This window comes from Undibacterium sp. RuRC25W (genome assembly GCF_049339825.1).
Classification (GTDB): domain Bacteria; phylum Pseudomonadota; class Gammaproteobacteria; order Burkholderiales; family Burkholderiaceae_D; genus Undibacterium.
In genome coordinates, this window is record NZ_JBMPPD010000033.1 from 1 (window position 1) to 54,458 (window position 54,458).

Here is a 54,458-nt window from a genome sequence, read left to right on the forward strand (position 1 = left end):
CCTATATTCGATACTATAATCATGACCGCATCAAAATGAAATTAAAAGGGCTGAGTCCTGTGCAATACAGAAATCAGCCCTTAGTAGCATAGCAATTAAACTGTCCAACTAAATGGGGTCAGTTCACTTAATGACTGGCTTTTTTCATATCAAATAACCGTTTTCAAGTCCATGTGCAATCCCGCCTTCCCAGTCCGCTGTTAAGAACACTCTGACATAGTTAAAGCAATGCTCTAATACATCAGGATATATCGGATTCTTTACATAATCTGGGCTATATCTAAACTCTCGGTCTGTATTCTTTTGCTTCCTCAGAACATAGATTTGATCTATTTTATACTTTTTCAAATTTACTGATTCAGTTAGCTTTAACCATTCTGCAACAACTATATAAACCGCATTAGGATTTTTTTGCTTTAATTGATCTGCTGCGGTTGATACATCTTGCAGCATAGTTTTATCTAGATACGTTTTGCACTCAATCGCAACAGCAGGAATATCCCAATCATGAATTTCTGCTTCTTCTTGGCCTTGGCATTGCATAGTTGCTCTGACACTTGCTCCAATTGCAAAGTCATGATCTTTCTTTTCAATTAGAGCATTTGGTGACTTTACCATCGCGCTGTATGAAGTGGCTCTGAAGAATAAATCTTTAAATGAATGTGATTTACCAATGAGAGCCGTTTCGGATATGCTGAATACCAGATCCCTAAAAAGATAGAACATAAACTCTTCTAGAACGGAAGAATGCAAGTTTGATCGTGAGTCAAATTTTTCAGCATAGTGTTGCTGATCTAGGAAGTCTTTATATTCATTTAAGAGTCGTACTCTCTCTATGAGAGTTTCTTGGTCATTTTCTGCAATTTCTTTCGTTGGTCCCTTAAGAGCTTCATTCGCAGATTTCCATTGGTCATACTTTGCGCGAATTTCAGATAGAAATTGTTTCGACTCTTTATCGTTATATTTTGTTTGATGAGTCTCTTTTTGTTCTAAATTATTGCCGTGAACGAACATGCTAATCTCCGAGAATTGATATGAGGTGCTGTGCAATTGCTTTCGCCATTAGCGGCGGGACTGCATTACCAATTTGGTTGTATTGACATAAGTGAGTGTCTTCAGTACGGCCTTCACGGTTAAGTAGTTTGTGGCTAACAACTGTTGGCTTTCCTTTGAATACATACCAATCGGGAAAAGATTGAATTCTTGCTCCCTCACGAGCGGTGAAATTCCGATTTTTATACGGATGAACAAAGTTTGCGTAAAATGAAGCAGCGATAGTATGGCAAGGTTTATCGGGGTGCATTCTACGATTATTCTGGTCATAGATTTTCTCAGATATTTCTGTGCTATTTCGTTTTAATGGTTTAAGGTGATCCGGTACATCTGATGTTGAATCTCCCCACGCCATTGAGGAAAATCGTTCTACAAGACGCTTTGAATGGTTCATCGCCTTATGGTTGTAGACTGATTTTGAATCTATTCTCAAATTTCTTTGGTAATCATTTTTTGGATCGGAGATGTATTCCATTTCTTCCCCGCCTTCTCGCGCTTCAATATCTGGCATATCAGAAATTGCATCCCAAAGTGTCGGGCACGCAAGGAGTTGATTTTCAAAGAGGTCATTATTTCTAATCACCGAGTGTGTCTTTTGAGGAAATGGATCATCAATTTTTACCCTTGTAGCGATCACTACAAGTCGCCGCCTAATTTGCGGAACTCCGTAATCTGTAGCTTCTAGGATTTTATATTTTGCATGGTATCCAAGGCTTTCGAGTTCAGATACGATAATATCCACAACTAATTTTTTTTCAGCAGTTCGCGCCTTGATCAGATTTGGAACGTTTTCCATGATCATAACTTCCGGCTTTAGCAATCTGCCTACTCTAATAAATTCCTCAAATAGAGAATTTCGAGGATCTTTGGGATCTCCACTGTTTTTATTGCAAATGGAAAATCCTTGACATGGCGGACCACCAAGAATTACTGTTGGTTTAAGCGGGGAAAATCGGTCTAATATTTCCTGATCTGAGAGATCGGTTATGTCAGCTTTCAATACTTCAGCATCAGGGTGATTAAACTTAAATGTGTCAGTCGCCCAACTGTCTCTTTCAATAGCACCAACTAATTTTGCACCTGCCAGTTGAAAGCCCAGGCTAAATCCTCCAGCTCCAGCAAATGTGTCTAAAATTCTAAATTCCATTTTTTTAGGCTTCTCTTAAGATCGGTTAAATTTTTCCATCATTCTTTTGGATTGATTCGTTTTTTGATGGAAATTTCGTTTCAAAACGATCAGACATTTCTTTCTTATTGGCATAGTTGTTCAAATTCTCTGCCAAGTTCAGCATAGCAGTTGCACGTTCTTCCAAAGACTTGGCAAATGCTCTGAGCATGAAAATATGTGACAAGTCCTGAACTGGTGCTGTGGACTTGGTTGGCTTCTTCTTGACGGTGATCTGTGGTGCTGGCGCTTCTTCTGGAACTTCTTTAGTTGGTGTGGTTTCACCATTCAAAAGGAAGTTGGCCACGTCATAGATTGAGTAGTAAACGAGTCGTCCAATGTTCTTGAAGGGGATTGGAAAACGGTTTTCTTTTCGCAACTTTGATTGCTGCTTTGGTGGAATACCAATTTCTTCAGACAGTTGTTCCGGCGACATCAACAACTTGCCTTTGGTCTTTTCTCTCAAATAATCAATAAGTTGTTGACTGACCATCTTGTATATCGCTTCTTGTCTAAAGACTCGCACCAATGCTATAGTGTGAGGCTGATCGTGTGTCCCTGTAGTTCAATGGATAGAACAGGTTCCTCCTAAGAATCAGATCCAGGTTCGATTCCTGGTGGGGACACCACCGATTGACGCCACATAAAAAAACAGGTAGCCACGTGCTACCTGTTGTCGTTTCTGGCCCTTACTTTTCCATCTTCGTGTGCCAAAATTGTTCCAAGACTACCTTGGATCAAGGTGGATTTCGAGGGATTAGCAGAGCCTGCTTTCCATACAAATCAACAACTTAGCTTTGGTTTGGCACCCTCCCAAGTCGCTTAGGAGGCATACGTTCTATCCATTGAACTACGGCGAGACACGGCATGAACAAACTTAACAGCTGCTCAATAAGCCCGCCATCTTACCTGAGCGCAGCAGAACAATCAATTGAAGGCTCATTGAAGGCTCAATGCCTGATAAGTCGAAGAGCCGACCAACGTCATTCATACCAAGCAATTGACTACGCATTCTGAGGGCACAGAAAAAATATGATCTATAAATATCCGCGCAGGATATTGCTAAAAAAAATACATGTCCTATGCTGAAATAAACCATGATGGAGATACGCCATCGTCACGTCGGCATTTGATGGATATATCTTCAGAGCAATATTAATATCATCCGGACTAGCGACACCGCAAAAAAGACACCTTCTGCAGATCAATATTGCCTCAGAAACAGTTTTATTCTCGGCTGCCATTATTCGTTCAGAGGTCCTATGAAATTGTTACGCCACATCTTATCAACGACATTAATTTTTTATCTGCTATCGGCCTATTACTGTGTCGTTGGGGCTGTCAATCTAGTGACAGAAGATTACCCGCCATTCAACTTTGTTAATCCAAAAACCGCTGAAATTACTGGTATATCTACAGAAAAAATCCAGGAATTAATGCGACGCGCCGACGAGAAATACACGCTAGTCGCTTACCCGTGGTCGCGGGCAGTCCAAATGGCGCAAAACAATCCAGAAACTTGTGTATTTTCCACTTCCCGAACACCTGGCCGAGAAACACTCTACAAGTGGGTTGACCCATTAGTTCACAACAACTGGACGATCTTTGGGCGTGCTGATGATACGCGCCATCCCAAGGTGCTAGAGGATTTGCGCACTTACGTCATTGGTAGCTATAGAAATGATGCCATCGCCGAGTTTTTTTCACTCAAGGGATTTGAAACAGATTTAGCGAATACAGATACCGACAATCCACGCAAATTACTTGTAGGCCGATTTGATTTCTGGGCAAGCGGTGAACTGCTGGGTATGCATATCCTGAAACAACAAGGTTTGACGAAGATGATCGTTCCCCTCTTCAATTTCAATCAGGTTGATATGTATCTGGCATGCAATTTAACAATGGCACAAGAAAAAATTGATAAATGGAATCAAATTCTGAAAACCATGGAAAAAGATGGCACCAGTAGCGGGATAGAAAAAAGGCTTAAATAAGTTAATGTGATAGCAATCATCCTGCGCTACATCTCGGATTTTTGAACAATATTTCACCACCTCAAGACGTACATTTCAGCTTTATCTGCGCTCGCCCCTTCGTCATATGTGGAATGCACGCCTGTCTCGCGTACAATACGACTTTTCTCTCATTTAGTCCGGCTCTTGACGCCGCTGACATCACAGGTATTTATGGCAGTTATCTCACTAAGCGATGCCCAATTGGCATTTGGTCACGTTGCCCTGCTCGATCATGCAGAGTTTTCTATTGAAGCCGGCGAGCGCGTCGGTCTGATCGGCCGTAACGGCACAGGTAAGTCCTCTTTACTGAAAATCATTGCGCGCACGTCCAAAATTGACGATGGATTGCTCGTTATGCAACAAGGCATCAAGATTGCCTATGTTGAACAGGAGCCGCAGTTCTCTCAAGAGATCTCCGTCTTTGACGCAGTTGCATCCGGTCTGGGCGAGCTGCCGGCCTTGCTGCAGGAATACGAAAGTCTGACTGGTCAGTTTGGCGGCGACAATGATGATGCACTGATGGAGCGTATGCACGACATTCAGGTCAAGCTCGATGCCGCAGATGCCTGGAGTCTGAATAATAAAGTTGAAACAACACTCGACAAACTCAATCTCGCCAAAGATGCGGTCATGGGTACCCTGTCTGGCGGTATGAAGAAACGTGTTGCTTTAGCCTGCGCGCTGGTCAGTGGACCCGATGTATTGCTGCTTGATGAACCAACCAACCATCTGGATTTTTCATCGATCCAATGGCTAGAAGGCTTATTGAAAGATTTCAAAGGTAGCGTGCTGTTCATCACCCATGATCGTAGTTTCCTTGACAATGTCGCCACACGCATCATCGAATTGGATCGCGGTAAGCTGACCTCTTTCCCGGGTAACTTCACGACGTACCAGACGCGCAAAGAAGAACAACTGGAAATCGAAGAAGTCGAAAATGCCAAGTTTGACAAATTCTTAGCACAAGAAGAAGTCTGGATTCGCAAAGGCGTCAAAGCACGTCGCGTGCGTGATGAAGGACGCGTTAAACGTCTAGAACAATTACGTCTGCAACGCAGCGCGCGCCGCGACCAGCAAGGTCAAGTCAAACTGGACGTTACATCAGGCGAGCGCTCAGGGAAAATCGTTGCTGAGTTGGACAATGTCAGCAAAAGTTTTGGCGAAAAAATCATTGTACGGGACTTTTCCAGCATCATTATGCGTGGTGATAAAGTGGGTCTCATCGGTCAGAACGGTGCAGGTAAAACGACACTGTTAAAAATGATTCTTGGTGAAGATCAGCCAGACAACGGGATGATCAAACAAGGTAGCAAATTACAAATCGCCTACTTTGATCAGATGCGTGCGCAACTCAATGAAGATGCCAGCCTCGCTGAAACAATCGCACCGGGTAGTGACTGGGTTGAAGTCAATGGTCAACGAAAACACGTGATGTCTTATTTAGGCGACTTCCTGTTTGCACCAGAACGCGCGCGCTCACCGGTCAAATCCTTATCTGGTGGCGAACGTAACCGCTTACTGTTAGCCCGTTTGTTTGCTAAGCCAGCCAACGTTCTGGTTCTTGATGAACCGACGAATGATCTGGATATCGACACGCTGGAATTGCTGGAAGAATTGCTGGAAGAATATACCGGTACGGTATTTTTAGTCAGTCATGACCGGACTTTCCTCGACAACGTCGTTACACAAGTTATTGTTGCTGAAGGCGAAGGACAATGGCGCGAATTTATCGGTGGATACAGCGACTGGGAACGCTATCGAAATACTGTCGCATCGACAAAAGCGACCGCAAAATCAGAGACCAAGTCCACTGCCGCGAATGCGAGTTCAGCAGCTTCTTTAGCGCCAGCAACAAAGGCAAAAAAACTCAGCTACAAAGAACAACGTGAGCTAGAAGAATTGCCAAAACTGATCGCGCAATTAGAAGCTGAACAAAAGCAGATTACAGCACAGTTAGCTGACGCGGATTTATACAAAAACGGTCCAGATGCCGCTAACAAACTCAATGTCCGGTTTGCAGAGATTGATGAGCAGTTGCTGGAAGCTTTAGATAAATGGGAAACCATGGAGGCGAAAACCAAAGGCTGAAATCAATCCTGAAGTTGATTCAGAACTAAAAAGTCTTTCATCCCAACAAAAAAGGTGTCCAGATAAGAATCGGGACACCTTTTTTTATTTCCTGAATCAATAGGGCTCTCAGTCAGAATGATGTCGTTGATGAAACGCATGACACCAGGCGATCATTTCATCGGCAGGCATCGGTTTGGCAAAATAGAATCCCTGAATTTGCTCGCAGCCCAGTGCCGCCAGCGCGTTCAGCGTCGCCTCCTCTTCAACCCCTTCCGCAACCACTGGCAAACCAAAATTGTGTGCCAGATCAATGATGCTTTTGACGATCTGTCGATCCTGAATCGATTCAATCATCCCCTGGACGAACATTTTATCGATTTTCAGTTCATCAATTGGAAAGCGCCGCAGATAGGCGAACGAAGAATAGCCTGTACCAAAATCGTCGATGGATAAATGAAAGCCTAATTTTTTCAATTCAAACAATACTTCTGTCGTTTGCGCGACATCCTGTATTAATGCGCTTTCAGTAATTTCCAAACCAATCTTCGAGGGCGCACTCATCCACAGATCGATTTTGTGTGCCAACGTCGCGACTAGGTGTGGCTGCGACAAGAGCCCAGCAGAAAGATTCACCCAGACGAGTAAATCAATGCCAAGATCGTTCCAGTGAGAGGACTCACGCAGAACAGTGCTCAACACTTGCAACGTCAATGCCTCAACCAATCCGCAGCGCTCCACCGTGTCAATGAGCACATTGACTGGGATGTATTCCTTGTGATCTGATGGCCAGCGAACCAAGGCTTCAACCGATTCTACACGCATCGTCGCCAGACTTACTTTGGGCTGATAGACGACGTTAAGTGCATTGGCATCAATAACCTCGGCAACTAATTTCGGCAGGTTTTCCGGTAGTAAGTTCGTGTTGATTTCGCCACTCAAAAAGGAAAATTTCTGATGTTCCTGGAGCGCTTTTTTTTGTGCATTGTCAGCTAAGCGTAGCATCGTCAACGCGTTTAGCCCATGCATCGGTGTACAAACAATACCGATGCATGGACTAAAATAAACGCTGGTATCGTCAACAGACAAAGGCGCTTCTAGCGCGGCCAAAATTCGATGTACTGCCAAAATTGCCAGCGCTGGTGCCGCCAAGCCAGGCATCATCAGCCAGCACTCGTTTGGACCAACTAAGATAAGTTGATCCTGCGAACGTAAAATCGGCTTGAGACACAACCAGATATGATCTTCCAAATGTTTTGCATGCGCTGGGGATAGCAACGATGCAATACGATCACTACGCTGCAAGTTAATCACACCGAGACCAAGAATCTGACTCGTTGTCGCATCCGCAATTGCTTTGTCCAAGCGCAAAGAAAATTCAGCACACGACGTAATACGCACTGGCTCTTGCAATAAGGGCGACGAAACAGAGTGAGATGTCATGTTTTTACCTGATAAAAACTTCTGCCATCAATGCCGTAAGCACCATCTGGCAAGCCACGCAAAATGCGTATCGGTACTTCACCATTCTGTCGTTCCTGAATCATGAGATTAAAAACCCAAGGCTGCTCTAGTCGTTCTTTTTCTGCGTTAGTCAGCACCAGAATCTGCGGTTCAAGACGACGTAATTTATTGTGCTCAAGCACAATCGCAGCTTCACCGGTGGAAAGCTCAATAAGACTGCCAATCGGAAAAATACCAATCGCCTGCACGAACTCTTCAACCAGTGGCGCATGCAGCTTATTCCCCGCCAATTTAAACAGCTCTTTCATTGCATCAAACGCAGAACGAGTCGAATCGTAACAACGGGTTGATGTCATCGCTGCAAAACTATCCACAATCGCTGCCATACGACCATAAATACTGATCTCCGCCGACTTCAATCCCGACGGATAACCGGTACCATCTAGGCGCTCATGATGTTGGCTAATGCCGAGAAAAACACTTTGAGAAAGTGGACCATTTTGCTGCAACTTATCGAGGCTCGTGCCGACATGCTGCGTCATGACCTGGTGCTCATCTTCATTGAGCTTGGCAGGTTTTTTGAGAATTTCGTCTGGCAAACTCAGCTTACCGACGTCCATCAACAAACCAATCATGCCTAAATCATTGAGCTGTTGCCGCGCAAAACCAAGGTGACGTCCTAACGCCATCAGATATACCGCAACCTTAAGACCATGGGCATAAGTCTGACTGTCCTCAGTTTGCATGCGCACTAACCACATAAGCGCAGCCGGATTCGCGATAACGCTTTCAGTCAGGAGCTGAACCGCCGGACGAACCTGCTCTAATTCGAGCTCTTTGCCTTCACCAATGTCTTGCGACATTTTTTCTAAAAATTCCTGGGTCCGAGTAAAAGCAACCGTGGCGTGCTTAATCTCTTCCCGCATCGGTGAGCGGTCTTTGTAGACAACCAGATTCAGCGTTGCTGGAATATATTCAGGATGTTTTTTCCTTGCGCCAAACTGTTTCCGCTGCAACGAAGAGCGTTGATAGGGCTTAACCGATCGCCATTTAATGATCATTCCCTGAATACGCTCAACCAGACTTAATGGGGCATAGGCAACATCACGCGGGTACAGGCCTTCAATTAACTGACTGAACGAGGCGGTTGACGGCGGCACTAACTGCGTACTGCGTTCGGCCTTGTTAGTAGACACAGGGGAGCTATTTGCGCTAGCGTAACGCAAGTAAAACGGCGCAGGCTGCGACGTGTACTCTTTCTCAACAGGCGTTTCTTCAAATACTTTTTTAGTCGCTCTGGCTTCATCCGATGAGCCACGAACCGCTTGCCACATTTGTTTGAGCGATGCTACGGCACCTGGCAATCCATCTTGAAAGTCAACATCAGATGGTGGCGCGGTATAAGTCACTCTCACCGTCGCATCTTGTACAACGGTTCCTTCTTTTTCTGCCAAAGGTACATGAAAACTGTCCCAAGGCAAATGCAATAGTGAAGCGGGGTCGCTGCGACTCGGATCAATTGTTAATTCGCGCACCATACCTTGCAACGTCTGACAGTCGAGCAATTCAGTCAGTAAAAAACCCTGTAGCATGAAAGGTGTTTTTTCCCAAGGTCGGTCCAGCTCGGCAATAAACATACCGACGCGCAGATCACTGATACTGATCAACAACGAATCACGTAATTTTCTTTTTTCGTGTATCACGGTAAATGATGAACGTTCAAACCAAATTTCAATAGATGATTCATGCGAAAAAGCTAGATATCGATCCAGTAAACATTTTACGCAAAAATCGAAGACTTAATACATTATTAATGTTTTATCGTATTTAATAATGCCTGATAATGCCTAAGTCTGCAGAGAGAGAACTAAGCCTAGCTGTCATTATCTCATCAGATCCAGCATAAATAATCTTTTTGACATTAGTTCACAAGCAAGGTCTATTACTGACAAAATCCAGTCTAGAATTCGTCTTAGTGACTACCATCTATACTCAATAGAAATTGGGCTCAATGTCCAACTCCACTGCAAATTGTTTAAATACATCCGCGCGAATTTGATCGGCCAAGGCACGTACGTCAGCACCGGTTGCATGACCACGATTAACGAGCACGAGTGCCTGTTTTTCATATACCCCAGCAGCACCAAGGTTACGCCCTTTCCAACCAGCCTGTTCAATTAACCAACCGGCAGCAAGCTTGTAATCACCCGATGGTTGAAGATAACTGACCAGTGTCGGGTGGTTCCCTAAAAGTGCATGACGGATAGTCGCCGACACCACCGGATTTTTAAAAAAACTGCCAGCATTACCAATGACTTGTGGATCTGGCAATTTTGCTTGGCGAATAGCAATGATTGCCCTACTTACATCACTGGCATCAGGTTTTTCAATATTAGCCTGCAGAAGCCATTTGTCAACATCAGCATAAGCCAGTTTCGGCATCCAGCATTTAGGTAGCGCGAAGGAGACATTCAGAATCACCATACGATCACGTAACTGCTGCTTAAAGATACTATCGCGGTAGGCAAATGCACAGGCCTTTTTATTCATCACGACCACTTCTCCGGTCTCGAAATCAAAGGCTTGTAACTCATGAAAGACGTCTTGAATTTCAACCCCGTAGGCACCAATGTTTTGGATCGGTGCTGCGCCGACTGTACCAGGAATCAGTGATAAATTTTCTAACCCAGGCCATCCTTGACTTAGTGTCCATTGGACAAACGCGTGCCAGTTTTCACCTGCGGCTGCAGTCACATAATAAAAATCATCATCTTCAGCGGTTAATTGCCGGCCATGTAAGCACATGTGTAACACTAAAGCATCCACACGGTCTGACAATACCAGGTTGCTGCCGCCACCGAGAATCAATCGCGGCATCTGGCGTAACGATACATCGTCACGAAGAGCACTCAGTTGCGCTAAGTCAATAATGGGTAAAAACAGCTTTGCCTGTGCAGCGATACCAAAAGTATTGAGCTTTTGCAGGGAAACATCGTGGGAAAGGGTATTAAGTTTGCTCATATAACGTAAATTATAGCTGCTAGGCTTTGTGATCGTCCCGCATTTGATAAAATGCGCTATGTTTATTTTTTCACCTAGGAAGTACTATGCCCTCATTTGATACCGTCTCTGAAGCAAACATGGAAGAAGTCAAGAATGCGGTAGCGCAATCTAATAAAATCATCACCAATCGCTTCGACCTCAAAGGCACCAGCGCAAAAATTGAACTCAAAGACAAAGAGCGCGAGATCGTCGTTTTTGCTGATTCTGAGTTTCACTTAGACCAGATCATTATTGAAATGAATCAGACACTGGGAAAACGTAAAGTCGATATCCGTTTCTTGGATTTGGGCAAAGTAGAAAAAATCGGTGGCGACAAAATCAAGCAAGTGATCAAAGTCAAAAATGGCATTGAGACTGAAGATGCTAAAAAAATCGTTAAAGTGATTAAAGAGAGCAAAATGAAAGTCCAGGCCAGCATTCAGGGTGATGCAGTGCGGGTGCAAGGTGCAAAGCGCGACGATTTGCAAGGAGCAATGGCGTTATTACGTAAAGAGATCAAGGATTTGCCGCTGGAATTTAATAATTTCCGCGATTAACCCGCGTCAAATGTTGGTATGAGGATTGCAGAAGTTCAGCGTAACAGCTCTAATCCTCAGCCTGCATACGTTGCCACCTTTTAATCTATTCTCTCGTCACCTTTTGTCCTGAGGACATGCTATGAAGTCTCTGATGTTAGTGTTGCTCATGCTGACGACTGGGCAAGTAGGTGCAACAGATGTGGATGTCGTTGGTTTATTTCCGGGTAAAGCGATCTTGGTCGTCGATGGTGCACCAGCCAAGGCTTACACCGTTGGTAGCATGCTGAGTAAGGACACCAAGCTAGTAGCGGCTGACGGAGAAACAGCAACAATTTCCGTCAATAAGAAACAGTACACGTTAAAAATGGGCGAGGCAGTCCAGCATGTGAACGTAGGCAGCAGTCACTCTGTTGTTTTGCAGGCCGGTGAACGAGGCCATTTCATTGCTAACGCTAGTATCAATGGTGTTGGTATCAAAATGATGGTCGATACTGGTGCTAGCTTGGTCACCCTACCCGCCTCCGACGCCGTGAGGCTAGGCATCACCTACACCAAAGGCGCCCGAGGCAAAGTCAATACCGCTGGGGGCGACGTTACTGCCTACGCTGTGAAGCTCGATAGCATCAAGATCGGTGAGATCACCCTTTATCAGGTTGATGCCTTGGTGATTGATACGGGATTAAGTATTCCACTGCTCGGCATGTCATTTTTAAACCGGATGGAGATGCGCCGTGAAGGCGATCAAATGACCCTGACCAAACGATTTTGATCAGGGTATAGCAGCACATGAACTCGTCGCAAATGCTTGCAGGCTTATTGAGCCGACTTCAACAAACGACGCTGTTTAACTGCGTTAGCCAAGCCTTCCAACACTGTAACGCTGGAATCCCAGTCAATACAACCGTCGGTGACAGACTGACCATAAACAAGCTCTTTACCAGGCACCAGATCCTGACGGCCAGCAACTAGATGAGACTCAATCATGACGCCAACAATACGCGTGTCACCTGCAGCGATCTGGTTACCAATATCAGCACAGACCGGAATTTGATTTGCCGGATTTTTGGAGCTATTGGCATGCGATGCATCAATCATTAGACGCGCTGCGAGACCAGCATTGGCAATATCCTTACATGCTGCGTCAACACTCGCCGCATCGTAGTTCGGTGCTTTACCGCCACGCAAGATGATATGGCAGTCTTCATTGCCATTCGTTGAGACAATCGCTGAGTGACCGCCTTTAGTGACAGATAAGAAATGATGCGGTTGCGACGATGCTTTAATCGCGTCAACGGCAATTTTGACATTGCCATCCGTGCCATTTTTAAAACCAACCGGGCAGGATAAACCAGAAGCCAGTTCGCGATGAACCTGAGATTCTGTCGTCCGCGCACCAATTGCGCCCCAGCTAATCAGATCCGCAATGTATTGTGGACTAATGACATCGAGGTATTCTGTTCCGGCAGGCAAGCCAAGTTCATTAATATTCAAGAGTAACTCACGGGCAATCCGCAAGCCATCATTGATACGGAAACTATTATCCATATAGGGATCGTTGATCAATCCTTTCCAACCGACGGTGGTACGTGGTTTTTCAAAGTAGACGCGCATGATAATTTCGAGTTCGCCGGCAAAGCGATGGCGTTGTTCTGCCAGTTTGCGCGCATATTCCATGGCAGCTTTGGTATCGTGAATGGAACAAGGTCCAATCACCACCATCAGACGATCATCTTGTCCGTGCAAAATGCGATGCAAGGCAGTGCGGGCATTGGCCGCTGTTTCAGAAGCTTTTTCTGAACAGGAAAACTCACGAATCAAATGTGAGGGTGGAACCAGTTCCTTCATTTCGCGAATACGTAAATCATCGGTGCGCTGCATGTTCTCTCCTAAATAATTCGATACAAATAAGTCAATACTGGTAAGTTAATGCAAATAAGTTAATGCTAGTGAGTCAATATAAGCGAGTATCAGATGCTAACAATCTCGGACCAAAAAAAAACCGCCACATCTGGCGGTTTTTACGAATTCTGGTTGGGCTCTTTTTCTTTGCGCGCTTACCTTCTTCCGACCGCCTGAGGCTGGGAATAGCTAAAGTAAAAAAAGAAAAAGAAGTGAGTCATTTTCATGAAATTAGGTGCCAAGCTTAATTGTCTGTATTAAATTCTGATAAAGCGTGAAAAGTCACGTAATGATATTGCATCAAAATTTTGCAATTAGCAAGCATAAACATCATAAATCTTACTTATTTTTTCCAAAGTGGCGGCGGTTCAGGGGGGACGTCTCCGTCTGGGTAGACGTTCATCACCGGATTACTTTTTTCTGCCAGTTGAATTTGTGGTGCATTTCGTCCAACCCAACGACGCAATTCTTGCAAATTGGCAACAATGTCAGCACGTCCTGGGCCAAGTCGGACCGCACGCTCCAGCAAATTTAAGGCCTTCTCGTAGTCCCCTTGGGCAGCAACGGCTACCGCTTGGTTGTTTAACGCAGAGGGATCAAAAGGATTTACCTTCGCAGCCTCGGCAAATTTTTTACTTGCTTCAAGATTATCGCCTTGCGACAGTTGCAAGCGCCCTTCGGTTTGCAGATCCGCAGAAACACTCGACGTCGAGATAGCTGATAACAAGAGTAGTAGTGTAAAACGCACAGAAAATTGACACATACTCATTAATTCCCTAAGTAATACGGCTTCGGTGCCACTGGTGGAAATGACACTGGTCCACGTTTTGGTTCAAACGTATAACGCAAATACACTAAGGCTGAGGCATCAGTAAAATCACCAGAATTATCGACCGATAAACGCCCACCGAAAGCAAAATGCGGGGCAAGCAGATATTCAGCCGCACCAGCCAGTTTGTACTGCACGCCGGTATGTGATTGGCCTGGATAGGTGGTCGCGATATTCAACTTCGGGTTGGCCGCAGCAAACAATTCCAATGCGGTCTGATCAGCACTGACTAACGGGTAATACGGTGCGGAATCGACTTTGAAGGACTGAACACCGACCGCTGCGCCTAACTGATAGGACAACTTGCCACTGCGCCCACTAAACTCTACTGGCAGATTGAATGCATAGTAGGACTGCGGACTGAAGTAGCCACCGTTCCCATAAGTAAAGTTTTGCAGATTCTTTTTGTAGAACATCGTCGTCACATTGACACCGATGGTCAAATTAGAATTCTTCGTTTTGTAAGCACGCCAGTAAGCCCCACCACCCACATCGATCATGGAGTTGGTGACGACGTTAGTTCCCAGTAGCTCGGCATATCCCACACCGCCATAAACGCCGCCATCATCTATGTTGTATCCCGCATCAAGATGAAGACCATTTTTGGTCACGCCGCCCCAAGTCAGTCCATAGACACTATCCCGCGCCCCTGCGTAGGACAAATAACTGTCCGTCACCGAACGTCGTGAAAGCTCTGCTGTCAGACTCACGTCATCGACCTGACCACTCCAGCGCAATCCGCCCACCACATTCCTCAACGTAAAGCCAATCGGACTGGAACCAATATCTAATTTAAAACCAGATAATTCGTAGCTGAGACTCAGCGCAACGCCTTTCTTCAACTGATCGATGGAGGCCACATTAGACAAACCTTGTTGCTGTGCAATGGTCGTAAAAGGAACGCTAGCAAATTGTGCCTGCTGACTAAGGATCACATTTTTACCAAACAATCCGCCTGAATTAGGGTCATTTAAATTCAAGTTACCTGGATCAAGCACAACTGGAATAATTTTCAAACCGAATTGTCCCAAGCCCAAGGTAGAAAGATGGCCCTCAATAGGTACTTCGGTATCCTTTAACTGTGACAGTCCACTCTGTCCGCTGCGCGCTCTGGATGTGAATTCGACGGTCACTTCAGAACGATTGAGTTCATTGAGTGAGTCGATTTCTTTCATTAAGGCCTCTTCTTGAGGACTCACATTCGAGACTTGTGAGGAAGATTTCGACGACGTAGTTGAAAGTCTACTGCTATTGACGACAGAAGAAGCAGACGACTGCGTAGCGTTTTGTACAACTGGACTAGTAGCGGCAAGCCCACCGCCAGGCGCCAAGATCACGGCGGCACCAGAATTTGATTTCAGTGCAGGAACAGTTCCTGTCGTAGCAGGTAAGCTTGGAACACTCCTTAACACGGGAACGGTGGCATTCGTCATTACGGGAGACACGCTTCCTGAGGTAGCAGCACTCCCAGTCACTGCGCTTGTGAAAGTAGTTGCCGTGGGTATCTGACCTGAGGCTGACATCGTTGTGGGCAGAGCTACCTTGACTGTACTTTGTGCTGGCACCTGATATTGCGGTGATAATTGCGGCACTTCACGCAAGACTGGGCCCGCCGCAGGCTTATCCAAGGAAGAATTAGTTTTACGATCCGCAAATGGATTCACTTTAAAATTACCGACGTTCAACACAGTTGGCGCAGGATCAACAAGGCGTAGCCCACCCGCACCAGTGTTCGCTGTGACAGAAGACAGTGGTCGCTGTGCTTGCTCCATCGCCAGCGATTTCTTAAAGTAACCCAGCGCTTTACTATTTTGTCCTTGTGCTCTGGCGACATTGCCAGCCAAAGCAACAAAACGTGGATTATCAGGCTGCAAGCGCATGAGTTTATCCAGATTCTCTTCAGCACCTTTAAAGTCTTTCACTTGAATTGCTGCGAATACCAGACCTTGTAATACCTCAGGATTATCCGGCTCAGTTTTTAACACTTTTGTGTATAACTCGGTCGCCGAATCGATATCCCCAGACGAAGAATAAATTCGTGCCAGGTTCAGCACCAGTAAATTATCATCTGGTGTCGCAATAAGCATCGGTTGGATATAAGCGTAAGCTGCAGCATAATCGCCAGCTTCGCGTGCACGCTCTGAGTAGCGCATAGCAAGTGCTTTCTGCAATTGCTTGAACGAGGTCACTTCGTCTTCACTGAGGTTCGGCATGGCCGCGACCTTACGCATAACGGCCTCGAGCTCGGCTTCCTGATTCACTTGCATGAGCGTCGTCGCATACTCCAGCAATAGACTAGCCGAAGGCTTAGGGCTGTCCTGTACTGCCTGTCGGATCAATGCATAGCCATGCTCGGTATCACCCAGCTTGATGTATAAAGCGGCCACAGTACCGATGAACTCAGGATCTTTGCCGGCAGCAGCATCAATGGCCACCAGAATTTGTCTCACTTGTTCGGTATTGCCGTGTTTGTTCAACACATCAATCCGATCAAGCTGGACTCGTATCCATAAGCGTTTTTGCAACGTGAACATTTCTGCCCTGCGGGCATTGGGCGGGATGCGCTCTAAGGTAATCATTCCTTCCCACCACAACTGCTGCAGCTGACTCAGCAATGCACTGACATACAATGCCTCCGCCTCTGGTTTTTCGACATTGGTCAACGCATCAAGTAAGGCTTGCGCCTGTCCTGGCATATTCCGTTTCAGATAAATTTTCGCCAAAGCCAGACGCAACCATGGATCATCGGACTTAATCAGAATCGCGTCTTCTAGGGCGCGTTGAGCACCATTGATATCACCTGCCGCCTCAAGCTGCTTGGCTTTCTCGGACAGTTGGGATGACTTGAGATTATCGAGAATGGCGAGCTGTCGTGGCAACATATACGGCGATAATGCCTCCAGATCACCGAGACGCTTTTGCGTGTCGTAAATACCAACCAAGCCATCCAACGCACGCATATCGGCTTTGTCTTCATTGAACACGCGCTTGTAATTTGCCTCCGCACCTACCATGTCATTATCGGCTTTGAGCGCATCTGCCAGTTGCAGAATACCGGAATGTTCTTTACCGTTGAGAGCAATCGCTTTCTTCAGTAAGGCAATACCTTTTGGACTGTCATCATCTTCAAATGCAGTACGTGCCTCTTCGACGATTGCCCAGTAATTGGCACCATCGTAGGCCTGCGTCCAATTCGACTTGCCTTTAGCAGAAGATAACTTGACTGCTTTCTCAAGATACTTACGTGACTCAATGAACTCTTCCTGACGCATCTTGACCAGCCCCATGCCGCCGTAGCCGACAGGATCTTTGGGATGGGACTTGAGTAAAGTCTGAAATTCTTTTTCCGCTGTAGGGATGTCGTTGGCATCAAGAGCGGCAAAACCTTTTGATTGTCCACTAACAAATGCTGTCTCGACATGCGGCTTACTCGGCACGCGGCGTGGCTCTGGCACCTCAGCCTTAACGGTCTTTCCTACGTTGCTCAGTTTATCCTGAATCGATTTATCGTCTGGATGTCTTTCAAGATAAGCACGGTAGTATTTGCTATTGCTCTGCTCTGCGCCCATCCACGTTAAAGCTTGACGCCACGCTTCATTTGCCGGACGAGCAACTTCTGGCTTATTGCTGAGATTTTCGAGCAAGGCTAGACCTTCATGGCGACTTATGTCACGATAGGTCAGCGCCTGCGCATAGGCGAGCGAGTACTTCAAGTTGCCAGGATTTTCTTTTGCCAGTTTCGCTAGCCCTTGTCTGGCTTCGTTGTAACCACTCTTAGTGCCTGCGAGCACCTGATAATACTCAAGTGCAGCATCACCTCTTAAGCGCCCTGGGTCACCGAGTAAACGGTAGCTGTCCGCAGCAGCTTCAACATCACCCTGTTGCGCCAACTTACGCGCATCGCTCAGCTGACTATTCGCATTCACAGGTCCGCGCCGAATGGCTTCATCTACTGGGCGGATTTGTGCTGGGCTCGCTTTTAGCTCTTTCAGTCTATTAAGATAAATTCTGGCTTGCTCGGCATGACCGTTGCGGGCTTCGTGCATTCCTAACGCAACGAGGGCATCGGTATTATCAGGATCAAGCTTGAGCAATTTACTCCAAGCATCAGTCGCATTATCGTCGCGACCACGCTGCTCCCAAAACTGCGCTTGTTCAAGTAATTTTTGTTGCAGGGGGGAGTTTGCAAAAGCCGCACCAGACTCAATGTATATTGACAAAAGTACCAGTACCATCGCTCTTCTTTTGAAAACCATTCATATCCCCTATTAGAAACCTAATTTATTACATGAAAGCACAACCTTCAGATCGAGTTCAATTTAGTTTGAAGGTTTCTAAGTATTTTAACCAATCAGACCGCATTTAAGCGGTCTGATTTTTGAACTAACCCATCACCATCTTAAATGGGTTTGCTTTATGGATGTTATTCGTTGTCATCACCGACATGCAAACGCTTGGCAGCTTTCGCTCTCAGGAAACGGAACAGCATCGTCGCAGCAATCAAAGCAGCAATCATGAGGAAAAAGATCAACATAAATGGTCGTGTGGATAAGCTCCATTTGATCCAAGTCCACAATGGTAAGTGACCAGAATAGTAAGTATCACCAATTAAAGCGTCGACAACTTTATCGCCTTTGATCAACACCAGATCACCCTGAAACTTACTACGAAGCTCTGCATTATTAAGTCCATTTGTAACATCAAGCAAACTCTCTGCATTGCCAGCAGTCACAACAACAACCGAATGTCCTGCCGACAGCGGTGATTCAAATTGCATCATCGCACCAAAAGCATTTCCTGTTTTTGCCAGAATTTCGCCTGAATGACGCTCTGTTTCGTCAAGATCTTTACCAGCCCATCTGTAAAGTACCCGCAAAAATCCACGCGGAATTTGCAAATGATTGCCAGTTTCATCCATGGTCAACGGCATGTACTTGCCCCACTGTTTCAACAAAGGCTGATCACCATTGGTCGAGATAACCAAGAAGTCTTTATCGCTGTGTTTGTCAACATCGTTAGAACGAATCACCGAGTTGTTTATCACTGGATACCCAGTGGACTCCCCCATCCGTCCCATCAGATTAAAAAACACTTGCACTTCTTCGTTTGTCGGACGATCAGGCATTACGACAGCTGATTGTGACAAATCCGCATATTTCGTGAAAGGAAACCCAGCATTCGCAATGTAGGCTAAGTTAGGGTAGCTAGCATAATGCGGCATTTGCGAAAAATCGATGTTTGAATCAGGATCAACCGCTGAACGCACATTGTCCAGATAGACATCCTTACACTCACCAAATTTTGGGTAGTCATAATAGAACTGAAACTGCAGTTGATTCTCAGCACCAATTCGGAATAACGGTACCTGAATTTCTTCTTGTGCAAAACGATGCCCTTCTTTGAAGAATAACATCACAGATTCTTTGATTTTGCCTTTTTCTGTTTCAGCCCCAGATAATGACAAAGAACGTACAAAACCACCGTTGATACCTACATTCAGGGTTGATTTATCGAGCGTTGGACGCGGCGTAAAACGATAACGCAAATCGATAGGGACGCCATCACGCTGCCAAGTAAATAAGTCTGGCGGAACACGCATATTAAGGCGAATTGCATCCGGATTTAAGCCGCTGACCTGGAGCAGATCTTGACGCAATATTTCACCAAATTTAACTGGACGATTAGTTGGCAACCAATTTGGCGCATCGTAGGCATTGCGCAGATCCGGCTCTTTAAAGTCTTTGATCAATGCACTCGGACCGGACAAAACAGACTGCCCCAAGGTTAATGCTTGAGCCGCAATTTTAAGTTCTGGGTTATCACGGCCTAAGACAAGCAAGAGCTTGTATTTTGGGTTCGCTGGATTTGGAACAACCATCAAAGTCGGACCATTGATGACTGGTATCTGGATACCTGCAGGCGCCTCTTTGCTGGTGGCAAATACAATCGCATGGCCTTTAGGCAGACCACCGGTCTCCACAGGGAAATTCGCACCACGGTAGGATGCCAGATGTCCAAACCATGACGCAACTGTGCCGGCATTGCGCAACATATCCAGTGATGCTTGTTGCGGCAACACAAAAGGCAGCTCTAATAATTTTGAATCGCGACGATCAAAGAACGGTCCAGGTAACAAAGCCAGATCGTTCGCCAGATCTAATGAACTTACTGTCAATTCCAAGTAACTGGTGTTACTTAGGTGCGCCCATAAACTAGAGTGATAAGGATCTTCACATTCGTGCGTATAGTGGCCAATGAGCTTAAATTTTAGTTGATTAAAATCAGCAAAAAAACGGGGGTCAATCGAATCTTCACGGACAATCCCCTTCGACGTTTCTTTAGGCAACGGCACGACACTGACAAGCTCGTTATTAACTAATACTTTGATATGCGAGAGTTCAGGCAAGAGCGCTGGTGAATAAGAAATGCCGTATTTAACCTTAGCAGAAGTAATCACTTCATCGCTGCGAACCGTAAATGGAAAACTACGTTCACCTTCAATCCCTCGCAACTCCACGCTGGAATCCTGCCCCATTTGCTTTAAGCTGATTTTGTAGACCTTTTGGCTTGCAGCTACGGCTGTCGTTGGACTGGCAGTGGCAGTGGCAGACGATGCGACAGCATCGCTATCGGCATTTTTATCAACGACTTCTTTATGACTTGACTTACTTTGCTTTGATTTGGCATAAACCTGATCATTGCCGGCCACTGACAGCCCAGCCAAAAGTGCCAAAGCGAGTGTGCTTTTTGCTACACGTTTTAAAGTTAACTTCATTTTATTTTTTTTCACGATGTCAGTTTCAATAAGAGTGTTCATATGCTAAGACTTCTTACCCCAGTATTGCCTTAGTCCATCGCCAAACCTGACGAAACCTTGTAGGCTATGAAATGCAATTTCTTTCAATCCATTCAACGGATGATCAATATCCCGACTTTCCGACCAGTTAAGCCAAACGTCTGCGCGCCCCACAGTACAACTAATTAAATCTTTTTGTTGCTGTAAACTTAACTCCAAAAACTGCACGCTGATGACATTTTTCTTAGCGAAAACGACTTTTGATGGGAATAAAGATTCACCGTTCGTCCCGTATAACGAAACCGAGAGCAATTCCCCATTTTGTACCGTAAAACCATCAGGTACCTTCAACGACATCCCACCCATAGAAAAATCTTCGGTCTGGCACACAATAGAGTGACCGTTTGGTAGACGTAAAGTCGCATTGAGCAGCGCTCGGACTCTATGTGTACGGCGAACCTGCTTTGATTCCGTTGCGACCGCAAGCGTCGCCCCTAGAATGACCAGGTTATAGATCGTCCACAACATATTCAAAATGACGGTATCAAGCTCAAAGGTATTCCACCACAGCGCACGTCCGATACCGATCAAAAAGCCAACAATATTTAAAGCCAACATAACCAAATAAGGCTTAGAAATAGTCCAGTCAAAGTGTTCTTCCTGAACGAGACCACCTTTTGCAGTCACGTTGAACGTACCCGCTTTTGGATTAATCAACGCCACGAGCGTAGGTCGGAAAATATACCAAGCAAGCGTCGCTTCGTAGACCTCAGCCCAGAATGAATGGCGATGCGCACCTTGAATACGAGAGTTGGTTAAGTTGGCGTGAAGCAAATGGGGTAACGAGTAAGCAGCGATCGATAATGCAGATGCCTTGATAATATGCACTTCAAAAAATAAGTACGAAATAGGCGCCAGCAAAAAGACCATGCGAGGTAGGCCATAAAAAAAGTGCAACATCGCATTAATATAACAAAGTCGCTGTCCAAAATTGAGCCCTTTGCCCAACAAAGGATTATCGACACGAAAAATCTGCGCCATACCCCGCGCCCAACGGATCCGTTGTCCGACGTGGGCAGAGAGACTTTCCGTCGCTAAACCGGCCGCTTGTGGCAGAGAGAGATAAGCAGTGTTGTAACCCAGTCTTTGCATTTTCAATGCTGTATGCGCATCTTCGGTCACAGTTTCAACTGCAATACCATCAATTTGATCGAGACAAGTACGGCGCAACACTGCGCATGAACCGCAAAAAAAAGTGGCGTTCCACAGGTCATTACCATCCTGAATCAAACCATAGAAAAGTTCACCCTCGTTTGGCACATTACGGAAAGTCTGTAAGTTACGTTCGAATGGATCTGGTGACAAAAAATGGTGGGGCGTCTGTACCATCGACAATTTAGGATCGACCAAAAACCATCCCATTGTGTATTGTAAAAACGAACGAGTCGGCATGTGATCGCAATCAAAAATAGCGACAAATTCACCATTCGTACGTTTTAAAGCGGCGTTGATGTTACCGGCTTTCGCGTGTTTATTATCAGTCCGTGTAAAACACTGTACGCCGATACTTTTTGCAAACTCAGCAAACTCAGGCCGCCTGCCATCATCCAATATAATGATATTGAGTTTGTCACGTGGCCAATCGATCCCTATCGCCGCCATGACAGTTGGCTTAACAACGCTTAAATCTTCGTTGTAGGTTGGAATAAAGAGATCAACGGTTGGCCATGTCGACATGTCCGGCGGCATCAATACAGGCTTGCGTTTGAGTGGCCATGCAGTTTGCACATATCCCAGTAGCAATACTAACCATGCATATATTTCTGCCAAAAGCAGTACAAGTGCGAAGAATAAATCTAAAAAATTTGCAGTATCAATCGTGTAATTGATACGCCAATAAATATAACGACTGGTTGCAGTGACAGAAAACATCACCATAATCAAAGACACCAAGGTGCCTGTATAACGACGTAAATAAAGTGCCGTTGAGAAAATAATCGTCGAAAATAACGCTTGCAGTGGCAATTCCATTGGAATGCTAATGACGGCCCAAAACATCGCTGCAGCAGCAAGCACTGCGGCAATAAATGGGGCTCTTCGTCCCCATCCTGGCCAGTTGACCATAGAGAGCCCCAGCTCATTGAGCCGGCCATATACATATCTCGAATTTAATATTGAGCGCATTAGTCAACCAGTCCAAAATTTTTCTGCAACCAGCTTGTTAAATACTGGACGTCTTGAGTTGCAGAACTGTACTGCGCATAATAAGACACTGGTGTCTGGCAAGCCAGTGCTTCACTCACTGCTTCATCACGATGTATTGCGGATGGTACAAATCGTGCACCTAAATTGGAACGCAACATTCCAAGGACATCACGACATAACTGTTTCGATGCATCCATCTGATTGAGCACAAAACAATGCCCCAGAAAATCTCTGCGACCTTTTGTGTAATACTGAATAAGTGACTCTATCGAAGGCACTGTCGAATAAGACGCTGCATCGGGCTTAAGCACAACTAACCCAATATGCGCGATCCGTAACACTTGTTGAAGGTAGATCCCCGGTCCAGGTGGCGTATCAATTAGAACAACGTCGGTATCTTGCAATCCCAGTGTATTGAGGTTCGTCAGCAACCAATCAGGGTTTGACTTAATTTTATGTTCAAAAAAATCACGCTGCTGTTCATCAACGATGCCATAAGGCAAAAAATTGACCCCGTAGCTACTTTCTAATAGCGCATTTCCCCACTGTCCGTTGGGTAAGTCATCTGAAGCAATGCCAATGCTATTGTCATGCGCCATCCCAAAATGCAATCGCAATGCATTTTGAGGGTCAAGATCGACGACAGTAATATTCGCTCCAAGTCGCGCCAATGAGACGGCTAAGTTTGCAGTCACAGTCGTTTTTCCTACCCCTCCCTTAGGGGAAATTACTGCGACTACCCTCATGACTTAAATATTTTTTTGAAAAAAGAATTAACAGGCGACTCATTCACAGGGGGAGTCTCCTGCTGGTTCAAAAGACGTTTAAACACGTCTTTGACAGACCGAGATTTAGCCGAGGCTGAAATGTGACGCTCAACATTCAATGTTTCAGGAGTGGCAATATTGGCCGTAATTTTATTCCCACCTGAAAAAAGGGTAGCCTGACTTTCTTGGCTACTTTTAGTGTCTTCTTGATGGAAGCGTTTGTTGTCGCCTAATGTCGACGCAACCGGAGAGGCATTTACACTGAAGATCGACGATGACGGATTCGGCTTTCCAGATATACCAACGTCAGCAACAGAACTGGCAAATACTGGCGAGGCTTGCACCATTACTTCCTTTTTTGAAGGTGCAGGTGTAGTAGCGCTTGGCTTAAAAAATGTCGAAACAGGCTGCTGCGCAACGCCTTGCTCCATCGTTGGCGAGGTAGCGCTTTCGGCACTGTCACCGCCATGACTAAAATGGGTTGGAACTTCGGTCAACCTAACGTCACGCAACAAAGGCCAGCGCTGCTTTGCCTGCTCGCTATCGGTATCACGGTTGATCTCCTGGTACGAGTTTGTTGCTTGTCCAAATTTTTGAAAAAGGTTTTTTACGTCATCATCCATAATTCTCACCAGTCCTTTTTTAATTTCCGATTGCGTCGCTCATAGCGATTTAGCGACGAGTGAAATAAGACGGTTCTTCGATTTGCTTTTTCAACTCAAAGACAAACAATTGCCCCTCTTCGAGAGCAGCCTTGCGTTGGCTCAGGCGGAGCGTTTTGTCCATACCCAAGCTATCAAACCACTGCGCGTAAATTCCTTCAAGCAATGCTGGGGACCACGTTAAGGCATCCTCACCAAAAGCGACCTTCAAAGGTGACACATGATGAACAATGACTAAACTATCTGCCTCTTCAGCAATTTCAGCCCAACCCCAGTTGAGTTGAAACCATATCTGATTAATGCTGTCTTCGAGTGCCGACAAACTACTACCGTCACCAATAGAGAATTCCTGTGCCATCGTACGACCCATCTGGTGCATAAAGGCGCGGAGATCGCTGATATCGCCTTTAGATGCAAATTCAGTCGAAAATGCCCTTAAAAATGCCTTCCACTGGGTAGAACATTGCTGGGATTCGTAATATTGGACGTTTGTTGTCGACATAGCTGGACACTTCCCTGTATTTTTTCCGGGGTAAAAACTTGCCCCATTATTAAAACTTAGTTATTTACTACTGTAACATTTCGCCATATTCACAGTCCACATACAGCTAGCGATGAAATGTTAATCATTTATAAATAGTAACGGTTTGTAATAAAAATAGTATCAACGAGCACTTTTGATGTAAATTTCGCGTGACAATTATACATCTGAAAATTTACTATATAACAATAACAATATTGAATGTTTTTGTGTAGCGTCAACAATAAGGTCTTGCTTTCTGCACTAAAACAATTTAAAAAGATATAAAAATTGCAATTCAGCACGTGAATATCTATTTGCTTGCGAACGTAGTCATTGCATTTTTGAATTAAATATCGTTTGCAAGTACACTAAATATTGTTACCTATTAGCAAAAATCATCACTGAACCGACATCAAAAACAACAAACGAACAGATGCGGAACAATACAAAGATCTTTTGACTCAACTTTTTCGTTAACGTAAGAATAAGCAAAAAGTTAAATTAAAGCTTTAAAAAGTTCATTCATCTGACGATAGTTTTCAATTGCTTAAAAGAATGTTCTGTGGTTTCCTTTCTGCAAAGGAACTTGATCAATTTCTCTTTGATAAATGCTGCAAGATCCATTCGGCGATAGCATGCAAATGTGTTGCTGCAGGATTGGCTGGTTGATAGGAGAGAATAGGTCTCTCATAAGCGAGTGCTTCTTCAACGGCTGCATTTTCTGGAACAACAAATGGCACCATCCGTGGGCCAAGTCGCTCAGAGAACAAGGTGATCACGTCCTGCGCTAGTTGACGCTGCGCCCCTTGATTAATGATATAAGCTGAACCGATTTGCTTATTGGCGTCGCGACCGTAAGCGGTAATGAGCTCTTCCATCTCTGGAAGCGTTGAGTAGGAAGCTGCATCGGCCAATACGACGACGAGCAAAAAATCAGCGGCATTGATCGCTTGCTTTAAGTAAACCGATGGGCCTGGTGGCGTATCTAAAATAACGATCGTATCCTGCCGCAGGTTTGCATTACGTAAGACTGTGAATAACCAGTCATCCTGCTGCGCTAACGTCGATTCAAAGCGAATCCTGCTTGCCTCTCCCCCATTCCCGTATGGTGTAAAACTAACGCCATAAGCACTAGGGTGCGTCACCGCAACGAGACCGTGCGGATTGGTTAAGGAGCTAATTCCCTGACACTGATTCTGATCAAGCCCACCTAAATGCCATTGCATTGCATTTTGCGGGTCAAGATCCACCACCAATACTGGACGACCGCTTTGCGCAATCCCAGCACCAAGATTTGCCGATATCGTAGTTTTACCCACTCCACCTTTAGCGGAAACAACAGCGATAACAAACATGGGACACTTCCAAAAATTAAATTAAATAACAACGATGAGCATCTGCCTCGCATGGGTGCTGATTTACATCAACCGACATCATTTAACACAAAATTAATTGATACGAATATCAATCCACACGAGGGCAAAACGTATATAGCAGCAAATTAAGCCGTACCACCAACAGTCAGCCCTTCAATGCGCAAACTTGGCTGCCCCACCCCAACTGGCAAACTCTGTCCTTCTTTACCACAGACCCCAATTCCGGAATCGAGGCGCAAATCATTACCGATCATAGAAACATGGTTCAGCACCTCAGGGCCGTTACCAATTAAGGTTGCGCCTTTCACTGGATAGCTGATCTTTCCATTTTCGATCATATACGCTTCGCTTGCTGAGAAAACAAATTTACCGTTCGTGATATCGACCTGCCCACCACCAAAATTGACTGCGTATAAGCCATTTTTGACGGACGCCAAAATTTCTTCTGGATCCTTATCGCCCGCCAGCATGTAGGTATTCGTCATCCGCGGCATCGGTAAATGTGCGAAAGATTCCCGACGAGCGTTGCCGGTCACATTCATTTTCATCAAACGTGCATTCATGGTGTCTTGCATGTATCCCTTAAGAATGCCGTCTTCAATCAGCGTGCTACATTGTGTCGGATTGCCTTCGTCATCGATATTCAAAGAACCACGACGATGTTGCATCGTACCGTCATCCACCACGGTGACGCCCTTCGCCGCCACTCGCTCGCCAATACGACCAGAGAAAGTGCTTGATCCTTTGCGATTAAAATCACCTTCCAATCCATGTCCGATTGCTTCGTGCAACAAGACCCCAGGCCAACCAGGTCCAAGGACGACCGTCATAGGACCTGCCGGAGCTGGACGCGCTTCCAGATTGACAAGCGCCGACTTCACTGCCTCATCGGCATATTGCTCCAACAAGGTATCGGTGAAATACGCATAGTCATAACGGCCGCCACCACCGCTAGAGCCTGTCTCACGACGACCATTTTGTTCGGCGATGACTGTCACAGAAATACGTACCAAAGGACGGATATCCGCGGCGATCAGGCCGTCGCTCCGTGCAACTAATACCACGTCGTATTCACCAGCCAAACCTGCCATTACTTGCACAATACGAGGATCCTTCGCGCGGGCGATTTTCTCAATACGTTCGAGCAGCAATACTTTTTGATTGGCATCTAAGGAGTGCAATGGGTCTTCACGCAGATATAAACTACGACCGCTCCCTGCCTGAAAAGCGGACGCGACTTTAATTTTCCCATTGCCCTGCGTTGCAATCGTTCGGGTCGCTTTAGCAGCATCAAATAAGGCTTTTTCTGAAATCTCATCAGAATAGGCAAACGCAGTTTTGTCGCCAGAGATAGCACGAACTCCGACCCCTTGATCGATAGAAAAACTACCGGTTTTGACAATACCTTCTTCCAGACTCCATCCTTCGCTACGGGTGAACTGAAAATAAAGATCGGCATAATCAACACGGTGCGTAAACATCGAACCGAGTACTTTAGATAAACGATGCTCGTCGAGACCAAATGGTGTTAGCAACACATCACGGGCAATCGCCAAGTGGCTCAAAGTGGAATCATAGGGAGTCATAAATACTAACCAATACAAAAAAAATGCACTCAAGCATTATATAAAAATCAAGTTCAATACTGCGAGTCTACCTTGTATACGAGCAGATTGCTCAAAGTTCTACTGCACTAACGCAACGTCACTCTCAACAAGAAAACAGTATAGGTCATCAGATAGTACAGAATTTTACAGGCAGAAGCCAAAATGCTCCCGAAGTCGCCGGTTCCGTTTCATCTGGCCATACAGTGTGTAATTTATTCTATCCATACCTTGAAGGTGACGTCACCGTTTTATGGTCGTTCAATTTAATCTAATCTTCGGTGTTGCAAAGCAGGCAAACTAGTTCTGACATTGAGAATCAGTTGTGGATCAATTTCTCCAGCAACCACCCCCTCACCTTCTGCAAGTTCGTCGACAATCTTACCCCACGGGTCAATCAGCATACTATGCCCCCAAGTGCGGCGACCATTCAGATGCTTACCACCTTGTGCAGATGCGAGAACATAACACTGGTTTTCAATTGCCCGAGCACGAAGTAAGATCTCCCAGTGTGCTTGGCCAGTGGTGTATGTGAAAGCGGAAGGCACTACAATGAGCGTACACTCACCCATAGCCCGATACAATTCCGGAAATCTCAAGTCGTAACAAATGGATAATCCGACCCGTCCAATGACCGTATCTACCGTCACCACCTGATCACCAGCACTGATGGTACGTGATTCTTCATACGACTCTTCGCCCTTACGAAAACCAAACAAATGCATCTTGTCATAGCGCGCATCTGCCGTCCCTTGGGGGTTAAAAACCAAGGTCGTATTTAAGACCTTTCCTGCCACGTCTGATATCAAAGGAATACTTCCACCGATAATACAAACGCCTAAGGTTTTCGCCATTTCTGACAAAAATGCCTGCAATTCACCCTGCCCCGGCTTCTCTGCGACGACAAGCTTATCAGCTTCATTCATACCCATTAAGGACCAATATTCAGGTAACAATAACAGTTTTGCGCCGCTCTCTGCTGCCGCGGTGAGCAGGTGTCTGGCGGTCGCGATATTCTCTTTGACATCTGGGGTAGAGATCATTTGTATTGCTGCGACTTTCATTATTCCCCTTTCTTTGTTTGGTTCTGACGCAACGTATTGGCCGCATCGATTGCTTGTTGATGGTCAATCTTGGTCACTAAGGGTGCCGACCAAGGGCCGCTGACCGCATATTCAAAGGTAAAAGCCCTTGCTAACGGTTCACGTAAAAATAATTGCGCCAAGAATGTCCCAACACCAATCACAGGATTGACAGCCAAGCCGTAGACAACCGAAGCAGCACCTGCATTAACAATCGGAATAACAACCACCTGCATTTGCTGTGTTTCGTGGGCAATATCGGCAGTCCCACTAAGCAGAACAGTCGCACTCACGCCACGCATTTTGAGATTGTCGGTTTTTGCCGTTCCTGACTCAATTTGCGCGGTTCCAGTAATTGCATCGAAAGCAAATCCGTCCGAAAATACATCCCTGAAATCCAGTGTGAGACGACGCGGTAAAGCCTGCATACTTAATACGCCAAGTAATTTAGCTGCGCCCGGATCAACTTTCAAAAATTGCCCCGCGGCCAAATCCAATTCAATTTTCCCGCTAAGACTAGGTGTATCCATGTCATACGGTAGGCCATGCCATTTGAGGCTGCCATTGAGCTTACCACGCCCAGCGCGCATGACATTCGCGAATCCAAGTCTGTCGAGCAACTGACCAGTATTGGCAATATCCAGGGCATAATCGAGTTGTGTCGTTCCTTCACCGTCGCGGCTAATCCATTTACCGCTGGCCCTTAGTTCAGCATCTGGCGTTTTCAATACGACTTTACTGAGTTGCCACTCGCTGACACCGGCATTCATTTGATTACTGGCTTCTAATTCGAGACGTCCCATTTTTTTATTAAACAGCTCGAAGTTTTCAGCAATAATGTCCAGACCTGGCATTTGCATACCCGTAGCCTTGCCGGTTAACAAATCGCTGACATCAGAGGCGGCAGACTGCGGTATGGCTAACTGGCTTAACCGTGCCGAGATGCTGCCGATATTTTTTCCTGAACCGCCTTCATTCCAGCTCAGATGCCCAGAGACTTGCTTTGCGTTAATGTTTGCTTGCCAGATGCCATTTTGATGAGACAAACCAAGAATGACATTGTCGAGTTGTTTTTCAAAAATTTGCAACTGCCCAGTTCGCACAGCGATCGTATCGGCCTCAATGTAAGGGCTCAAATCAACTGCGGCCGCGCTGCTGCCTCCACTTGGGCTTGATGCATTTGCAGCGGTAGAATGAAGTAAGTTACGCCATTCATCAACATTTAAAACTTTAGTCTCAATGTTTGCTGACAGCCCTTTTTCGGGTTCCGGTGCGGGCACATTGACACCAATACCACCAGCCAAAATCTTCCAATCAGCATCATTATCCAAACTCTTCTGACGTCGATATTTGGCACGTAATATTGTACCTAATTGAATTTTCAGATCATCCTGGATGGATTTCGATGTTTCACCAGCATTGCTTGGAGCAGGCAACAATTCGACACGCAGTGGCAAAAGTTCATTGCTTGCTTTCTTTAACGGCGCAGGAAAATTTAATGCCAGCCCTTGCAGTGCCGATTCAATGGTAATTTCTGGCCGCTGCTGTTTTATTCCAATCAGGGCTGAATAACGTGTTGCCCCGCTAAGCTTATCACGCAACTGCGGTCTTAAATTTGCAGGCAAATACTGCACCAGTCCCTCACTACTTGCCGTACCGTCGAGACGAATACGGATACTGTTATCGCGCTGAGTTCCGCCACTGATAACGACTGGCCCACCTAAAGTGTTGGCCTTCACCATGTCGATATTGACGCCACGCTCATTGAAATCCAATTTACCGCTGACAGCAGTCATCAATGGTATATCTGCTTGGAGCTGCACGTCATTATTAGCAAACTGCAATGTCCCCCACACTTTGGTATCAATCACATGCTGCAAGGGCAACTGCAACTTCAGATGTAAACCCGAGGTTGCAGTTGCCTTCGTCTCTTTCAGAAAATGCCCGAGCCAGGCATCGACCGGACTCGCTGCAACATAAGACAGCATCGTTTGTAAGTTGCTATTCACGTTGCCATCAATCGTTAACATTGGATTATGGTTGAGCAAATCAGGAATAATGGCCTTGACATCACGGAGATCAGCACCGAGGGTTTTCCCAGTCTTGCCATTGATTTCCATGCGGCTGCGATCAAAAACAAATGTTCCCTGAATATTGTCAATCAATGGCCACAGTGGCGTATTGCCGCTCTCAGACAAAGCACCCGCTGTGAAGTCTAACTTAGCACCGCTCAAGTTACCTTTAACGCTAAATTCCCCTTTACTACGTGCCTTATTATCACTAGCTGAAAAAGGAAAATAAGCTAGATCACCTTTGATCCGCACATTAACGTCATCCGCAACGCCATCGAGAATGCCCTTAATCAACCAGTTTCGTAAGTTGTATTCAGTATTAGCGGGGATATATCTATCCAATTCCTTCAAATCGAAACCGGATATGTGGGCCGTAATATCTGCCTCTCCTGGATGTGACGTCGCTGATTTCAGCAATGGCAACACGTGCTTACCGCTGAGGCTCAGGTGCATATTATCCTGTTGCGCGTCCATCTTCTCGATGTTAAAAATCAGCTTATCACCAGGAGCGAATTGCCAGTTTGCTTGCATTTGCAAACGATTAAACGGCATCAACGGATCGACAAAATAGCCATTAAGATTTAAGGTCAGGTCGTTTGAATCCAATACAAATCTTCCCCCTTTATCACTGGCATCTAGGCTACCTGATAAGTGATTAAAACCAGGAATTGCCGGAACAGCTGCCTTTGCTGGCATCGTTGCATTTTTGGGATGCCCTAGCTGCGCAGGTTGCGCCAACATCGAGAGATTATTAAACAGCCCTTTGACTTTATAAGCTGCAATATTCGGATAACTGCCTTGCCATACCGCCGTAAATTCCTTGAGCTGACCCGACGGTGAAAAATCGTTCAACATCTGCCGCTGATCCTGCGGTAAAGGCAAGTGGGACGCGAAATTGGCGAGTACTTGGAGATCCAAGTATTTGGCATAAAGCTCAACATTCTCCGGCTGGCCTTTTTCTCCGGGTGTGAAATTTTCGGTGATGGTCGTTGGCGGCAAAAGAGAGCCGTCCCGTGCCAACATTGAAAATCCACTGACAGCAACAGAGTGTCCCGCTTTACCAAAAATCGAGGGCAGATATTTTTTTCCTAAATCCACTTTTTCTGTCAACGAGACACGGCCTCGTATCTCTGTCATATCTAACTCTGACAAATTATCTGGGAATCGGCCCACAACGTCTGACACGCGTAAATCCGCGGTAAAGTCAGCAATACGACCAGCATCGAGATGGAGCCACGAGCGGACGGAGCCAAAACCTTTATCTATTTGTACAGGATAATCGATATAGGATTTAAGCAGATGCAAATCAGCTTGCTTTAGGTCAGCATAGATGTCGCCGCTCCAAGAAGTAATTTCGGTGAGCTTCTTGGCAAATGGCTTATGTTGAAAATCGCCGCGAATATCCAATGGCGCAGCGATCGTCGCTTGCGGAGTCGCATGCAAAGCAAATTGGTGATGACGCCAGCGATTTTGTAAAACAAAATTAAGCTGACGTAAATCGAGCTCCGGTGCATTGAGATAGTGATCATTCCACCGCACAGCACCGTTACGAATAGTGATCTGGCGTTGCGACAGTAGCCAGTCAACGCCCTTACTATCTCCACTGTTCGCGCCTTTGGTGTCAACTAAAAAACCGGCGACGTAGACTTTTCCATCAGTGGCGCGCATGATATCCAGATCTGGCTGGTTCAGTTCAATCGATTCAAACCGCAGATCTGCGACAGCAAACGACAACCAAGACAGCGTCGCATTCACTTCTGGCAAAGTCAACGCTGAGTGACCAGCGGGGTCTAGCAGCACGACATTTCTTAATTCAAGTCGCGGATTAAGGGCTTGCCAAGACGCATCCAATGAAGCGATATGCAACTCACGCCCCAAAGCACGACCGATCACTTGTTCAATTTCAGGTTTGTAATCTGCGACGTGAGGCAACACGAGATAGCGCAAGATCAGCACCAGACCGCAAAAAATAAAATAAATCGTGATCAGCAGGCGCAACAAAAACCATATGCCTTTATTACAAGCATACGTTGTGTGTGCAAAAAAACGCCCCAGTTTGCTCCAACCACGCCCCTCTACAACAGGAGCTACCTCAGTTTGATCCGTCACAGACGCTGACTTAGAATTCTCCGTTGTCATTCCGGGCAGTGGCTCTTTATTACAGCAACGATGATAGACGTTACTGAACGATCCCTTATTTTCAACTGACTCCCCTATGACTTTTTAAAAACATGAATGACACACTAGCCTTCCTGTGGCGTGAAGGTTTTAAATTAGAAATCCAAACCCATTCGTGTTACCAGCGTCGCCATTTTCAGTAAAAAATTGCACTGCCATCATTTTAAACAATGTATCGATCAATTCGGCGATGTATTGCGAAACAAAGATGTCTCGGGAGTATATAAAAACCGCTAGACAATTTCATCGTTTCTTTGACAAAAATAACACCAGCCACCTTGAGATGACTTAAAATCAAAACCAAACCTCGCCACTTTACAGTTCGGGATTACCGCACAATCGCCACGTCAATCTGATGGCGACTGCTTAGATAAAACCAACGCCAACACCAACGCCGCGGTACCTTGCCATAAACACTGTGCGTAAGTACTGATTAAATAATGAATGCTATGACAACAACATTATCTTCACCTGCAGCACCACTAGAGGCATCCCGTTTCCTACAGCACTGGTTGGCGGGGCATCCCGAACGTGAATCGCTATTAAATGAGATATCGAGATTATCCTTGAGCCCAGCCATTTTTGGTCATTTTTTACAAAAAGATATCATTGGCGGTGCGAGTCTCAATAAAGCAATGCGACGCCTGCGAAACCTCGTTATATGTACGTTAATTAAGCGGGACTTGGAACATCGTGCTGATTTAAATGAAGTTATCACAACGATCAGTGAATTTGCAGACTTTGTGATTGAGAAGCACCTCGAGGAACTACATCGCGAACTGTGTACCATTTATGGTTCACCAATTGGCGAAGAAAGTGGCACCGAGCAGGAAATGATCGTGCTAGGGATGGGAAAGCTCGGTGGTCACGAGCTCAACGTATCATCCGATATAGACTTAATTTTTTGCTATGCAGAAGATGGTGAAACAAAAACCAGTAACGATACACAGCGTAGCATATCAAACCATGAGTTTTTTAATCGACTCGGTAAGAAACTGATTGCCGCCATTTCTGAAATCACCGAGGACGGCTTTAGTTTCCGGGTTGACATGGCATTGCGCCCGAATGGCAACTCTGGACCATTAGTCGCTAGTTTTGGTATGGTAGAAGAGTATTTTTTAATTCAAGGCAGAGAATGGGAGCGCTACGCGTGGGTCAAAGCACGTGCTATCACCGGCAAACCCGATGATATTACAGCGCTCGATAAAATTATACGCCCCTTTGTTTACCGTCGATATCTCGATTACGGCGCAATCGATTCACTTCGCTCAATGCATGCTCAGATTCGGGCAGAGGTGGTACGACAAGAAACCAAGCATCCAGAACGAAGCAATAACGTCAAGCTAGGTCGAGGCGGCATCCGTGAAGTCGAATTTTTAGCCCAGGTATTCCAACTCATCCGTGGCGGCCGTGAAGCGAACTTACGCGATCGATCCACGCGAAACACGCTCGCAACGCTGGCCAACAAGGGCATTCTTGAGCCTGCCATTGTTGCGCAGTTACTCGATTCGTATACTTTTTTACGTAACCTCGAACATCGCCTGCAATACCTAGATGACGCGCAAACACACACCTTCCCGGTGCGCGATGACGACCAGTTAAAAATCGCACACATGATGGAATGTGCAGACGTACCGGCACTGTTAGCGAAATTGCAGCCGCACCGCGCCTTTGTTGCAGAACAGTTCGATGCCATATTTAAAGACAAAGCAAACAGCAGCGATGAAGCAGAACAGGCGTTATTGGCAGCGAACCTCGCTAGCACAGAGAATGACGAACTTCTGGCGAGCCATCTGAGCAAAGCAGGCTTCTCTGACCCAGTCAGTGCGGCCCGCAGACTGACGGCCACCTGGAATTCCAGCAAGATGCAGGCATTATCAGAAGCAAGCAGAAATAAATTAATTGCGTTGATCAACACGTCCCTCGCGCTCATCGCCAATCAAGATACCGACCATCTGGTCTGCTGGAATCGCTTGCTCGATTTCATGGAAGCGATTGTGCGCCGTTCAGCCTATCTTTCGCTTCTGACTGAATATCCACATACGTTAGCGCGGGTTGTCCGAATGATGGGAGCGAGTGAATGGGCAGCGATTTTTCTGACCCGGCATCCTATTTTGCTCGATGAGTTATTGGATGAGTCTTCATTACATCAACGTCCTGATTGGGCCGCATTCAGACTTGATCTGCAACAGCAACTTAGTCAACATAAAGGCGACACCGAAAGGCAAATGGAAGTGTTACGCGAACTACATCACGCGATGCAGTTCCGTCTGCTAGCCCAAGATCTCGAGGGGCAACTAAGTGTTGAGCATCTTGCCGATGAACTATCACAGCTAGCAGATCTGATCGTCGCAGCGACGATTCAGGCTGCATGGGAAACGATCGCCAGTCGTCACTGTCCAGTGCCGAAGTTTGCGGTCATTGCCTATGGCAAACTCGGTGGTAAAGAATTAGGCTATGCTTCCGATCTTGATGTGATTTTCTTGTATGACGATGACGATCAGGAAGCTCCCGCTCATTATGCAAAATTAGCCCAGCGCTTTATCACTTGGATGACCTGCCACACACCTGCTGGGATTTTATTTGATATCGATATTGCGCTCCGCCCTGATGGCGCCAGTGGCTTATTGGTTTCCTCCGTCGCTTCATTTGCCAGGTATCAGCAAAAATCGGCTTGGTTGTGGGAGCATCAGGCACTGACACGCGCCCGTTATTGCGCTGGCGATCGCGCCATTGGTGAACGCTTCGAACAAATACGGGATCAGGTACTAAGACAAGTACGCGATGCAGATACCTTGTCGCATGAGATTCTCACGATGAGAAAAAAAATGCATGATGCACATATCAATCGTAGCGACTTGTTCGATCTAAAGCATGACGCGGGCGGCATGATTGATATTGAATTTATGGTACAACATCTCGTCCTCAAATATGCGCACCAATACCCGCAACTCACCGCTAATATCGGTAATATTGCGCTGTTGAAACGCTGCGGTGAATTAGGCTTAATCAGTACTGATCTTGCGGAGCGCACCGCAGCCGCTTATCGCTGGTTTCGTAAGTTACAACACGGGATACGACTGCAGGGTGAAGAGCGGGCGCGGATCGCGTATAGCAAAATCACTACTGAGGCCGAGTCGACCAAAGAATTATGGCATACCCTCTTTCCAGAGGTCTCTGTATAAGCGACGCCGCACAAAAAAAACCGGATCGAGATCCGGTTTTTCATTTGGGGTACAACGCTTAACGTCAGAGCTGTGGTTTGGAGGTTTCCAGCCACTTCTTAATTCGCCCAGCATCAGCAAGCCGAGAGTATTTCCCTTTAGAATCCAAAAATACCATCACTACGGCACGGCCTTCTATCATCGCTTGCATTACTAGACAACGCCCTGCTTCATTGATAAAGCCCGTCTTTTGCAAGCCGATTTCCCAAGCAGGGTTCGAAACAAGTTTATTCGATGAACCATATTCCAAAGGTGCGCCACCAGGGTTGACCACATACCTTGAATCGGTTGAATATTGACGAATGACTGGATGCTTGTAAGCGGCATTGACAAGCTTCACTAGGTCTTTTGCGCTGGCTCGATTTTGGCTTGATAAGCCGTTTGAATCAACGTAATGCGTATCCATCATACCTAGCTGTTGCGCTTTGGCGTTCATTGCTGCGACAAACGCTGAGCGTCCACCGACGTAATAGCGTCCCAACGCCGAAGCCGCGCGGTTTTCAGAGCTCATCAAAGCAATGTGCAACATGTCGGCACGCGACAATTTAGCGCCGATTTTAAGACGCGAACCAGTACCTTTTTCTTTATCGATATCGTCAGTCGTGACCTCGATTTCTTCGGTCATGTCCTGATTTGCTTCAACAACAACGAGACTGGTCATCAGTTTAGTAATCGAAGCAATTGGTAATGAGACATCAGGATTTTTCTCAAACAAGACTTTTGAACTTGCCTGATCAACCACGTAAGCCACGTTCGATTGCAATGAAAGAGGGTCTTTAGAGTGATTTAAACCTTCTGTATCGCCGACACTTGGTTTATCGATCACTGCTGCTGCGGCGGCGACGTTATGAACGACCAGACGCCGCTTACCATGCACCATGACATAACGCTTAACCGACTTCTCCGATTTAGCGCTGACAGAAGCGCTGCCGTTTTTATTGACGATATGCTTTTTACCGACAACGTGCTTTTGGGTAGTTGTATGTTTGGGGTGGGCTACAGTACGAGTAGCCTCTGCAAAGGACAGCAGCGGAACACAAACCGCGATGGACAACAAACAAGCTTGACGGGCAAATTTCACTATCTAGAACTCCTTGAATAAAATGTGCCAAATATTTAAATGCAGTGTAGCAAATCTCAGCAAAATCGCAAGAGAATTAAAGACTTAGCACAATTCATTCAAGCAAAATTTCACTTCACAAATGTCACAAACTGTGGTGTCGGTTGCCGCTCAGTGACTAAGGTATTTTCTATTTTGCTATGATCGGCATAACCTAATGCCATGCCACATACCAGCATTTCATTGGCGGGTAACTTTAATTGATCGGCAATGATTTTATGGTATTGGGTAAATGCCGCTTGAGGACACGTATCTAGCCCACGGCCTTTGGCAGCAAGCATGATGTTCTGTAAAAACATGCCATAGTCAAGCCATGAGCCTTGCTCCATTACCCGGTCAATCGTAAAAATCAGACCAACTGGTGCATCGAAGAACGCGTAGTTACGACCATGCTGTGCATGCATACCTTGCCTATTTTCACGGCCGAGGCCAAGTAATGCATACAAATCCCACCCTACTTTGCGACGACGTTCAAGGTAAGGACTCACCCATGACACTGGATAGTAGTTGTATTCTTCGGTGTGTGGCTTGTCGACAGATGGGTGATTATGGACGTCTAGAATTGCTGCTGATAGCTCTTTCAATCTCGCCCCCATCAGCACATAGACTTTCCATGGCTGTGTATTACTCCCAGAAGGTGCGCGTTGCGCAATATCTAACATTTTTTCGATGTCACTCTCAGAAATCAGGTCAGGTAAAAAAGCACGAATCGAACGACGGCTGATAATGACCTCATCGACAATCTGCTGAACTTCGGAATTAATCATCTTCATCACTCTTGTATGGATATTAAAAGTTGGCGCATTGCATCTGGAATAGCCGCAGGACGACGATTGTCGCGATCGACATAGACATGAATAAAATGTCCCTGTGCTGATGCCTGCAGTTCATCACCTTTAAAAATACCCAATTCATAGCGAACACTGGAGTTACCAAGCTTACTCACGGCGACACCTGCGACGATGGTATCGGGAAAAGCAACTGAGGCAAAGTAATTACATTGCGTTTCGATCACAAGACCAATCACGGGACTCTGTTCGATATCTAATACGCGATTATTAATTAAAAACTCATTCACCACCGTATCAAACCAACTGTAATAGACGACATTATTCACATGGCCATAGGCATCGTTATCCATCCACCGAGTCGTGATAGGGAGAAAATGCTTAAACTGCTCTCGGGTTTTTGCTTGTATTTTCATAAAACCATTAGAAAGTTGATCAATAAAAAATCATTCCACACACTTGCGTATGACAAAGAGATAAGACATCACCCGTAAAAGTTTAACATAGCCATCCTGAGGGCCATTCTCGCGTACGAATTTTCCGTCAACGGTGCTATGTAAATCACGTCTACAACTGCTTTTGCTATAAATAAAGACTAAATTATTTTAATCAAAATGATATTTATTTGCCAATCTGCAACGCACAAAATTTTATTGATTTCTGTATATAAATCAATGTAATATGAACTATTGCGTTGCACAAACGCAATGATGTATCCACTGTTGTCATGCTTAAATATGTAGCAAAACTACTTACCTCTCGTTTGCTTACTTTTACCAGGAGATCCCAATGTTTTCAGTACCCGAACAATTCTCTGCAGCAACAAAAGCCAATATCGATGCGCAACTTGCCTTATTTTCTGCATTGAGCGGCAAAGCGTTTGAAAGTATAGAAAAACTCGTTGAACTCAATGTCAATGCGATGAAAAGTACCTTAGAAGAATCGTCAGCAGCGACCAAGCAACTCTTGGCAGCAAAAGACCCGCAAGAATTTTTCAACCTTAGCACTTCTCAGGTACAACCAACGGCAGAAAAGCTGTTGGCCTATAGCCGTCATCTGACGAGCATTGCGTCTGATGCACAATCCGAATTGACCAGCACTGCAGAGTCCCAAATCGCTGAAGGCAATCGTAAAGTGTTGGCGTTGTTTGATGAAGTCTCAAAAAATGCACCTGCTGGCTCTGAGCAATGGATTTCCTTCTTTAAAACAGCGGTCAACAACGCCAATTCTGGCTACGAGCAACTGAGCCAGAACACAAAACAAGCCGTCGAGGTATTAGAAGCGAACCTCAACAATACTGTGACGCAAATTTCACAAGCGACGAAACCAGCACCACGCGCTGTCGCTAAGAAGTAAATCAAGCGCAATTAGTGAACTAATTGCCATCAAAAACGCCTGACCGCTGTCGTTAGCGGCAGGCGTTTTTTATCAGAAGGTCAGTATGGATTATTACTATCCGTTCCCACCTCAGCACCGCCATGAGCATCAACCTGATAAGCGTTATATTTTCTGGCATCTCCTTTGACCATGCTGACCGGATACTTAAGCGCATTCAGCCCGATTTTCTCATGGGTTGCAGCAACCAGATCAATCTCCAGTTTATCTGCCAGCATCACCAGATACGTGAGCACGTCTGCCATTTCATAGCGCACTGCCGCCAATTGCTGAGGTCCAAGTTCATCTGCCGTTCCTCGCTGGAGCCACTGGAACGGCTCAAGCAATTCAGACGCTTCGACACTCAATGCACTGGCGAGATTTTTAGGCGTATGAAACCGGTCCCATTGGCGCTCTGACGCAAAACTACGTAAGCGGTCTCGGATTTCCTGTAAGTCGGTTGATGCGTTTTGATCCGTGTTCATTCATCACCTTTATAAAAAAGCCGTGCCAGAAGCAAAAACATATTCATCAGAAAGGCACCATTTAAGTTAAAGCATGGCATTTATGCTGCACTGCAAAATATTTAAGTAGCGATGTGCCACATCCAGAGTTAAAATAGTAAAACAGTTTATCGCAACAAAAATGCGGCTGATTCGCTCATCATTCACTCACCACGTGCTGATTTTTTCTGATTATAGTCCCTCACCCACTTAAAGGAGAGATGTATGTCTTTGCTTCACCCTCAGATTTCTGCTGCAACGCAAGAACATATCGAGAAACAACTCGCAACGATTCAGGCATTCTCTAGCGCAGCATTTGGCGGACTAGAAAAGATTGTTGCCTTAAATGTTGCAACGGCAAAACAGGCATTTGAAAGAATTTCCACAACTACTGAGCAGGTATTGGCAGTCAAAGCACCGCATGAGTTATTAACGCATGCAAAAGAACAAAGTGCACCGCAAATTGAGCGCCTGTTAGCATACGGGCGTGAATTAGCGACAATTTCTGCGGCTTTCCGCGAAGAAGTACTGCACCTGGTGAGCAACGCTCAAGACCATGTCGCAGCAACGCCGGTTGTCGCCCATCAAGAAGTAAAACCTGTGACTATATTGACAAGCGAACCCGTCGCAACACTGGCAAAACCATCGGCAACGACAACAGTAAAAAAAGTGGCGCCGAAAGCAGAACCGAAATTGGCACCGAAAGCACCACTGAATAAACAACTACCATTATTAGCGGAAGCTGAAGCAAAGCCAGCCAAGGCGAGCAAACCATCTGCAAAAGTCACAGCCAAACCAGCCTCTAAAAAAGAGATATCTGGCGCTGACAAACCAGCAACCAACGTAGTTGCTAAATCGAAAGCCACATCGGTTATCACGTCAGCTACTACGTCAGCTCCTAAGTTAACGGTAAAACAAACTGTAAAACCAGTTGTGGTACCTGCCAGCAAGGACACTGTTAAACCCTCAAACACAAGTACTCAAACGAAAGCGAAAAGCCCCGTGAAAAAAATTGCTGTCGTTGCTGATTCAGACAAACCTGTCACCGCTCCCGCTGCGGTTTCAGCCAGTAAATCGGTAACACCACATGTAACGACAGAAAAAGCCGCACCAGCAATATCAACAGCTGCAAAGACTGAAGCGACAAGTAATGCAGCAACGGTACCTGTAAAAAAATCTGCGGTCAAATTCCCTGCAGCACTGACGCAAAGTCTGCAAGGTGACAAGCCTGCGTTTCCGCGGACTGGGAATCGTCCGGCATTTAAAGCAAAGTCTAGTCCGGCGACTGGCGCGAAGAAACGCGTACGTCAATAAGACAGTGCTAGTGCAGGATTTGGTACGGTAGAAATAGATTCAATGACAGTTGAAAAGCATGACGAGTGATCGCCATGCTTTTTTTATGTCGGGTAGTAGCATCTGTCCGTTCTCTCTTATTTTGATTTAATTTAATTAAGATGAAAAAAATTTGAATAAGCTTGTAAGTTTTTTGCATACATGGCGACCAACCGCCTGTAGCATCAAAAACCGCAACACTAATTTAGCCTAGCTACAGGCTCGTTTATTCAAACCGGAGAAACAAATGAAATCGACATCCCTGACCAATGCGTTGAAAAAAGTCGTTAGCGCTTCTGTTGTTGCAGCATCCGCAATCGCCGCAGTACCTGTAGCTGCTGTTGCAGCTTGTGCACCTCAATCAGCATGTGCTGGAAAAAAAGCATGTTGCGCTGCGAAAACTGGCTGCTGCGCTGGTAAAAAAGGATGCTGTGCTGCTAAACACGCAAAGAAACAAGCAAAAAAAGCGGGTTGCTGCGCCGCTAAAAAAGGATGCTGTGCAGCGAAAAAAGGCTGCTGCGCTGCCAAGAAGTAAGAACTCCATAACGACCCGCGGCGACCAGTAACTTTGGTCGCTGCAATTATTGGATCACATTAACATCTTCATTGATATACGCGCTTTACCGCCCCTCAATCTCAACACGCAGATATCGCAATGAAATTACCTCAGATACTGAAGACGCCCCATGCATGGTCAGACTATACGAAAGCAGATCTCAATACTGCATTGAAGGCTGCAGCGAAATTGGTCCGCAGTATGCAAACTCTGAGTGAGCGTCATGAGCAAGTAGTACAAAGCATTATCGGAGGCGATGTCTTTGTTGAATGGGATCATTATCCAGAAAACGATGTCAGGGATGACAAAACTGCTTACCAGTATTTCTATCACGCCCATCCTGGCTTACAGCGACCATTTATTGAGCATGGGCACTTTCATTTATTTGTACATGCAGAAAAAATGGGCATGCGGCGCCCTAACCCACGTTATGCTCTCTGTCCGGCGCATCTGATTACGATTTCGATGGATGCACAGGGGATTCCGAATGGTTTTTTTGTCGTTAATCGCTGGGTGACCAAAGGGCCTTGGCTGACCAAGGAACAATGTGCGCTTGGATTAAAGCATTTCAACATTCAGGCCCGCAAAGGGACAAAAGAAATCAATCAGTTCTTACAAGCCCTGATTCAGTTATATCAACCTACTATTTTCAAGCTACTTGAGCAACGTGATCTCATCGTGCAGAAGCTATCTGAACACAGGGATCGACGCAGTGTGTTTGCTGATCCGATGATAGAAGTAGTGTGCTACGTGCCAATTCAACTCATGGACGATATAGCGTCCCTTGAATCGGCGGTGCAGGATATAAATAAGTGACGTTTTGTGTAAGATTTTTGGCTGCACGTCGACAACTGGTTAAACCACCTGTTTTTAACTCTTCAATCAATTATGGGAGCTTTACCATGTCATTTATCCGCCGATCAGTCTTGATCAAACTTACCGCCGCAATACTTTTCACGCTTGCCGGTAGCAGTGCTTTTGCTGAAGCGATTGCACCTATTTTTTCAACAAAAGCAGGCGCCATTCGTGGTTATGATCCAGTGGCTTATATCACGCAGAATAAACCTGTTAAAGGTAAGGCTAACTTGTCTTACACATGGCAAGGTGCCACATGGCATTTCAGTACCCAGGCCAATTTAGACGCTTTCAAAGAAGAGCCAGAGAAATATGCGCCTCAATATGGCGGTTACTGCGCATTTGGTGTGGCTCAAGGCTACACACCAGAAACAGATCCTTATGCTTACAAAGTCATCGACGGCAAGCTGTATCTGAACCTGAGTAAGCTCGTTTTAAAACGATGGGAAGAGGATATTCCAGGCTACATCAAAACAGCAGATCAACACTGGCCTGAGTTAAAAGCTGGAACTTACGTCGAGAAATAAATTTTGCTAAGTGATGAATTTTCAGTAGTTACTGGTATTCGATGCAAGCAGAGTGTCAGTTTGCATCGAATGGCTTTCCTGATTTGAGTACCCTAAATATCGCATAGACTAACTTCCTCATGATCCTACCAATCATTGGAGACCCGAGTTGAATCTAAGTTAGCTTTTGACCGTTAGATTCTCCAAGAGAGATAAACGTCAACTCAACTCTACACACCGAAATTTCTTTTCTCATAAAGAAATAGCAGCCTTGAGAATTAACCTAAGGGCTGCTATTACCAATTAAATAATCACTGATCAGCAACATCAAACAGATTACTCGGTGGAACTTGAGTCATTCTCTTTTTTTTCTAAATGTTCGCCAACAACTTTCACACCTTCAAATCCAGTAATAGCGGCAATTCCCTCGGTCAACAATGAGGCATCAGGATCCAATTTCTTAACTCCTTCAACGGCAACGACAGCGCCAATCACTTCTTCTAAAATACCCATATTCCCCCCAAAAATTTGATCGATAAGAGTGATAGATAATCACTGACAAAGTTCAAGGTGTCAAGAATTGGCATGTAAGTCGTAACGTATTTTTACAAATAAACTTCCTCTCGATGCACCGTCTCATTTTGCACTGATGCGATGTCAAATGCAGCCCATTCAAAAAAAAATCCTTACGGAAATTTTTATCTTGATTCATGCCAATTTCTCGGCGACCACTAAAGATTTTTTCGGGTATCCAAAATCCGTGATTAAACGATTTGGCTAGATCCAGAGAAAGTTATTGTAGAATCTGAACGCGATAGTTTTAAAGAAAGTACCGTTTTGAATTTTTCCTAAATTTAAAATACACAACTGTGCCATAAATGAATCGCGTGATACTCGACTTTAAAGTCAACTCACTTTCATCTCGACGCGTTATAGGAAAACAATATGAAACAATATGGAGCGGAATTTTTTGGGACATTTTGGCTGGTCCTCGGAGGCTGCGGTAGCGCTGTACTGGCGGCAGGATTTCCCGGATTAGGGATTGGATTTGTCGGCGTTGCTCTGGCCTTTGGTTTGACCGTTTTAACGATGGCTTACGCTATCGGACACATTTCAGGCTGTCATTTAAATCCGGCAATTTCTATCGGCCTCTGGGTTGGAGGACGTTTTCCGGGTAAGCAGGTCGTCCCATACATCATTGCACAGATAGCTGGTGGTTTTTTAGCAGGTTTGATGCTATACCTTATCGCCAGCGGAAAATCCGGCTTTGACGTCTCTACTGGTTTTGCATCTAATGGTTATGGTGAACATTCACCCGGAAAATATTCGATGGTTGCGTGTTTTTTATGTGAAGTCGTCATGACCATGATGTTCCTGTTGATAATCATGGGGGCAACCGACAAACGGGCTCCAGCAGGTTTTGCGCCGCTGGCGATTGGCTTCGGACTGACCTTGATTCATCTCATCAGTATCCCTGTTACCAATACTTCGGTGAATCCAGCTCGTAGCACGGCAGTTGCTCTATTTGTTGGAGATTGGGCTATCGCACAACTGTGGATGTTCTGGATTGCACCGATCGTTGGTGGTGTTATGGGCGCACTGGTATACCGCTTTTTATTCGACGCAAAAGAATATAACTAAGGGTCATTAGCACACTGCAGGACTCGAAAAAGTAACATCTACTCATCAAATGCACGACTTACACTATAGTGTTAATCATTGACAAGGAATTTATTATGCACGTTATTTGGATGGTATTAATTGGATTTGTTGCCGGACTGATTGCGAAAGCGATCATGCCAGGCGAAAACAATCCCAGTGGTTTCTTCATGACTGCAGCAATTGGCATAGCTGGCTCTATTGCTGCAACTTATCTGGGGCACTTGGTCGGTTGGTATGAGGAAGGGAGCTCAGCTGGCTTTATAGGTGCAATTGTGGGGGCGATGATTCTTTTGGGCACCTATCACTTAGCAACCAAGAAATAAGCGCTCATTTTTTTACAGTCCAACTGTCAGGTATCATGGGATTTGATTTTGATGACTTATTGTAATGATCAAAATTATGATATTGCAACGAATTGAATTTATCAAATCAAATTCCTCTTCTTGATAATAGCGACCATCACCTGCCGACAGATAAATAAACACAACGAACGGTGAGATTAGAAAGAATTATTTAGACTTTCTTGGCAACAGGAATAGCAAACGGCGTTGAACCGTTCGTCTGGAGGCAAGTCCTTTTAGAAGAATGCCAATTTGCCCAAACAGTCCCATTTTTTGCACCTCTTGCCACGTGCAATCAGCGGAAAATCTATTAGTTGAAGAGCCAACATCACACGGGGATGTAGCTTATGAAAAATCTACGACACTGGTTGTAGGCCAAAGATAGGGCGCTCCCGCCTCCCATGCCTAACATGATCAGCAACGGCGGGTTCCACCCTCTCTACCGCCGACAATAACGAACCGCAATATGTGTAGATTTTTAAGGCGAACGTAATGACGCGAGAAATTGAAATATGAAAACGATCACGTTCCTGACATCTCAGACAGACGACGCAAACGTTCCTTCTCTTCCATTATTGCTGACTCAATTTCCTGCATGACTTCCTCAACATTCACCGGACGCGTATCTGCGGCAACATGTCCTGTTAATGGACTATCCGGCGTAAGTTCACCGGCGATATAGAGATTCCAGATTTCTTTACCGAATTGCGTTCCATTTAATTCTGGGGCAAATTGTCCAAAATAAGAAGCAAGGTTGGAGACATCGCGCTCAAGCATGGAGGCGGCTTCTGTATTGCTTGCCGCGTCAATGGCTTGCGGCAAGTCGATAATGACAGGGCCTTCTGCATCGACCAAAATATTAAATTCGGATAAGTCACCATGAATCACACCAGCGCATAACATGAGCACCACCTGCCGTAATAGCTGGGCGTGATAGTCCAGCGCCAATTCACGCGATAGCTCAACGTCATTGAGGCGTGGCGCAGCATTGCCATCGGCATCTGTGACCAGATCCATTAATAAAACACCTTCAAAACAGATGTAAGGCCGTGGGACCTTCACTCCTGCGGCAGCAAGCTTATACAATGCATCGACTTCGGCGTTTTGCCAGACCTCTTCCTGCATTTTCCGGCCATAGCGTGTGCCTTTTTCCATGGCACGAGCCTGCCGGCTATTTTTTACTTTCCGGCCTTCCTGATAGGATGCGGCCTGCTTAAAGCTGCGCTGACTGGCTTCTTTGTATACTTTTGCACAGCGAATTTCTTCGCCACAACGGACCACATAAACCGTTGCCTCTTTACCGCTCATTAATTGACGCAGAACCTCATCGACTAATCCTTCTTCGACTAGTGGCTGGATCCTTTTAGGTGTTTTCATCTGAATTCTTTGACTAGTACAACTTATTTACGCGGTTTGACAGAACGCTGTGGTGGTGTGTGCGGGCGAGACTTGTTTCGTTGGTCATAGATAGTCTGCGCATCTAGCTCAGCGCGCTCCTGCGTACGCATTTCTGGCAAATCATCATGCAAGGTGAAGAAGTCATTTGCTTGGGCACGCATGACATGTTTGATCGCATCTTCATCGGTCAGCTCAAATTTTTCTGTCATCAATGTCGTGACTTCGTCGAGGTATTGTTCGTATGTCATCATAATCAGGGATCCTTTCATGCGGGCGCTGATGCGCCCCGTGAGGTTAAATTGCAATGAATTCTCATTGATGCGGCGCCGGTCCGGAGATGATCGATGTCTGCAGAGCGCGCTTTAGGAAGAACATTGCCGATACAACGCTTTCCATCTGTAGAAAGTCAACGGCTTTACCAGCCAGAAGTATCGAATTTTAATTAGACCGCTATTGTACACGTGACCGAGGCCCTCCCCCCAATTTACCCATCTGTTGATCAGAAATACAGTAAGCGGATTTTTGTCAGATTTCTCGCCAATTTTTAGCTTAATTATCAGCTACAATTCCGCCTTCCGAGAAATATTGCAGGGGCTAAGTTATGAGCATCACTATCCATGAGGCATTGCGCGCCTATATTGACCCACTCACCGAGCATGAATATGAGGCACTGGAACGCAGCATTCTGACTGAAGGATGTCGCGATGCGCTCGTCTGCTGGGGGGAGGTTCTCATTGACGGGCATAACCGTTACGTCATCTGCCAAAAACATCAGATTCCATTTAAGGTGGTACAGAACGACAACTTCAGTAATATTGAAGATGTTCAACTCTGGATGATCGACAATCACCTCGCCCGTCGCAGCGTCTCAGACTTCCAACGCGGTATGCTGGCATTAAGAAAAAAAGAAATCATCACGACCCGACTTAAGCTGCATGAAGAAGCGATACCTGCTGCCAGCAGTGAAAGTGATATTGCGGTGCCGATCATTAAACCAACACAAAGCCGCCAGGAAATCGCACGCGTTGCGGGAATCAGCAGTAACGCCGTAGTGCAAATTGAAAAAATCCAGCGCACCGCCTCTCCAGCATTAGTGCAAGCAGTGCGCGATGGGACAATTTCTATCAGTGCCGCTGCGGCCGTAGCATCTTTGCCAAATGAAGAACAAATTGCCGCTGTCGCGGGTGGTCGTAAAGAGCTACAGCAGGCGGCAAGACAAATTCGTGAAAAAATTCGCGAACAAAAAGCACCGTTTAAGAAAGTGAAAGCAGCCGAATTAAACAATGAAGAAGGTGCCGAAAGCGCGACCAATCATCACACCGCGAATGATGACAATGCAACGACTGGTAACGACAACAGCGCAACAGACACTAGAATTTTGCAACAAAAAATTATCGCTCTGCAAAGTGAAAATGCAATACTCTTAGAAAAAATAGCAACGCTGCAGGCCGCACTGGATCAAGCGCAGTCAGCAATTTAATATTTTTTGTAAAGCTCTCTTAACAAATACCGGGGCAGCGATGGCTCAACCACGTCAAAGTTTATCGCGTCTGTTTTTAAATAAACAAACGTCAGAGGAAGCTCGGCATCAGGCGCAATTGCAAGCGCTGGCAAAAGCGGCACACGGCAAGCCTTTCGTTTTGGATGACGCGCCTCTGCGTATGATGTATCTGACGCCGGATTGTATGCAAAGTGCCATGCGCACAGACATGCCATCACATCTGCTATGCGCCTACTCTAGAGCGATGATGGGTTTTTTGCTATTCAATTCACAGCCAGAACACATTGTATTAATTGGTCTCGGTGGTGGCTCTCTCGTCAAATACTGTTACGAACATTTCCCGCAATGCCGTATCACGGCGGTTGAAATCGATGCCGATGTGATTGCCTTACGGGATGCGTTCGGCATCCCTGCCGATAATACGCGACTCCAGATCATTCACGCTGATGCTGTAGATTGGTTACCGCAACAGCAATGCGAAGCAGATGTGATTTTTCTGGATGCGTACGATGTCAACGGCCTGGTTCCGGCACTCAATTCAGATTACTTCTATGCCATCTGCTATCAACAGCTCAGTGAACATGGCGTGCTAGTTGCCAACGTATGGGGAAAACCGAGTGTGATCGCGCCAATGCTAACACGCTTGCATCACCAATTTCAGCATCAAGTCTGGTGGTCGAAATCAGCCGACAGCTACAATCTGTTAGTCTTTACCAGTAAAGCGGCAGCCCATAGCGATGTTGATGCACCGCGCAAGTTGCTCGATGATGCGCTGATCAACCAGCATCCGACCTTAGCGTTGCGAGCTTTGTCAGCATCATTGCATTATTCACCCCATCAGGCATCTGCAACAGCGGCAGAAATTTCGCTTAACGAGTCATTACAGGCGCAGTTGCGGACCTTACTTGTCGCTGATTCACGTGTTCCACAGGATTATGCTGGGTTCAGATCGCTCGTGCTTAATGCCACAGCATCTGCATAAACTTGCGCAGAAAATCATGTTAATCGAGCCCCTAGTAGCTAAGGTACGATGGAATACAAAGGCAACTCAATGCTCATGGCGTTCTGAGTTGCCGCCAGTCTAGTGATCAATTTGCTCAATATCAACGCATCGCTAATATGCAGCAAACTGACGAACCAGAAAAATCTAGCCATCGTCGCATTGATTGAAAATCAACGCGGAGAAATTTGAGAGTGCATCGAATTGTCTGTTTGCAAAAAACAAAATGAGGCAATTTTCCGTATTCAACATTGTCAACACACACGAACTCTGGCAAGCTTGCGGGATGCATTGAAGCGACGAAAATTCGTATGCGCCACCCAAGGAACTTGCTATGTATGACGAAAACGACTTTACCGCTGTCTCTAAATTTTTAAAACTGGGCATCAAAATTACGGTCAAAAATCCGATGGGCCAACAACCCGCTTTTTCTTCAAGTTTTCCTACCCCTAAAGGGACCATCGTCAATCTGAATGAAAAGAGTATGTACGATATTGAACGAAAACTTCGCGCATTGTTGGGTAACGATACGCCGGTGAAGACGAAACTCACCCCTTTTGTTTATTTAGGGACTAATTTCAGAGGTGTTATCTATTTTACCAAAGGGTCAAATGAGTTCATCCTGCAAGAAACGCACAATGTCCTTGGTGGCGAGTCTAAACGCATAGTTCGCCAAGCCGACACTTTTAATCAGCTATTAAGCTAACCCTCGCGCACATGACAGCGATTAAGCGATCGCCTTCATGACCAACGCAAGTTCGGTTCGTGTTTCTTGTAGCAAAGTATCAATATTATTCGGATCGACGCCCAACGAAGGCAAACTAGGTGGAACTACGCTCCAGTCAATTTGTTCTATTTTTTCTGCGACAAAATGGGCATCCAAGAAATCTGCAGCGGCTAAGACATCGGTCAAGTTCGGTTTTGACATAGGTGCAGGTTGATAACCGCGGTGGTTAAGCACGGCAGTACGGAGATCCTCAGCAATTTCCCACTCTTCTAAAATCGCGGTACCGATACCGGTATGCCATTGATCGATCAAACTCCACAAGATTTGATCAGAGGTAAATAATGCTTGGTAGTGATGTGCACGATTTAAAATATAAAACTTACCGATATCATGCAACAAGCCTGCCAGCATCGCCTTGTCAACGCTAAGCTTGGTGTGTTTACGCGCAATGACCAATGCCAATGCAGAAACACGCAGACTACGTCGCCATAGGCCCTCCATCTGGGTAGGTATGTTCCCATTGTATTTATTTTCGGCCAACTGTTTCATACCAACAGCAATCGCAAGATTACGCACCGCAGAAAAGCCTAACAGCATCGTCGCAGAACGCAAATCATTGATTGGACGAGATTGCGGATTAAACGAGGGCGTATTACAAAGGTGCAATACCTTGGCAGTGAGCACTGGTTCACTACCAATAATACGTGCAATCACATCGTTAGAAATATCTGCCTGACTCAATGCTTTTCTGATCTTCATTGTCGCCGCGACAGACGTCGGGAAAATCAGTTTTTTATTAGAGAGTTCAGCGGAAAAGTCTTCCAGAAAAATAAACTCGCTCGACTTGTTTGCGCTCATTGAAAGATCTCAGAGAAGGTCGCGATATGAAAGAGTGGCGCAAGAGATACAAAATGCCATTTCTGCGCCATTGCCTTACGTTTTAGTCGTTCAAACTACAGACAACAATTATTGGCGATGTTCATTGATGGCATCACGCGTCTCTTGCGCAACACGACGCGCAGCTTCTGTGTACGTTTCAGTGCCAGTTGTTTTTGCGTACAAAATCGCACGCGATGAATTGATCATCATGCCATTACCGTTCGCTGTTTTACCTGCCCCAACAGTTGCTGCAATATCACCACCCTGCGCCCCAATACCTGGCACCAGCAAAGGCATATCACCGATGATCTCGCGTACTTGCGCCAGCTCGTTTGGGAACGTTGCGCCAACCACCAATGAACATTGGCCGTTGACATTCCATTTATCAGCCACCAGACGGGCAACGTGCTGGTACAAAGGCTTACCGCCGACGTCTAAAAATTGTAGATCAGAGCCGCCCGTATTGGAGGTGCGGCACAATACAATCGCCCCCTTGTCTTTCCATTCCATATACGGTGCAACGGAATCAAATCCCATGTAGGGATTGACCGTCACAGCATCTGCCTCATAACGCTCAAAGGCTTCACGCGCGTATTGCTCGGCTGTCGCACCAATGTCACCCCGCTTAGCGTCAAGGACCAAAGGAATAGTCGGATACCGTGTTTTAATATAACGGCAGATTTCTTCGAGCTGATCTTCTGCACGGAGTGCTGCAAAATAGGCAATCTGTGGTTTAAAAGAACATGCCAGATCAGCTGTGGCATCAATCATGGCTTTGCAAAATGACAGGATCGCATCAGGCTTTCCTGCTAGTTCCGGCGGGAAACGGCTGACATCCGGATCCAGACCTACGCACAAAAGTGATTGGTGGTCTGTCCATGCGGCGTTGAGTTTTTCTATAAAAGTCACGATTACCTCTGCTTTTTGAATTTTTTTGAGTTTTTTTGGAATACCCACATTATACCTTGGAGCAATCACTGGAAATGCTGCAACCGGGAGCCAGAATTTTGATTATCATGATGTTGTTGAGTCGCGTGACTTTATTTGCCCTACCCTGACCAGATTAGCAGAGATAAATATGATAAAAAAAATAACAAAAGAAACCAACCTGCTCGCGCTCGACAATCAATTTTGTTTTGCCTTGTACTCCGCCTCACTGGCATTGACGAAAACCTATAAGCCATTGTTAGAGGAACTAAATCTGACCTATCCCCAATATCTGGTGATGTTAGTGTTATGGGAACAGGATGGCGTCTTAGTGAAAGAGATTGGGCAGGCATTGTTTCTGGACTCGGGTACGCTGACCCCACTCCTTAAACGTCTGGAAACCGCCGGATTATTAATTCGGCAACGTGATGAGCAGGATGAACGCCAGGTAAGAATTCTACTAACGCCCGAGGGCAAGCAGTTGCGTAAAGCCGCCAACGCGATTCCACCACAGATTATGTGTGCCAGCGGCCAAACGCTCGATACGCTGACCTCATTGCGGCAGCAGTTGGCAGTATTACGCGATCAGTTGTACTCGGAATCAGCACAATAAATAGCCTGAAGCTCAATCAACTATCGATCTCATAGAAAAAAACAATCAACCAAATACCATCAAATAGATTGCACACAATTTAATTGCGTACTATTATTAATCATCGACGCAGCAAATCGTTTTTTAACTACCTACCGGAGAATTTCATGCAAGTACTTTACACAGCAAACGCAACAGCAACTGGCGGTCGTGATGGCCGCGCAACATCGAATGACGATCAATTGTCCGTAAAATTGACAACGCCAAAAGAATTAGGCGGCGCGGGTGGCGAAGGTACAAACCCAGAACAGTTGTTCGCAGCGGGTTACTCTGCATGCTTTATCGGCGCGATGAAGTTTGTTGGTTCCACTGAAAAAATCGCAGTACCTGCCGATGTATCGGTCAATGGCTTGGTCGGTATCGGTCCAAATGGTAAAGGTGGCTTTGGTATCACTGTTGCACTCAACGTTTCCCTCCCTGGTCTTGACAAAGCAGTTGCTCAGGATCTGATCGACAAAGCGCATCAAGTTTGCCCTTACTCTAACGCAACACGTGGCAACGTTGATGTCACCATTACTCTGCTGTAATTTTTATTTGTCGCATTATCTAACGGATGCGGTGCAGTAATTTCATCGCATGGTGGTCGTCGCTGGATAGTCTATGACTCCAGCGACGACCACCATTAACACGTTGACAATGCGCAAGTCTTGGCGTGTATGATGGCATGATCTTCTTATGGATACGCCACCTATGATTCCCTTCGTCAGCAAAGATGAAATCCGTTTATCCCTGAGCTACCCAAAGCTCATTACTGCGCTGGAAAAAGCATTTACCGAAGAAGTCACTGCACCTGTTCGGCATGTTCATTCGCTATCAGCAACGACGGACTCCAGTTTATTGCTGATGCCCGCTTGGCAAAATGAAGGAAATACCGGCGTCAAACTGGTGACGGTAGCACCAAAAAATCAGCAGCATCCTACGGTACATGCCATCTATATTTTGTTGGATACCCAGACTGGTGTTCCACTAGCACTCATGGATGGCGAAGAACTCACCGTAAGGCGTACCGCTGCCGCATCAGCGCTGGCATCTGGTTTTCTTTCCAGAGAAGATAGTCAGCATCTGGTGATGGTGGGAAATGGTGGACTGGCTCCACATCTAGCAGTCGCCCACTGCCATCGCAGACCCATCAAAAGAATCAGCATCTGGGGACGTGATGCAGAAAAATCTCAACGATGCTGCGAGAGCATACTTCAGCATCCTGAACTTCCTTCTGACGTTATTGTCGATTTCACAGAAAACCTCGCAGCCAGCTGCCACGCCGCCGATATCATCAGTTGTGCAACTACCAGTAAGCAAGCGATAGTCAAATCAGAATGGGTGCGACCAGGTACGCATATCGATCTGGTCGGAGGATTTACACCAGCCATGCGTGAAGTGGATGATCTGGTGATGTCTCGTGCCCGCGTGTTTGTCGATACCTTTGCTGGTGCGATATCTGAAGCGGGAGATATTGTGCAATGTCTGCAAAATGGCAGCTTATCACGTGACGCCATCGTTGCAGAATTAGCGATGCTGTGCAGCGCACAACATCCGGGACGACAATCCGCAAGCGAAGTGACTGTCTTTAAGTCTGTGGGTACCGCGCTAGAAGACTTATGTGCTGCCAATCTTGTTTGGCAGACGAAGTCGGCATCGTTGAATAAATAAGCGCGAGTTCAATTTTGAAGTGCAAGCGTATTTTTGAAGAATACCTGATTGGGTGTAAGGTATCCTAATCTTTTTCTTGGTCGATTATTCAGTCTTTTCATGGCGTGATCAATCTCCTGTTGTGT

The 54,458-nt window shown here is 45.8% G+C and carries 46 protein-coding genes, 1 tRNA gene and 1 pseudogene; 20 read left to right on the forward strand and 28 right to left on the reverse strand.

Features of this window, described 5'->3' with window-relative positions; all coding sequences use genetic code 11:
- The coding region (locus tag ACO0KV_RS14505; RefSeq protein ID WP_423042293.1) for an IS3 family transposase at positions 1–92 on the forward strand (92 nt) is incomplete at its 5' end.
- Positions 93–144: 52 nt separating this feature from the next.
- Here ACO0KV_RS14505 and ACO0KV_RS14510 read toward each other — a convergent pair.
- From ACO0KV_RS14510 to ACO0KV_RS14520, 3 genes are read right to left on the reverse strand one after another with little or no spacing between them, the layout of a single operon-like run.
- Entirely contained in the window at positions 145–1,014 is an 870-nt protein-coding gene (locus ACO0KV_RS14510) for a Bpu10I family restriction endonuclease (protein WP_423043272.1), read from the reverse strand.
- A 1-nt stretch (position 1,015) separates the two neighbouring features.
- Positions 1,016–2,200: a DNA cytosine methyltransferase gene (locus ACO0KV_RS14515; protein WP_423043274.1), complete on the reverse strand. Its 1,185-nt coding sequence runs from the start codon at positions 2,198–2,200 to the stop codon at positions 1,016–1,018.
- Between the two features lie 25 nt (positions 2,201–2,225).
- Positions 2,226–2,711 (reverse strand): hypothetical protein, encoded by a 486-nt coding sequence (locus ACO0KV_RS14520; protein WP_423043276.1) that lies wholly within the window; start codon positions 2,709–2,711, stop codon positions 2,226–2,228.
- Positions 2,712–2,772: 61 nt separating this feature from the next.
- On the opposite strand from ACO0KV_RS14520, the gene ACO0KV_RS14525 reads away from it, so the two are divergent.
- The 3 genes from ACO0KV_RS14525 (at position 2,773) to ACO0KV_RS14535 (ending at position 6,321) form a co-directional block, all read left to right on the forward strand.
- A tRNA-Arg gene (locus ACO0KV_RS14525) sits at positions 2,773–2,847 on the forward strand.
- A 633-nt stretch (positions 2,848–3,480) separates the two neighbouring features.
- Positions 3,481–4,212 carry a substrate-binding periplasmic protein gene (locus tag ACO0KV_RS14530; RefSeq protein WP_423043278.1) on the forward strand — a complete coding sequence of 244 codons (732 nt, stop codon included), beginning with the start codon at positions 3,481–3,483 and terminating at the stop codon, positions 4,210–4,212.
- A 192-nt stretch (positions 4,213–4,404) separates the two neighbouring features.
- Complete coding sequence (locus ACO0KV_RS14535) at positions 4,405–6,321, forward strand: ATP-binding cassette domain-containing protein (protein WP_423043280.1); 1,917 nt, start codon at positions 4,405–4,407, stop codon at positions 6,319–6,321.
- A 108-nt stretch (positions 6,322–6,429) separates the two neighbouring features.
- Here the strand turns inward: ACO0KV_RS14535 and ACO0KV_RS14540 are convergent, their stop codons facing one another.
- From ACO0KV_RS14540 to murB, 3 genes are all read right to left on the reverse strand, one after another.
- Complete coding sequence (locus ACO0KV_RS14540; protein WP_423043282.1) at positions 6,430–7,743, reverse strand: putative bifunctional diguanylate cyclase/phosphodiesterase; 1,314 nt, start codon at positions 7,741–7,743, stop codon at positions 6,430–6,432.
- Positions 7,740–9,467: an HD-GYP domain-containing protein gene (locus ACO0KV_RS14545; RefSeq protein WP_423043284.1), complete on the reverse strand. Its 1,728-nt coding sequence runs from the start codon at positions 9,465–9,467 to the stop codon at positions 7,740–7,742. The genes ACO0KV_RS14540 and ACO0KV_RS14545 overlap by 4 nt, the downstream gene beginning before the upstream one ends.
- A 289-nt stretch (positions 9,468–9,756) precedes the next feature.
- Positions 9,757–10,785 carry a UDP-N-acetylmuramate dehydrogenase gene (murB, locus tag ACO0KV_RS14550; RefSeq protein ID WP_423043286.1) on the reverse strand — a complete coding sequence of 343 codons (1,029 nt, stop codon included), beginning with the start codon at positions 10,783–10,785 and terminating at the stop codon, positions 9,757–9,759.
- An 86-nt stretch (positions 10,786–10,871) separates the two neighbouring features.
- On the opposite strand from murB, the gene ACO0KV_RS14555 reads away from it, so the two are divergent.
- On the forward strand, positions 10,872–11,363 hold the full coding sequence (locus ACO0KV_RS14555) for a YajQ family cyclic di-GMP-binding protein (protein ID WP_423043288.1): 492 nt from the start codon (positions 10,872–10,874) through the stop codon (positions 11,361–11,363).
- Positions 11,364–11,484: 121 nt separating this feature from the next.
- On the forward strand, positions 11,485–12,114 hold the full coding sequence (locus tag ACO0KV_RS14560) for a retropepsin-like aspartic protease family protein (RefSeq protein WP_423043289.1): 630 nt from the start codon (positions 11,485–11,487) through the stop codon (positions 12,112–12,114).
- A 44-nt stretch (positions 12,115–12,158) separates the two neighbouring features.
- Here the strand turns inward: ACO0KV_RS14560 and aroG are convergent, their stop codons facing one another.
- From aroG to ACO0KV_RS14620, 12 genes are all read right to left on the reverse strand, one after another.
- Positions 12,159–13,223, reverse strand: a complete 1,065-nt coding sequence (gene aroG / locus ACO0KV_RS14565; RefSeq protein ID WP_423043291.1) for a 3-deoxy-7-phosphoheptulonate synthase AroG — start codon at positions 13,221–13,223, stop codon at positions 12,159–12,161.
- 364 nt (positions 13,224–13,587) lie between these two features.
- Positions 13,588–14,007, reverse strand: a complete 420-nt coding sequence (locus ACO0KV_RS14570) for a tetratricopeptide repeat protein (protein ID WP_423043293.1) — start codon at positions 14,005–14,007, stop codon at positions 13,588–13,590.
- Between the two features lie 5 nt (positions 14,008–14,012).
- A complete protein-coding gene (locus tag ACO0KV_RS14575; protein WP_423043295.1) occupies positions 14,013–18,308 on the reverse strand; it encodes a cellulose synthase subunit BcsC-related outer membrane protein in 4,296 nt (1,431 codons plus the stop codon).
- A gap of 188 nt (positions 18,309–18,496) precedes the next feature.
- Entirely contained in the window at positions 18,497–20,890 is a 2,394-nt protein-coding gene (gene bcsB / locus ACO0KV_RS14580) for a cellulose biosynthesis cyclic di-GMP-binding regulatory protein BcsB (RefSeq protein ID WP_423043297.1), read from the reverse strand.
- Between the two features lie 3 nt (positions 20,891–20,893).
- Positions 20,894–22,993 carry a UDP-forming cellulose synthase catalytic subunit gene (gene bcsA, locus ACO0KV_RS14585; protein ID WP_423043299.1) on the reverse strand — a complete coding sequence of 700 codons (2,100 nt, stop codon included), beginning with the start codon at positions 22,991–22,993 and terminating at the stop codon, positions 20,894–20,896.
- 59 nt (positions 22,994–23,052) lie between these two features.
- Positions 23,053–23,820, reverse strand: a complete 768-nt coding sequence (gene bcsQ / locus ACO0KV_RS14590) for a cellulose biosynthesis protein BcsQ (protein WP_423043301.1) — start codon at positions 23,818–23,820, stop codon at positions 23,053–23,055.
- Positions 23,817–24,464, reverse strand: coding sequence for a cellulose biosynthesis protein BcsP (gene bcsP / locus ACO0KV_RS14595; RefSeq protein ID WP_423043303.1), 648 nt, complete (start codon positions 24,462–24,464; stop codon positions 23,817–23,819). The genes bcsQ (ACO0KV_RS14590) and bcsP overlap by 4 nt, the downstream gene beginning before the upstream one ends.
- A gap of 49 nt (positions 24,465–24,513) precedes the next feature.
- Positions 24,514–25,005 (reverse strand): cellulose biosynthesis protein BcsD, encoded by a 492-nt coding sequence (gene bcsD / locus ACO0KV_RS14600; RefSeq protein ID WP_423043304.1) that lies wholly within the window; start codon positions 25,003–25,005, stop codon positions 24,514–24,516.
- 611 nt (positions 25,006–25,616) lie between these two features.
- Positions 25,617–26,381, reverse strand: coding sequence for a cellulose biosynthesis protein BcsQ (gene bcsQ / locus ACO0KV_RS14605; RefSeq protein WP_423043306.1), 765 nt, complete (start codon positions 26,379–26,381; stop codon positions 25,617–25,619).
- Between the two features lie 146 nt (positions 26,382–26,527).
- Positions 26,528–27,988 (reverse strand): metalloprotease TldD, encoded by a 1,461-nt coding sequence (tldD, locus tag ACO0KV_RS14610; RefSeq protein WP_423043307.1) that lies wholly within the window; start codon positions 27,986–27,988, stop codon positions 26,528–26,530.
- Positions 27,989–28,272: 284 nt separating this feature from the next.
- Positions 28,273–29,070 carry a carbon-nitrogen hydrolase family protein gene (locus tag ACO0KV_RS14615; RefSeq protein ID WP_423043309.1) on the reverse strand — a complete coding sequence of 266 codons (798 nt, stop codon included), beginning with the start codon at positions 29,068–29,070 and terminating at the stop codon, positions 28,273–28,275.
- Entirely contained in the window at positions 29,070–33,299 is a 4,230-nt protein-coding gene (locus ACO0KV_RS14620; RefSeq protein ID WP_423043311.1) for a YhdP family protein, read from the reverse strand. The genes ACO0KV_RS14615 and ACO0KV_RS14620 overlap by 1 nt, the downstream gene beginning before the upstream one ends.
- Before the next feature lie 488 nt (positions 33,300–33,787).
- On the opposite strand from ACO0KV_RS14620, the gene glnE reads away from it, so the two are divergent.
- Complete coding sequence (glnE, locus tag ACO0KV_RS14625; protein WP_423043313.1) at positions 33,788–36,523, forward strand: bifunctional [glutamate--ammonia ligase]-adenylyl-L-tyrosine phosphorylase/[glutamate--ammonia-ligase] adenylyltransferase; 2,736 nt, start codon at positions 33,788–33,790, stop codon at positions 36,521–36,523.
- A 64-nt stretch (positions 36,524–36,587) separates the two neighbouring features.
- Here glnE and pbpG read toward each other — a convergent pair whose 3' ends face one another.
- The 3 genes from pbpG to ACO0KV_RS14640 all read right to left on the reverse strand — a co-directional run bounded on the left by pbpG (position 36,588) and on the right by ACO0KV_RS14640 (position 38,886).
- Complete coding sequence (pbpG, locus tag ACO0KV_RS14630; protein WP_423043355.1) at positions 36,588–37,619, reverse strand: D-alanyl-D-alanine endopeptidase; 1,032 nt, start codon at positions 37,617–37,619, stop codon at positions 36,588–36,590.
- Between the two features lie 134 nt (positions 37,620–37,753).
- Positions 37,754–38,449 (reverse strand): nitroreductase, encoded by a 696-nt coding sequence (locus tag ACO0KV_RS14635; protein ID WP_423043315.1) that lies wholly within the window; start codon positions 38,447–38,449, stop codon positions 37,754–37,756.
- Between the two features lie 5 nt (positions 38,450–38,454).
- On the reverse strand, positions 38,455–38,886 hold the full coding sequence (locus ACO0KV_RS14640; RefSeq protein WP_423043317.1) for an acyl-CoA thioesterase: 432 nt from the start codon (positions 38,884–38,886) through the stop codon (positions 38,455–38,457).
- 373 nt (positions 38,887–39,259) lie between these two features.
- Here ACO0KV_RS14640 and ACO0KV_RS14645 point away from each other — a divergent pair, with 373 nt between their 5' ends.
- Complete coding sequence (locus ACO0KV_RS14645; RefSeq protein WP_423043319.1) at positions 39,260–39,826, forward strand: phasin family protein; 567 nt, start codon at positions 39,260–39,262, stop codon at positions 39,824–39,826.
- Between the two features lie 80 nt (positions 39,827–39,906).
- On the opposite strand, the gene ACO0KV_RS14650 is transcribed toward ACO0KV_RS14645, so the two are convergent.
- A complete protein-coding gene (locus tag ACO0KV_RS14650; RefSeq protein WP_423043320.1) occupies positions 39,907–40,329 on the reverse strand; it encodes a nucleotide pyrophosphohydrolase in 423 nt (140 codons plus the stop codon).
- Between the two features lie 243 nt (positions 40,330–40,572).
- Here ACO0KV_RS14650 and phaP point away from each other — a divergent pair, with 243 nt between their 5' ends.
- From phaP to ACO0KV_RS14670, 4 genes are all read left to right on the forward strand, one after another.
- Positions 40,573–41,661, forward strand: coding sequence for a TIGR01841 family phasin (gene phaP, locus ACO0KV_RS14655; protein WP_423043322.1), 1,089 nt, complete (start codon positions 40,573–40,575; stop codon positions 41,659–41,661).
- Positions 41,662–41,926: 265 nt separating this feature from the next.
- Entirely contained in the window at positions 41,927–42,214 is a 288-nt protein-coding gene (locus tag ACO0KV_RS14660) for a hypothetical protein (protein WP_423043324.1), read from the forward strand.
- 120 nt (positions 42,215–42,334) lie between these two features.
- On the forward strand, positions 42,335–43,051 hold the full coding sequence (locus ACO0KV_RS14665) for a DUF6969 family protein (RefSeq protein ID WP_423043326.1): 717 nt from the start codon (positions 42,335–42,337) through the stop codon (positions 43,049–43,051).
- A gap of 86 nt (positions 43,052–43,137) precedes the next feature.
- The gene (locus ACO0KV_RS14670; protein ID WP_423043328.1) at positions 43,138–43,617 is read left to right on the forward strand and encodes a YHS domain-containing (seleno)protein; all 480 of its coding nucleotides are present in this window, start codon (positions 43,138–43,140) and stop codon (positions 43,615–43,617) included.
- Between the two features lie 315 nt (positions 43,618–43,932).
- On the opposite strand, the gene ACO0KV_RS14675 is transcribed toward ACO0KV_RS14670, so the two are convergent.
- Complete coding sequence (locus ACO0KV_RS14675) at positions 43,933–44,109, reverse strand: hypothetical protein (RefSeq protein ID WP_423043329.1); 177 nt, start codon at positions 44,107–44,109, stop codon at positions 43,933–43,935.
- 432 nt (positions 44,110–44,541) lie between these two features.
- Here ACO0KV_RS14675 and aqpZ point away from each other — a divergent pair, with 432 nt between their 5' ends.
- Together aqpZ and ACO0KV_RS14685 are read left to right on the forward strand one after the other, a co-directional pair.
- Positions 44,542–45,237: an aquaporin Z gene (gene aqpZ, locus ACO0KV_RS14680; RefSeq protein WP_423043331.1), complete on the forward strand. Its 696-nt coding sequence runs from the start codon at positions 44,542–44,544 to the stop codon at positions 45,235–45,237.
- 95 nt (positions 45,238–45,332) lie between these two features.
- Positions 45,333–45,581: a GlsB/YeaQ/YmgE family stress response membrane protein gene (locus ACO0KV_RS14685; protein WP_423043333.1), complete on the forward strand. Its 249-nt coding sequence runs from the start codon at positions 45,333–45,335 to the stop codon at positions 45,579–45,581.
- 540 nt (positions 45,582–46,121) lie between these two features.
- Here the strand turns inward: ACO0KV_RS14685 and ACO0KV_RS14690 are convergent.
- Both ACO0KV_RS14690 and ACO0KV_RS14695 read right to left on the reverse strand, forming a co-directional pair.
- A complete protein-coding gene (locus tag ACO0KV_RS14690) occupies positions 46,122–46,976 on the reverse strand; it encodes a PA4780 family RIO1-like protein kinase (RefSeq protein WP_423043335.1) in 855 nt (284 codons plus the stop codon).
- Positions 46,977–46,999: 23 nt separating this feature from the next.
- Complete coding sequence (locus ACO0KV_RS14695; RefSeq protein ID WP_423043336.1) at positions 47,000–47,248, reverse strand: hypothetical protein; 249 nt, start codon at positions 47,246–47,248, stop codon at positions 47,000–47,002.
- Between the two features lie 350 nt (positions 47,249–47,598).
- Here ACO0KV_RS14695 and ACO0KV_RS14700 point away from each other — a divergent pair, with 350 nt between their 5' ends.
- The 3 genes from ACO0KV_RS14700 (at position 47,599) to ACO0KV_RS14710 (ending at position 50,204) form a co-directional block, all read left to right on the forward strand.
- Positions 47,599–48,477, forward strand: coding sequence for a hypothetical protein (locus ACO0KV_RS14700; protein ID WP_423043338.1), 879 nt, complete (start codon positions 47,599–47,601; stop codon positions 48,475–48,477).
- A 40-nt stretch (positions 48,478–48,517) separates the two neighbouring features.
- Positions 48,518–49,480, forward strand: coding sequence for a fused MFS/spermidine synthase (locus tag ACO0KV_RS14705; RefSeq protein WP_423043340.1), 963 nt, complete (start codon positions 48,518–48,520; stop codon positions 49,478–49,480).
- Positions 49,481–49,832: 352 nt separating this feature from the next.
- Positions 49,833–50,204 (forward strand): hypothetical protein, encoded by a 372-nt coding sequence (locus tag ACO0KV_RS14710; protein WP_423043342.1) that lies wholly within the window; start codon positions 49,833–49,835, stop codon positions 50,202–50,204.
- A gap of 21 nt (positions 50,205–50,225) precedes the next feature.
- Here the strand turns inward: ACO0KV_RS14710 and ACO0KV_RS14715 are convergent, their stop codons facing one another.
- On the reverse strand, positions 50,226–51,083 hold the full coding sequence (locus ACO0KV_RS14715) for an HDOD domain-containing protein (protein WP_423043346.1): 858 nt from the start codon (positions 51,081–51,083) through the stop codon (positions 50,226–50,228).
- A gap of 108 nt (positions 51,084–51,191) precedes the next feature.
- The gene (gene pyrF / locus ACO0KV_RS14720) at positions 51,192–52,013 is read right to left on the reverse strand and encodes an orotidine-5'-phosphate decarboxylase (protein ID WP_423043348.1); all 822 of its coding nucleotides are present in this window, start codon (positions 52,011–52,013) and stop codon (positions 51,192–51,194) included.
- A 169-nt stretch (positions 52,014–52,182) separates the two neighbouring features.
- Between pyrF and ACO0KV_RS14725 the strand changes: the two genes are divergently transcribed.
- The 3 genes from ACO0KV_RS14725 (at position 52,183) to ACO0KV_RS14735 (ending at position 54,333) form a co-directional block, all read left to right on the forward strand.
- The gene (locus tag ACO0KV_RS14725; protein ID WP_423043350.1) at positions 52,183–52,644 is read left to right on the forward strand and encodes a MarR family winged helix-turn-helix transcriptional regulator; all 462 of its coding nucleotides are present in this window, start codon (positions 52,183–52,185) and stop codon (positions 52,642–52,644) included.
- A 146-nt stretch (positions 52,645–52,790) separates the two neighbouring features.
- Positions 52,791–53,210 carry an organic hydroperoxide resistance protein gene (locus ACO0KV_RS14730; RefSeq protein ID WP_423043352.1) on the forward strand — a complete coding sequence of 140 codons (420 nt, stop codon included), beginning with the start codon at positions 52,791–52,793 and terminating at the stop codon, positions 53,208–53,210.
- 148 nt (positions 53,211–53,358) lie between these two features.
- Positions 53,359–54,333, forward strand: a complete 975-nt coding sequence (locus ACO0KV_RS14735) for an ornithine cyclodeaminase family protein (RefSeq protein WP_423043353.1) — start codon at positions 53,359–53,361, stop codon at positions 54,331–54,333.
- A gap of 8 nt (positions 54,334–54,341) precedes the next feature.
- Here the strand turns inward: ACO0KV_RS14735 and ACO0KV_RS14740 are convergent.
- Positions 54,342–54,458 (reverse strand): annotated as a pseudogene (locus ACO0KV_RS14740) (IS30 family transposase); the annotation flags it as partial.

Coding starts and splice junctions, on each gene's coding strand:
- ACO0KV_RS14510 (WP_423043272.1), bottom strand. CDS start 1,014: ATGTTCGTTCACGGCAATAATTTAGAACAAAAAGAGACTCATCAAACA.
- ACO0KV_RS14515 (WP_423043274.1), bottom strand. CDS start 2,200: ATGGAATTTAGAATTTTAGACACATTTGCTGGAGCTGGAGGATTTAGC.
- ACO0KV_RS14520 (WP_423043276.1), bottom strand. CDS start 2,711: ATGGTCAGTCAACAACTTATTGATTATTTGAGAGAAAAGACCAAAGGC.
- ACO0KV_RS14530 (WP_423043278.1), top strand. CDS start 3,481: ATGAAATTGTTACGCCACATCTTATCAACGACATTAATTTTTTATCTG.
- ACO0KV_RS14535 (WP_423043280.1), top strand. CDS start 4,405: ATGGCAGTTATCTCACTAAGCGATGCCCAATTGGCATTTGGTCACGTT.
- ACO0KV_RS14540 (WP_423043282.1), bottom strand. CDS start 7,743: ATGACATCTCACTCTGTTTCGTCGCCCTTATTGCAAGAGCCAGTGCGT.
- murB (WP_423043286.1), bottom strand. CDS start 10,785: ATGAGCAAACTTAATACCCTTTCCCACGATGTTTCCCTGCAAAAGCTC.
- ACO0KV_RS14555 (WP_423043288.1), top strand. CDS start 10,872: ATGCCCTCATTTGATACCGTCTCTGAAGCAAACATGGAAGAAGTCAAG.
- ACO0KV_RS14560 (WP_423043289.1), top strand. CDS start 11,485: ATGAAGTCTCTGATGTTAGTGTTGCTCATGCTGACGACTGGGCAAGTA.
- aroG (WP_423043291.1), bottom strand. CDS start 13,223: ATGCAGCGCACCGATGATTTACGTATTCGCGAAATGAAGGAACTGGTT.
- ACO0KV_RS14570 (WP_423043293.1), bottom strand. CDS start 14,007: ATGTGTCAATTTTCTGTGCGTTTTACACTACTACTCTTGTTATCAGCT.
- ACO0KV_RS14575 (WP_423043295.1), bottom strand. CDS start 18,308: ATGGTACTGGTACTTTTGTCAATATACATTGAGTCTGGTGCGGCTTTT.
- bcsB (WP_423043297.1), bottom strand. CDS start 20,890: ATGAACACTCTTATTGAAACTGACATCGTGAAAAAAAATAAAATGAAG.
- bcsA (WP_423043299.1), bottom strand. CDS start 22,993: ATGGTCAACTGGCCAGGATGGGGACGAAGAGCCCCATTTATTGCCGCA.
- bcsQ (WP_423043301.1), bottom strand. CDS start 23,820: ATGAGGGTAGTCGCAGTAATTTCCCCTAAGGGAGGGGTAGGAAAAACG.
- bcsP (WP_423043303.1), bottom strand. CDS start 24,464: ATGGATGATGACGTAAAAAACCTTTTTCAAAAATTTGGACAAGCAACA.
- bcsD (WP_423043304.1), bottom strand. CDS start 25,005: ATGTCGACAACAAACGTCCAATATTACGAATCCCAGCAATGTTCTACC.
- bcsQ (WP_423043306.1), bottom strand. CDS start 26,381: ATGTTTGTTATCGCTGTTGTTTCCGCTAAAGGTGGAGTGGGTAAAACT.
- tldD (WP_423043307.1), bottom strand. CDS start 27,988: ATGACTCCCTATGATTCCACTTTGAGCCACTTGGCGATTGCCCGTGAT.
- ACO0KV_RS14615 (WP_423043309.1), bottom strand. CDS start 29,070: ATGAAAGTCGCAGCAATACAAATGATCTCTACCCCAGATGTCAAAGAG.
- ACO0KV_RS14620 (WP_423043311.1), bottom strand. CDS start 33,299: ATGACAACGGAGAATTCTAAGTCAGCGTCTGTGACGGATCAAACTGAG.
- glnE (WP_423043313.1), top strand. CDS start 33,788: ATGACAACAACATTATCTTCACCTGCAGCACCACTAGAGGCATCCCGT.
- ACO0KV_RS14635 (WP_423043315.1), bottom strand. CDS start 38,449: ATGATTAATTCCGAAGTTCAGCAGATTGTCGATGAGGTCATTATCAGC.
- ACO0KV_RS14640 (WP_423043317.1), bottom strand. CDS start 38,886: ATGAAAATACAAGCAAAAACCCGAGAGCAGTTTAAGCATTTTCTCCCT.
- ACO0KV_RS14645 (WP_423043319.1), top strand. CDS start 39,260: ATGTTTTCAGTACCCGAACAATTCTCTGCAGCAACAAAAGCCAATATC.
- ACO0KV_RS14650 (WP_423043320.1), bottom strand. CDS start 40,329: ATGAACACGGATCAAAACGCATCAACCGACTTACAGGAAATCCGAGAC.
- phaP (WP_423043322.1), top strand. CDS start 40,573: ATGTCTTTGCTTCACCCTCAGATTTCTGCTGCAACGCAAGAACATATC.
- ACO0KV_RS14660 (WP_423043324.1), top strand. CDS start 41,927: ATGAAATCGACATCCCTGACCAATGCGTTGAAAAAAGTCGTTAGCGCT.
- ACO0KV_RS14665 (WP_423043326.1), top strand. CDS start 42,335: ATGAAATTACCTCAGATACTGAAGACGCCCCATGCATGGTCAGACTAT.
- ACO0KV_RS14670 (WP_423043328.1), top strand. CDS start 43,138: ATGTCATTTATCCGCCGATCAGTCTTGATCAAACTTACCGCCGCAATA.
- ACO0KV_RS14675 (WP_423043329.1), bottom strand. CDS start 44,109: ATGGGTATTTTAGAAGAAGTGATTGGCGCTGTCGTTGCCGTTGAAGGA.
- aqpZ (WP_423043331.1), top strand. CDS start 44,542: ATGAAACAATATGGAGCGGAATTTTTTGGGACATTTTGGCTGGTCCTC.
- ACO0KV_RS14685 (WP_423043333.1), top strand. CDS start 45,333: ATGCACGTTATTTGGATGGTATTAATTGGATTTGTTGCCGGACTGATT.
- ACO0KV_RS14690 (WP_423043335.1), bottom strand. CDS start 46,976: ATGAAAACACCTAAAAGGATCCAGCCACTAGTCGAAGAAGGATTAGTC.
- ACO0KV_RS14695 (WP_423043336.1), bottom strand. CDS start 47,248: ATGATGACATACGAACAATACCTCGACGAAGTCACGACATTGATGACA.
- ACO0KV_RS14700 (WP_423043338.1), top strand. CDS start 47,599: ATGAGCATCACTATCCATGAGGCATTGCGCGCCTATATTGACCCACTC.
- ACO0KV_RS14705 (WP_423043340.1), top strand. CDS start 48,518: ATGGCTCAACCACGTCAAAGTTTATCGCGTCTGTTTTTAAATAAACAA.
- ACO0KV_RS14710 (WP_423043342.1), top strand. CDS start 49,833: ATGTATGACGAAAACGACTTTACCGCTGTCTCTAAATTTTTAAAACTG.
- ACO0KV_RS14715 (WP_423043346.1), bottom strand. CDS start 51,083: ATGAGCGCAAACAAGTCGAGCGAGTTTATTTTTCTGGAAGACTTTTCC.
- ACO0KV_RS14725 (WP_423043350.1), top strand. CDS start 52,183: ATGATAAAAAAAATAACAAAAGAAACCAACCTGCTCGCGCTCGACAAT.
- ACO0KV_RS14730 (WP_423043352.1), top strand. CDS start 52,791: ATGCAAGTACTTTACACAGCAAACGCAACAGCAACTGGCGGTCGTGAT.
- ACO0KV_RS14735 (WP_423043353.1), top strand. CDS start 53,359: ATGGATACGCCACCTATGATTCCCTTCGTCAGCAAAGATGAAATCCGT.